This is a genomic window from Nocardia sp. NPDC059236, assembly GCF_042754085.1.
Classification (GTDB): domain Bacteria; phylum Actinomycetota; class Actinomycetes; order Mycobacteriales; family Mycobacteriaceae; genus Nocardia.
Genome location: NZ_JBHZAF010000034.1, coordinates 1 through 51,722, shown reverse-complemented (window position 1 = coordinate 51,722; position 51,722 = coordinate 1). Strand labels below are relative to the sequence as shown.

At 69.9% G+C, this 51,722-nt stretch carries 46 protein-coding genes; 24 read left to right on the top strand and 22 right to left on the bottom strand.

Features of this window, described 5'->3' with window-relative positions:
- Positions 1-142: 142 nt before the first annotated feature.
- From ACFXIV_RS45005 to ACFXIV_RS44985, 5 genes are all read right to left on the bottom strand, one after another.
- Positions 143-1,312, bottom strand: a complete 1,170-nt coding sequence (locus ACFXIV_RS45005; RefSeq protein WP_379403564.1) for an acyl-CoA dehydrogenase family protein — start codon at positions 1,310-1,312, stop codon at positions 143-145.
- Positions 1,313-1,390: 78 nt separating this feature from the next.
- Positions 1,391-2,566: an elongation factor Tu gene (tuf, locus tag ACFXIV_RS45000; RefSeq protein WP_379403565.1), complete on the bottom strand. Its 1,176-nt coding sequence runs from the start codon at positions 2,564-2,566 to the stop codon at positions 1,391-1,393.
- A gap of 93 nt (positions 2,567-2,659) precedes the next feature.
- Complete coding sequence (locus ACFXIV_RS44995; RefSeq protein WP_379403566.1) at positions 2,660-2,809, bottom strand: hypothetical protein; 150 nt, start codon at positions 2,807-2,809, stop codon at positions 2,660-2,662.
- 15 nt (positions 2,810-2,824) lie between these two features.
- Positions 2,825-5,320, bottom strand: a complete 2,496-nt coding sequence (locus ACFXIV_RS44990) for an MFS transporter (RefSeq protein WP_379403567.1) — start codon at positions 5,318-5,320, stop codon at positions 2,825-2,827.
- 72 nt (positions 5,321-5,392) lie between these two features.
- On the bottom strand, positions 5,393-6,166 hold the full coding sequence (locus ACFXIV_RS44985) for an RsiV family protein (RefSeq protein WP_379403568.1): 774 nt from the start codon (positions 6,164-6,166) through the stop codon (positions 5,393-5,395).
- A gap of 232 nt (positions 6,167-6,398) precedes the next feature.
- On the opposite strand from ACFXIV_RS44985, the gene ACFXIV_RS44980 reads away from it, so the two are divergent.
- On the top strand, positions 6,399-9,296 hold the full coding sequence (locus ACFXIV_RS44980; RefSeq protein ID WP_379403569.1) for a BTAD domain-containing putative transcriptional regulator: 2,898 nt from the start codon (positions 6,399-6,401) through the stop codon (positions 9,294-9,296).
- 197 nt (positions 9,297-9,493) lie between these two features.
- Here the strand turns inward: ACFXIV_RS44980 and ACFXIV_RS44975 are convergent, their stop codons facing one another.
- On the bottom strand, positions 9,494-10,573 hold the full coding sequence (locus tag ACFXIV_RS44975; RefSeq protein WP_379403570.1) for an acyl-CoA dehydrogenase family protein: 1,080 nt from the start codon (positions 10,571-10,573) through the stop codon (positions 9,494-9,496).
- Positions 10,574-10,589: 16 nt separating this feature from the next.
- Positions 10,590-11,774 (bottom strand): acyl-CoA dehydrogenase family protein, encoded by a 1,185-nt coding sequence (locus ACFXIV_RS44970; protein WP_379403571.1) that lies wholly within the window; start codon positions 11,772-11,774, stop codon positions 10,590-10,592.
- 99 nt (positions 11,775-11,873) lie between these two features.
- Here ACFXIV_RS44970 and ACFXIV_RS44965 point away from each other — a divergent pair, with 99 nt between their 5' ends.
- The 6 genes from ACFXIV_RS44965 to ACFXIV_RS44940 all read left to right on the top strand — a co-directional run bounded on the left by ACFXIV_RS44965 (position 11,874) and on the right by ACFXIV_RS44940 (position 18,323).
- Positions 11,874-12,578 (top strand): hypothetical protein, encoded by a 705-nt coding sequence (locus ACFXIV_RS44965; RefSeq protein ID WP_379403572.1) that lies wholly within the window; start codon positions 11,874-11,876, stop codon positions 12,576-12,578.
- Between the two features lie 133 nt (positions 12,579-12,711).
- Positions 12,712-13,710: an LLM class flavin-dependent oxidoreductase gene (locus tag ACFXIV_RS44960; RefSeq protein ID WP_379403573.1), complete on the top strand. Its 999-nt coding sequence runs from the start codon at positions 12,712-12,714 to the stop codon at positions 13,708-13,710.
- Positions 13,711-13,783: 73 nt separating this feature from the next.
- Positions 13,784-15,055: a condensation domain-containing protein gene (locus ACFXIV_RS44955; protein WP_379403574.1), complete on the top strand. Its 1,272-nt coding sequence runs from the start codon at positions 13,784-13,786 to the stop codon at positions 15,053-15,055.
- The gene (locus ACFXIV_RS44950; RefSeq protein WP_379403575.1) at positions 15,052-16,302 is read left to right on the top strand and encodes a glycosyltransferase; all 1,251 of its coding nucleotides are present in this window, start codon (positions 15,052-15,054) and stop codon (positions 16,300-16,302) included. The genes ACFXIV_RS44955 and ACFXIV_RS44950 overlap by 4 nt, the downstream gene beginning before the upstream one ends.
- Positions 16,303-16,464: 162 nt before the next feature.
- Positions 16,465-17,628 carry an MlaD family protein gene (locus ACFXIV_RS44945; protein WP_379403604.1) on the top strand — a complete coding sequence of 388 codons (1,164 nt, stop codon included), beginning with the start codon at positions 16,465-16,467 and terminating at the stop codon, positions 17,626-17,628.
- 179 nt (positions 17,629-17,807) lie between these two features.
- A complete protein-coding gene (locus tag ACFXIV_RS44940; RefSeq protein ID WP_354846312.1) occupies positions 17,808-18,323 on the top strand; it encodes a L,D-transpeptidase in 516 nt (171 codons plus the stop codon).
- Between the two features lie 89 nt (positions 18,324-18,412).
- Here the strand turns inward: ACFXIV_RS44940 and ACFXIV_RS44935 are convergent, their stop codons facing one another.
- Complete coding sequence (locus ACFXIV_RS44935; protein ID WP_379403576.1) at positions 18,413-18,811, bottom strand: SgcJ/EcaC family oxidoreductase; 399 nt, start codon at positions 18,809-18,811, stop codon at positions 18,413-18,415.
- On the opposite strand from ACFXIV_RS44935, the gene ACFXIV_RS44930 reads away from it, so the two are divergent.
- Entirely contained in the window at positions 18,810-19,901 is a 1,092-nt protein-coding gene (locus tag ACFXIV_RS44930; protein WP_379403577.1) for a sigma-70 family RNA polymerase sigma factor, read from the top strand. The genes ACFXIV_RS44935 and ACFXIV_RS44930 overlap by 2 nt on opposite strands.
- Before the next feature lie 3 nt (positions 19,902-19,904).
- On the opposite strand, the gene ACFXIV_RS44925 is transcribed toward ACFXIV_RS44930, so the two are convergent.
- Positions 19,905-22,922: a helix-turn-helix transcriptional regulator gene (locus tag ACFXIV_RS44925; protein WP_379421461.1), complete on the bottom strand. Its 3,018-nt coding sequence runs from the start codon at positions 22,920-22,922 to the stop codon at positions 19,905-19,907.
- 120 nt (positions 22,923-23,042) lie between these two features.
- On the opposite strand from ACFXIV_RS44925, the gene ACFXIV_RS44920 reads away from it, so the two are divergent.
- Complete coding sequence (locus tag ACFXIV_RS44920) at positions 23,043-23,621, top strand: hypothetical protein (protein WP_379403579.1); 579 nt, start codon at positions 23,043-23,045, stop codon at positions 23,619-23,621.
- Positions 23,622-23,659: 38 nt separating this feature from the next.
- Here ACFXIV_RS44920 and ACFXIV_RS44915 read toward each other — a convergent pair whose 3' ends face one another.
- A complete protein-coding gene (locus tag ACFXIV_RS44915; RefSeq protein WP_379403580.1) occupies positions 23,660-24,289 on the bottom strand; it encodes a TetR/AcrR family transcriptional regulator in 630 nt (209 codons plus the stop codon).
- A 159-nt stretch (positions 24,290-24,448) separates the two neighbouring features.
- On the opposite strand from ACFXIV_RS44915, the gene ACFXIV_RS44910 reads away from it, so the two are divergent.
- On the top strand, positions 24,449-25,708 hold the full coding sequence (locus tag ACFXIV_RS44910) for a PucR family transcriptional regulator (RefSeq protein WP_379403581.1): 1,260 nt from the start codon (positions 24,449-24,451) through the stop codon (positions 25,706-25,708).
- Here ACFXIV_RS44910 and ACFXIV_RS44905 read toward each other — a convergent pair.
- The 7 genes from ACFXIV_RS44905 to ACFXIV_RS44875 form a co-directional block, all read right to left on the bottom strand.
- Positions 25,639-26,964: a lipase family protein gene (locus tag ACFXIV_RS44905; RefSeq protein ID WP_379403582.1), complete on the bottom strand. Its 1,326-nt coding sequence runs from the start codon at positions 26,962-26,964 to the stop codon at positions 25,639-25,641. The two genes, ACFXIV_RS44910 and ACFXIV_RS44905, sit on opposite strands and share 70 nt — an antisense overlap.
- 93 nt (positions 26,965-27,057) lie before the next feature.
- Entirely contained in the window at positions 27,058-28,119 is a 1,062-nt protein-coding gene (locus ACFXIV_RS44900) for an esterase/lipase family protein (protein ID WP_379403583.1), read from the bottom strand.
- Between the two features lie 150 nt (positions 28,120-28,269).
- Entirely contained in the window at positions 28,270-28,926 is a 657-nt protein-coding gene (locus tag ACFXIV_RS44895; protein WP_379385237.1) for a TetR/AcrR family transcriptional regulator, read from the bottom strand.
- Between the two features lie 33 nt (positions 28,927-28,959).
- The gene (locus tag ACFXIV_RS44890; protein ID WP_379403584.1) at positions 28,960-29,109 is read right to left on the bottom strand and encodes a hypothetical protein; all 150 of its coding nucleotides are present in this window, start codon (positions 29,107-29,109) and stop codon (positions 28,960-28,962) included.
- Between the two features lie 413 nt (positions 29,110-29,522).
- On the bottom strand, positions 29,523-29,780 hold the full coding sequence (locus ACFXIV_RS44885) for an Ada metal-binding domain-containing protein (RefSeq protein WP_357002419.1): 258 nt from the start codon (positions 29,778-29,780) through the stop codon (positions 29,523-29,525).
- 12 nt (positions 29,781-29,792) lie between these two features.
- Positions 29,793-30,518 (bottom strand): 2OG-Fe(II) oxygenase, encoded by a 726-nt coding sequence (locus ACFXIV_RS44880; RefSeq protein ID WP_379403585.1) that lies wholly within the window; start codon positions 30,516-30,518, stop codon positions 29,793-29,795.
- Complete coding sequence (locus ACFXIV_RS44875) at positions 30,515-31,000, bottom strand: methylated-DNA--[protein]-cysteine S-methyltransferase (RefSeq protein WP_379403586.1); 486 nt, start codon at positions 30,998-31,000, stop codon at positions 30,515-30,517. Before ACFXIV_RS44875 ends, ACFXIV_RS44880 begins: the two co-directional genes overlap by 4 nt.
- Before the next feature lie 235 nt (positions 31,001-31,235).
- On the opposite strand from ACFXIV_RS44875, the gene ACFXIV_RS44870 reads away from it, so the two are divergent.
- The 5 genes from ACFXIV_RS44870 (at position 31,236) to ACFXIV_RS44850 (ending at position 34,999) form a co-directional block, all read left to right on the top strand.
- A complete protein-coding gene (locus ACFXIV_RS44870) occupies positions 31,236-32,210 on the top strand; it encodes an alpha/beta hydrolase (RefSeq protein ID WP_379403587.1) in 975 nt (324 codons plus the stop codon).
- A gap of 24 nt (positions 32,211-32,234) precedes the next feature.
- Positions 32,235-32,687 carry a MarR family winged helix-turn-helix transcriptional regulator gene (locus ACFXIV_RS44865; RefSeq protein ID WP_379403588.1) on the top strand — a complete coding sequence of 151 codons (453 nt, stop codon included), beginning with the start codon at positions 32,235-32,237 and terminating at the stop codon, positions 32,685-32,687.
- A gap of 33 nt (positions 32,688-32,720) precedes the next feature.
- A complete protein-coding gene (locus ACFXIV_RS44860) occupies positions 32,721-33,299 on the top strand; it encodes a hydrolase (protein WP_379403589.1) in 579 nt (192 codons plus the stop codon).
- Between the two features lie 183 nt (positions 33,300-33,482).
- The gene (locus ACFXIV_RS44855; RefSeq protein WP_379403590.1) at positions 33,483-34,655 is read left to right on the top strand and encodes a hypothetical protein; all 1,173 of its coding nucleotides are present in this window, start codon (positions 33,483-33,485) and stop codon (positions 34,653-34,655) included.
- Complete coding sequence (locus tag ACFXIV_RS44850; protein ID WP_379403591.1) at positions 34,652-34,999, top strand: hypothetical protein; 348 nt, start codon at positions 34,652-34,654, stop codon at positions 34,997-34,999. The genes ACFXIV_RS44855 and ACFXIV_RS44850 overlap by 4 nt, the downstream gene beginning before the upstream one ends.
- Before the next feature lie 33 nt (positions 35,000-35,032).
- Here ACFXIV_RS44850 and ACFXIV_RS44845 read toward each other — a convergent pair whose 3' ends face one another.
- The 3 genes from ACFXIV_RS44845 to ACFXIV_RS44835 form a co-directional block, all read right to left on the bottom strand.
- Positions 35,033-37,864, bottom strand: a complete 2,832-nt coding sequence (locus ACFXIV_RS44845; protein ID WP_379403592.1) for a hypothetical protein — start codon at positions 37,862-37,864, stop codon at positions 35,033-35,035.
- A gap of 109 nt (positions 37,865-37,973) precedes the next feature.
- A complete protein-coding gene (locus ACFXIV_RS44840) occupies positions 37,974-38,342 on the bottom strand; it encodes a P-II family nitrogen regulator (protein WP_354846270.1) in 369 nt (122 codons plus the stop codon).
- Positions 38,342-39,763 carry an ammonium transporter gene (locus ACFXIV_RS44835; RefSeq protein WP_379403593.1) on the bottom strand — a complete coding sequence of 474 codons (1,422 nt, stop codon included), beginning with the start codon at positions 39,761-39,763 and terminating at the stop codon, positions 38,342-38,344. The genes ACFXIV_RS44840 and ACFXIV_RS44835 overlap by 1 nt, the downstream gene beginning before the upstream one ends.
- Positions 39,764-40,123: 360 nt before the next feature.
- Between ACFXIV_RS44835 and ACFXIV_RS44830 the strand changes: the two genes are divergently transcribed.
- The 8 genes from ACFXIV_RS44830 to ACFXIV_RS44795 are packed head-to-tail and all read left to right on the top strand — an operon-like array spanning position 40,124 to position 50,034.
- The gene (locus ACFXIV_RS44830; protein ID WP_379403594.1) at positions 40,124-41,350 is read left to right on the top strand and encodes a hypothetical protein; all 1,227 of its coding nucleotides are present in this window, start codon (positions 40,124-40,126) and stop codon (positions 41,348-41,350) included.
- 5 nt (positions 41,351-41,355) lie between these two features.
- Positions 41,356-42,315 (top strand): glutamate ABC transporter substrate-binding protein, encoded by a 960-nt coding sequence (locus ACFXIV_RS44825; protein ID WP_379403605.1) that lies wholly within the window; start codon positions 41,356-41,358, stop codon positions 42,313-42,315.
- Between the two features lie 7 nt (positions 42,316-42,322).
- Positions 42,323-43,504 carry a hypothetical protein gene (locus ACFXIV_RS44820; RefSeq protein WP_379403595.1) on the top strand — a complete coding sequence of 394 codons (1,182 nt, stop codon included), beginning with the start codon at positions 42,323-42,325 and terminating at the stop codon, positions 43,502-43,504.
- Positions 43,501-45,924 (top strand): tetratricopeptide repeat protein, encoded by a 2,424-nt coding sequence (locus ACFXIV_RS44815; RefSeq protein WP_379403596.1) that lies wholly within the window; start codon positions 43,501-43,503, stop codon positions 45,922-45,924. The genes ACFXIV_RS44820 and ACFXIV_RS44815 overlap by 4 nt, the downstream gene beginning before the upstream one ends.
- Positions 45,921-47,024: a zinc ribbon domain-containing protein gene (locus ACFXIV_RS44810; protein ID WP_379403597.1), complete on the top strand. Its 1,104-nt coding sequence runs from the start codon at positions 45,921-45,923 to the stop codon at positions 47,022-47,024. The genes ACFXIV_RS44815 and ACFXIV_RS44810 overlap by 4 nt, the downstream gene beginning before the upstream one ends.
- A complete protein-coding gene (locus tag ACFXIV_RS44805) occupies positions 47,021-48,310 on the top strand; it encodes a VWA domain-containing protein (RefSeq protein ID WP_379403598.1) in 1,290 nt (429 codons plus the stop codon). Before ACFXIV_RS44810 ends, ACFXIV_RS44805 begins: the two co-directional genes overlap by 4 nt.
- Positions 48,310-48,978 carry an FHA domain-containing protein gene (locus tag ACFXIV_RS44800; protein ID WP_379403599.1) on the top strand — a complete coding sequence of 223 codons (669 nt, stop codon included), beginning with the start codon at positions 48,310-48,312 and terminating at the stop codon, positions 48,976-48,978. The genes ACFXIV_RS44805 and ACFXIV_RS44800 overlap by 1 nt, the downstream gene beginning before the upstream one ends.
- Positions 48,979-49,038: 60 nt before the next feature.
- On the top strand, positions 49,039-50,034 hold the full coding sequence (locus ACFXIV_RS44795) for a phosphatidylinositol-specific phospholipase C (protein ID WP_379403600.1): 996 nt from the start codon (positions 49,039-49,041) through the stop codon (positions 50,032-50,034).
- Here the strand turns inward: ACFXIV_RS44795 and ACFXIV_RS44790 are convergent.
- The gene (locus ACFXIV_RS44790) at positions 50,031-50,210 is read right to left on the bottom strand and encodes a hypothetical protein (protein WP_379403601.1); all 180 of its coding nucleotides are present in this window, start codon (positions 50,208-50,210) and stop codon (positions 50,031-50,033) included. The genes ACFXIV_RS44795 and ACFXIV_RS44790 overlap by 4 nt on opposite strands.
- A 113-nt stretch (positions 50,211-50,323) precedes the next feature.
- The gene (locus tag ACFXIV_RS44785) at positions 50,324-51,070 is read right to left on the bottom strand and encodes a TetR/AcrR family transcriptional regulator (RefSeq protein ID WP_379403602.1); all 747 of its coding nucleotides are present in this window, start codon (positions 51,068-51,070) and stop codon (positions 50,324-50,326) included.
- 87 nt (positions 51,071-51,157) lie between these two features.
- On the opposite strand from ACFXIV_RS44785, the gene ACFXIV_RS44780 reads away from it, so the two are divergent.
- Complete coding sequence (locus tag ACFXIV_RS44780; protein WP_379403603.1) at positions 51,158-51,667, top strand: NAD(P)H-binding protein; 510 nt, start codon at positions 51,158-51,160, stop codon at positions 51,665-51,667.
- Positions 51,668-51,722 lie beyond the last annotated feature (55 nt).

Below are 51,722 nucleotides of genomic sequence, written 5' to 3'. Positions count from 1 at the left end.
CATCGAGCGCGTCACCCACCACACCGACCGCGTCCACCGCGGTGATGTCATCGATGATTTGCCCACCCCAATCCATACCCCCATTCTACCGCTCGAAGATCATTCAAGGAATCCGAATTGTCCAGTATCGCAATATAATTCGTTAATTCCCACCCCGAGACCGGTCGGTCAAATTCAGGTCACGGCCGATTATCTCGCGCATAATCTCGGAGGTTCCGCCATACACGCGAGTAATACGCGCATCAGCCGCCGCCCGCGCAATCGGATACTCGCGCATGTACCCATACCCGCCGAACAACTGCTGACACCGATCGATACACCGGAATTCCATCTCCGAAGCCCACAGTTTGGCCTTGGCCGCATCGGCCGGCGTGAGCCGACCGGCGTTCAGCTCGAGCACGCACTTGTCGATGAACGCCTCGGCGACCGAGACCTCGGTGGCAACATCGGCGAGGGTGAACTTGGTGTTCTGAAACCCCCCGATCGGCTGCCCGAAAGCCTCACGGCCGCCGACATATTCGATGGTCGTGCGCAGCGCCACCCGCGCCCGCGCCAGACAGGCCACCGAGATCTGCACGCGCTCCTGAGCCAGGTTGCGCATCAGGTATTCGAAGCCGCGCCCCACCTCACCCAGCACATTCTCTTTGGGCACGCGAACGTCGGTGAAGCTCAACTCGGCCGTGTCCTGCGAGTGCAAGCCGAGTTTGTCGAGGTTGCGCCCCCGTTCGAAGCCCGCCATCCCGCGTTCCAGTACCATCAGGGTCACGCCCTTGTGCCGCTCGGCGGAGGTCCGGACCGCCGTGATCACCAGATCGGCATTGATCCCATTGGTAATGAACGTCTTCGCGCCGTTCACCAGGAAGTGATCGCCCATATCCACTGCGGCCGTCCGGATTCCGGCGACATCCGACCCCGCGCCCGGCTCGGTCATGCCGATCGCGGCGATCAGCGTCCCCGCCACGAATCCCGGCAGCCACCGCTGCCGCTGCTCCTCGGTGGTCAGTTCCACCAGATACGGCGTGCAGATGTCATTGTGCAGCGCGAAATTCAGCCCGACTCCCCCGCCGTCGCCCGCCATGAATTCCTCGATGAGGATCTGATTGAAGCGGAAGTCCGCCGCCCCCAGCCCGCCGTAGGTCTGCGGTACCGCGAATCCGAGCAGCCCCAGCTCTCCTGCCCGCGCGAAGATCGAGCGCGGCACGATCCCCGCCTCTTCCCACTCCAGATAGTGCGGCGCGACCTCCTTGCGCACGAAACCTCGTGCCAGTTCGGCGAATGCCCGATGGTCGTCCCCATAGTGCCCACGTTCCATGGACCCCATCGTCGAGGACGATTCGCACGTGGGATGAGAGAATCCCGGCCACCCTCGGTGGCCGGGATTCGTTCGCCGCTAGCCGTCGACGGTGAGGACCGTCCCCGCGGCGACCGTCAGGTTGCCCTCACGGACCGCGAAGCCGAGCCCAGGCTCCAGCGGGATCGCGCGGTCGAGTGTGACCGCCACCTCGACGGTCTCGCCCGGCATCGCGCGGCCCTCCGGCACCGCCACCTGACCGGAGACGTCACCGGTGCGGACGAAGAACTGCGGCCGGTATCCGGTGACGATCGGCGTGCGCCGACCACCCTGGGACGCCGTCAGCAGCCGCACCCGCGCGGTGAACCCGGTGTGCACCGCGATGCTGCCGACCGCCGCGACCACCTGGCCGCGCGCCACCTGACCGCGTTGCACGCCGCGCAGCAGCAGCGCCACATTGTCGCCCGCCTCGGCCGATTCCATGGTCCGGCCGAAGGTTTCGAGGCTGGTGACCACCGACTCGATCGTGCCGCCGAAGCCGAGCACCGCGACGCGGTCGCCCACCTGTATGCGCCCGCGCTCCACCGCACCGGTCACGACGGTGCCGCGACCGGTGATGGTGAGCACGTTCTCCACCGGCATGAGGAACGGCGCGTCGAGGTAGCGCACCGGCATCGGCACATAGTCGTCGACAGCGTCGAGCAGGCGCAGCAGCTGCACCGACCAGTGCTCGTCACCCTGCAGCGCCCGCAGCCCCGACACCGGCACGACAGGAGCGCCGTCGCCGTCGTAACCGTTGGCGGACAACAGCTCTCGCACCTCGAGCTCGATCAGCTCCAGCAGCTCGCCGTCGGCGATGTCGGCCTTGTTGAGCGCGACCACGATGTGCTCGACACCCACCTGCCGGGCCAGCAGCACGTGCTCGGCGGTCTGCGGCATGACGCCGTCGTCCGCCGACACCACCAGGATGGCCCCGTCCAGCTGGGCCGCGCCGGTGATCATGTTCTTCACGAAGTCGGCATGCCCCGGCATGTCCACGTGCGCGTAATGCCGTGTGGCCGTCTCGTATTCGACGTGCGCGATATTGATGGTGATGCCGCGCTCGATCTCCTCCGGCGCCCGGTCGATGCGGTCGAACGGGACGAAGGCGGTGCCGCCGCGCTCGGCCAGCACCTTGGTGATGGCGGCGGTCAGTGTGGTCTTGCCGTGGTCGACATGCCCCATGGTGCCGATGTTGAGGTGCGGCTTGGTGCGGACATAGGCCTGCTTGGCCATGATTGGTTCTCCAACCGGGAGTCAAGGTTTCGAGGGGACCTCAGCAGCGAGCCGACCTTCCCCGTCTGAGGTCCCGGGACGTCCCGGAGAAGGTCAGCGTCGTGCGCCGTCGAAGGCGAAGACCACCAGGGCAGCAGCCATCGCGCCCGCGACTGCGGGGAATGCGGCGATGGACTGTGCGAACATGCCGACGATCGTGCCGGGCGGATCGGCTCGGGCGCAATCGGTTTTCCCGATCACCATCCGGCACACCGTCACTCAGGGATCCGACGCCCCGGTGAGCCGAGTGGGCTCGGTACCGCCGGGTCGGCGGGTCGCGGCGAGTTCCGCCACGACGAGCAGCCAGACGACGATCGCCACCACGAGCAGCACACGGCCGAGGGTCCGCGCCCAGGACAGCGACAGCCCGGCGCCGGTCGAGAGCGCCGCGACCGACGTCATACCGAGCGGGAACACCGTCGCCCATCGCCGCACGTTGTATCCGGGGCGGAAGCGAATCACCTCGGCCCCGACCAGAATCGCGTAGAAGCCGAGGCTCACGACGAGCAGCGCCAGCGTCACTGCCCCGAGCACCGTGTGCGGGGTTCCCGTCCACCGCTGCCAGGCGCTGAGTTTCGAGGCGGCCAGGGCCGAGATCGCGAGGGCACCGGTCATGACCCACTGGTCCCCCGCACCCCGCCAGATCTCCGCGATGTCGAAATGCGCGAATGCCACCGGATACAACAGCAATCCGAGCACGAAGCACACCAGTGCCGCCGTGGCGAGCCAGTCGCCGGCGCCGTCCTGCGCCAGGGTGGCCGCCAGCACCGACAGACCCTCGGTCGACACGCAGACCAGGAAGACCGCGCCTGGCATCCGCCGGTTCCAGTGCCGGATCACCATGACCAGCAGCACCGGCCACACCACCGTCGCGACCACGAGCAGGGCGATGGACACGGCCTGCCAGCCGAGCAGGCACAGCCGGGTCCCCAGTACGGTCGTTGCGGCCACCGCGGTCAGGGCGGCCGGGGTGTCGGCCTCGGATACCCAGCGGTCGTGATCCCAGAGCTGCCGGGAAACGAAATCGGCGGCCAGCACCAGCCAGATGATGCCCGCGAGCGCCAGCAGCAGCCGCGAGACCGTCTCGTATCCCGTGAGATGCGTTCCGACGGAAAGGATTCCGGTCGCCATGACGAAAGCCCCCAGGGCCGGGGGCAGTTCGCGCCACCAGCGCACGGAGTCGGCGTCGTGCCCGGTGAGCGCGGTGAAGGCCCCGGCCGTCAGGATCGCCAGCGCCGAAACCACCAGCGCCACATCGAGTCCGTGCCGGAAGGCCACGGTCGCCGTCTGCAGGACCTCGTGGACGTGCGGTGCGTATTTGATGGCCGTGGCCAGGTCGAGGCCCGGTGGGATGCGGCCGCGTTCGACCGCGTCGATGGCGATGGGTTGCAGGACGGCGGGCAGGCCCAGCTCGGTGAGGCGGATCCGCAGGTCCGCGGTGAGGAAGCCGTTGACCAGCGAGCCGAGGACCGCGACGCCCACCGCCGCCCCGACCTGGCGCATGGTGTTGGTGGCCGCGGCCGCCATGCCCGAATGCTCGGCGGGCACACCGGTCAGCACCGCCGCGGTGAGCGGCACCACGGCGACGCCGAACCCGAGACCGGCGATGGCCAGGGTGGCGGCCAGCGGCGCGAACTCCACCGTGCCGTCCAGCGCGTGCCGGGTCAGCAGAATGCCCGCCGCACCCACGACACAGCCGGCGATCATCGGCGTGCGCGCGCCGGTACGAGCGACCCAGAATCCGGCGGCCAACGCTCCGAGCATGATCGCCACGGCCATCGGCGTGAACACCGCCGCGGTCCGCCCGGCCGAGTAGTGAATCATCACCTGCAGATACAGCGCGGTGAAGAAGAAGATCGAGAAGACCCCGAAGTAGACCGCGAAGGCGACGAACAGTGCGCTGCGCACCGGCGGGAGCCGCAGATAGCGAAAGTCGAAGATGGGGTTGCGAACCCGGTTCTCGACGGCGACGAACGCGAGGAACGCGAGCCCGCCCAGCACGAACAGCACGACCACCGAGCGCACGCCGTATCCGCGGTTCTCCCCGCTGATCGCGGCATAGATCACCGCACCGAGGAAGATCGCGCCGAGCAGCGAGCCGAGCCAATCCAGCTGCCCCGGTTGCGGATCCGCGCTCTCGGGCACGTACCGCAGCGCGGCGGCCAGCACCACCACGCCGAGGATCAGGTTGAACCAGAAGATCGATCGCCAGCCGTACGCCCCGACCAGTACGCCGCCGAGCACCGGCCCGGCGGCCAGGGCGAGACCGGACACCGCCGCCCACACCCCGAGCGCCTTGGCGCGGGCGCGGGGATCGGGGAAGACCTGCCGCAGCACCGACAGGGTGCCCGGCTCGGACGCGGCCGCGCCCAGTCCCATGACCGCGCGACCGGCGATGAGCATCGGCACGCTCGCCGCCAGCGCCGAAATCACCGATCCCGCACAGAAGATCGCCAACCCGGCGACCATGACCCGCTTGCGTCCCCACCGGTCGCCGAGGGATCCCGCCGCCAGCATGAGGCTCGCGAAGACCAGGGTGTACGCATTGACCACCCACTGCAGCAGCACGACATCGGTGCTGAGCTCCGACCGGATGTCGGCCAGCGCGACGGAGACCACGGTGGTGTCGAGGAAGGTCACGAACAGGACCGCGGTGACGGTGGCCAGCGCGATTCCGGGCCGCGCCGCGCCGCGCGACGTGTCACCGATTGCCACGTCCACAGGTTACGTGGCAGGCACGACCGGCCGTCCGGTTTCGATCGGCGTGGCGGCCGGCCGGGACCGGCGCTAGCTCGACAGCACCGCGAGCATGCCCGGCTTCAGCACGCCGTTCAGATCCGACCACGGGACGGTGACGTCGACGACGCCGGCCGCCTCGGGCCCGATCTGCCCCTGCGGGAAGTACACGTGCAGTCCCGCCTGGGTGACGGTCCAGACCTGGAAGGTGGTGGCGGCCGCCTTGACGTCGTCGAACCGGACGACATCGGCGACCCGGGTGCGGGTCAGCTGCGTCTTCGTCTGCGCCGCCAGCACATTCAACCCCTGCTGCTCGTTGGTGAACAGGCTCGCGAGCGTGACCTCCTGCGCGGTATCGATATTCGTGACATGCGAGAACAGACGGTCCTCCGGGTGCGCGCCGTGAAAGTCGACGCGCAGGTACAGCACCCCGCTGAGCACGTGCGTCCCGATGCGCTCGACCGTGCTCGACTTGTTCGGGTCGGTGATCACCGCGGGATCCTGGTGCTGGTCGACGTAGGTCCACAGCCCCTGCACCATGGCGTCGTTGAATTCCCGTCCGGCGGACCAGTTCACGCCCGTGCCCTCGACCCGTACCTGCGGCACGTCGATGTCGAAGCCGACACTGCCCTTGCCGCTGCTGGTCAGGTGCTCGGTGGTGGCGACGAAGCGCCCGTGCCCGCGCTGCTGGTCGGCAGCGGGTTCCACGGTCGAGGCCGGCGTGCCGACGCCGCCCGGACCCGTGGACCCGTGCTGCGCCTCGCAGGCGGCCAGCCCCAGGGCCACGGCGCACACGGCGATGACGGTGGCGGACTTCAGCCGCATGGGGTGCCTCCAAGACGATCGGGGGCGGCCGTCTCGGTGCGGCGCCCGCGATCAGAGTCGGACTCGCTGCTTGGAAGCGGCCAATGACCCACCAATGGCCGATGCGACGCGCAGGATGGGTGACGGTCCGGACCACGGACCCATTCCCCGAGGGAAGGCGTGAATCGGTGCAGGATAGTCGGCGAATCGTCGCTGTCTCGACCCCTCTAGACTCCCGAACGGGGAGGCCGGTTTGCTGAGATTTGCCGTACTGGGCGAGGTCCGCGCATGGCGTGGGGACACGCCCTTGGATCTGGGTCCGCCACAGCGGCGCGCCGTGCTGGCGGCACTGCTCCTGCGCGAGGGCAAGGCGGTCACCGCCGCCGAGCTCGTCGAGGGGATCTGGGGCGAGGACCCGGTGCTGCGCGCCGTGCCCGCGCTGCGCACCCACGTGGCCAAGCTGCGGCGCGAGCTGGAACCCGACCGCGTCAATCGCGGACCCTCCACCCTGCTGATCTCCATCGGCGACGGCTACGCCCTGCGACTCCCGCCCGGGCGCACCGATATTCACGACGTCGAGGACGAGGTCGCCGCGGCCGAGCGGCTGCGCTACGAGGATCCGGGCGGCGCCCGCGACACCCTGGAGTCGGCGCTGGTCCGCTGGCAGGGCGCCGCGCTGGGCGGACTGCCTGGGCCCTATGCCGAGCGGCAGCGGGCCCGGCTCGAACAGTGGCGGCTCTCGATCCTCGAGGACCGCCTCGCCCTCGATATCGAAACCGGCCGCAGCGCCGAAGCGGTCGCCGAACTCGGGCCGCTCATCGAGGAGCATCCGCTGCGGGAACGCTTCCGCGCACTGCTCATGACCGGGCTGTACCACTCCGGCCGCCAGGCCGAGGCGCTCGAGGAATACGGGCGCGCCCGCCGCGCCCTGGTCGACGGCGTCGGCGTGGAGCCCGGACCGGAACTCAGTGACGTGCACGCGCGGATCCTGCGCGCCGAGCTGCCGCCCGTGCTGCGGCCCGCCCGCGCGGTGGTCACCCCGGCCCAATTGCCGCCCGACATCGCCGATTTCACCGGTCGGTCCCGGGTCGCGGAGGAGATCGCGGCCCAGCTCACCGGCGACGGACCGGCGGTGGCCATCTCGGCGGTCGGCGGCATGGGCGGGGTCGGCAAGACCACCCTCGCCCTGCACATCGCCCATCAGGTGCGTGACCGGTTCCCCGACGGGCAGCTGTATGTGAACCTGCGCGGCGTCGACCCCGAACCGATCCCGCCCGGGGACGCGCTGGGCGGATTCTTGCGCGGGCTCGGGGTCGCCGAGGGCGATATCCCGCCCGCTGTGGACGATCGCGCCGCGCACCTGCGAACACTGTTGAGCGACAAGCGGATTCTGGTGGTGCTCGACAATGCCCGCGACAGCGCCCAGGTGGCGCAGCTGCTGCCCGGCACGCCGGGTACCGCGGTGCTGATCACCAGCCGCTCCGCGCTCACCGAACTGCCCGCGGTGCGGCGCACCCGCCTCGACGTGCTGGAGCGCGCGGAGGCCATGACGCTGCTGACCCGCATCCTGGGCGCCGAACGCGTTGCGGCCGAACGGGATGCGGCCTACGCGGTGATCGAGCAGTGCGCCTGCCTGCCGCTGGCGGTGCGCATCGTCGGCGCGCGGCTGGCGGTGCGGCCGCAGTGGACCATCGCCTCGCTGGCCGAGCGGCTGGCCGATGAGAGCCAGCGCCTCGAGGTGCTGCAGACCGGCGACCTCACCCTGGAGGCAGCCTTCCGCCTCGGCTACGGGCAGCTGAACACCGAGCAGGCCAGGGCGTTTCGCATGCTGGCCCGCGCCGATGTGCCGGACTTCCCGGTCGACGGGGCCGCGGCGCTGCTGGGCGTGCCGGTGGCGCGGGCCGAGCTGGTGTGCGAATCGCTGGTGGATCTGAGCCTGCTGGAGACGCCCGCGCCCGGCCGCTACCGCTTCCACGACCTGCTGCGGCTGTTCGCGGCCCGGCTGGCCGGGACCGCCGCGAACCGCGATCTCGGCGAACGGGAATCGGAGATCGTGGTCCGGCTGCTGGACTACTACCTGGCCAGCACCAAGAACCTGCTCGGCGCACTGGATTACAGCAACACCACGCTGCTGCTGGTGCCCACCACCGTGCCGGGCCACACCTTCGCCGGCGGGGCGGAAGGCCAGTCCTGGAACGATGTCGAACGGCCGGTGATCATCGCACTGCACCGCCAGGCGGCCCGGCTCGGCGGGCGGGCGGTGGCGCTGGCGGCCGATCTGGCCTGGGTGATGTCGGAGCTCATGGACACCGGCAGCCGCGCCCGCGAGCTCGCCGACGGCCTGAAGGCCCTGCTGGACACCGCGATCCGCGACGGCGACCACGCCAGCGCGCGACGGCTGCGGGTGGCGCTGGGCGCCATGATGCAGATCGGGCTGGGCGAGGTGGAGGCGAGTCTGGAGTTCCTGCAACCGATTTCGCAGCCCGCCGACGACGCCGAGCGCCGGTTGCAGGTGCTGGCCGAGATCCTGCTCGGGGTGGCGGATCGGCGCACCGGCAATACCAAGGACTCGCATCGGCACTACGCCAATGCCATCGCCTGGACCCGCGCACTCGACGATCGGTCGCTGGAGGCGTGGATCCTGGCCCTGGCCACCCGCACGCTGTGCGAATCCGGCCAGTACGCGGAAGCGGTGGCAGTGGCCGAGCGGGCCATCGCGCTGGCCCAGGAGTCGTCGAACGCGGTCGCGCTGGGCTGGGCCACCCACGAATTGGCCGCCACCCGTTCGATGCTCGGCGAGCACGCGCTCGCGCTGGCACTGGCCGAGGACGCGGTGCGCATGACCCATCACAATGGCGTGCGCCTGTGGGAGGGCTGGGCGCGCACCCGGCTGGCCCAGATCCACCTGCGCGCCGGGAACGACGCCGCCGCGGAAAGCGAGTCCACCCAGGCCCTGCGACTGCTGAGCAAGGCGGCCGACCCCCTCGACCGGGCGCGGGCGCTGTCCCTCCGCGCCACCGCCCGCACGGCCCGCGGCGATCACGAGGCCGCCGCCCGCGAGCACGCCGACGCGGCCGAGATCTTCCGCCGCGCCGGGCTGCCCGCACCGACACTGGCGACGCTGTTCGCACCGGGACCGGCCACCGGATAGAGAACGTTTATTCGGTTTTTATCGGCCCGTGGGAGCGTGCAGACACGCGGGTTCCCCGGGTCTGCAACACCCGGGGTACTCGCGCGCGATGAGGTCGTGTCCGCGTGCGCACGAGGGGTGCGCATCCGGCTCATGCAGATCGGATAGCCGCCGCCGGCACCGGCCGGCGGCGCCTCCGGCCCCCTTCCCCGAATCTCTCAGGACAGATCCGCATCCAGGCGCGCACCCAGTGTGCGCAGGTGCGCGGTGGCGCCGCCCGCCTCGAACTCGGCGCGTTTGGCCGCGGTGAAGTAGCGCTGCATCGGATAGTCCAGGTAGATCCCGGTGCTGGCGTGGATGTGGACGGCGGTGTGGGCGACGCGGTGACCGGCCTCGGCCGCCCAGAATTTCGCCACGTCAATCTCGGATTCCGCTGGGAGCCCGTGGGATTCGCGCCAGGCGGCCTGCCAGAGGGTCAGGCGAACGGCTTCGACATCGATATGGGCGTCGGCCAGGCGCTGGCGCACAGCCTGGAACGAGCCGATGGGTTTATCGAATTGCTTTCTGGTGCGGGCATATTCACAGGTCATCTCCAGGGCGCGTTCGAGGATGCCGAGTTGCAGCGCGCATGCGGCCACCGCCGCGCGGCGCCGGGCCCAGGCGGCGGCCTCGGGAGCGGAGATCACATCCTGATCCGGGACGTGCACACCACGCAGTTCCAGCACCGCCGCGTCCGTCCCGTTCACCACGTGCTGCCCGGTCACGGTGACGCCGTCAGCGCCCCGATCCAGCAGGAGCAGCATCGAATTCGCGCCGCACCGGGCTTCGACGAGAAATCCGTCCGCGAAGGCCGCGTCCGCAACGACCGACTGCGAACCCCGGATGCGCCAGCCGTTCCCGCCGCGCTCGACCTCGAACGTGACGAAGTCACGCGCGAGCGCCGACGCCACAGTGGTCTCGCCGCGCAGCAGCGGCCGCACCCAGCGCTGCACCTGCGCGTCGTCACCGAACTCGGCCAATGTGGCCGCGACCACCGCGATACTCGTGGAATACGGTGCGGGAGCGACGGTCCGGCCGATCTCGGTCAGTACGCCACACTGTTCCAGCAGTCCGTAGCCGCCGCCGTTCACGCGCTCGGGCAGCGCCGCGTCCAGCAGGCCCGCGCCCGCCATGGCCCGCCACAGGTCCGGATCGAATCCGGTGTCGCCGGGCCGGGGATGGCGGCCGGCCCAGTCGGCGAGCAGCTCACGAGCCAGTCCCGACAGTTCCCGCTGCGCGTCGGTGTATTCGAAATCCATGGTGCTACTCCTCTTCTCAGCGGGTGACGGGCAGGCCGAGGGCAGTCTTGGCGATGATGTCGCGCTGCACCTCGTTGACGCCGCCGCCGAAGGTCAGGATGAGCGCGGACCGGTGGCAGCGTTCGATGCGCCCGCGCAGCAGCGCGCCCGGGGAATCCGCGCGGATCACCGCCTCGGCGCCGAGCACCTCCATGAGCAGCCGATATCCCTCGATGGCGAACTCGGTCCCGAAGACCTTGGTGGCGGAGGCATCCGCCGGGCCGAGCGCACCGCGATCGGCCGCCCACGCGGTCCGCCAGTTGCGCAGCTTCAGATATTCGGCGTGCGCGTGCACCCGGGCCAGGTGCAGCCGTACCCATTCGGCGTCCATGACCCGGGAGCCGTCGGGCAGGACGGTGGCGCGCGCCCACTCGGTCACCTGCCGCAGCGATTCCTGCAGGGGCGCGGCCGAGGCCAGCGCCACGCGTTCGTGATTGAGCTGATTGGTGATCAGCGCCCACCCCTGGTTCTCCCCGCTCACCAGATTGGCGGCGGGCACCCGGACCTCCGAATAGTAGGTGGCACTGGTGCCGACCCCGGCCATGGTGTGCACCTTGGTCCACGAAAACCCCTGGGCCGCCGTGGGAACGATGAAGGTCGACAGCCCGGCGTGCTTGCCGGCGCTCGGATCGGTGCGCGCGGCCAGCCACACGTAGTCGGCGTATTCGATGAGGCTGGTCCACATCTTCTCGCCGGTGATGACGTACTCGTCCCCGTCGCGCACGGCGCGGGTGCGCAGCGCGGCCAGATCCGTCCCGGCATCCGGCTCGGAATAGCCGATGGAGAAGTGCACGTCGCCGCGCGCGATCCTCGGCAGGAAGAACGCCCGCTGCTCCGCGGTGCCGTAGCGCATGATGGTCGGCCCGACCGTGTTCACCGTGAGATAGGGCACCGGCACGCCCGCAGCGGCGGCCTCGTCCAGGAAGATCAGCTGATCGAGCATCGGACGGCCCTGTCCGCCATGCTCTTCCGGCCAGCCCAGAGCCAGCCAGCCATCGGCGCCCAGCCGGCGCACCACCTCCTTGTAGACGGTCCCGTCGCCGTGCTCGCCGCCGGGACCCGAGCGCAGCGCCGCCCGGACCTCCGGGGTGACGAGGTCGGCGAAATACTCGCGCAGCCGCTTGCGCAGCCGATTCTGTTCATCGCTGAAACTGATGTGCATAGGCTGAAAGGTAGGAAGCCGCGAGGCCGGATCCGCCCGGCTGGCAGGAAGCTGCCAGATCCACCGGGAGCGACCGGTGCCCGTGTCACGATCGGGGAAGTGATGCAGCGACAGCAGACCGGCGCCCAGGCCACCGGCATCGTCCGGTTCAGCCAGGAGGGGCACTGGGATCAGGACGTCCACCACCTGCTCCGCCATGCCCGGCGAGAGGCGGTGGTGGCGGTCTCCAATCCCACCCACTCCAGTGACCACCTGCGGCTCGGGCAGGTCGTCGTGGACGACCTGCTGGCCGCGGGCAAGCAGGTGCGGCTGCTCTACTCCCCCGACTATCTGGAACTGCGCGACCGCCGGCCGCTGCTGCGGCATTCCTCGCAGGGCGCGCAGATCCGGGTCACCGACAACGACTTTCACAATGTGCTGATCATCGACCGCACGGTGGCGGTGCTGTGGAGCGGCGCGGGAGCCGACCACCCCTACGCCTACCTGGTCCGCGAACCAGCCCTGCTGCGCGCCCTGCACCAGTTCGCCCTGCTGAGCTGGCAGTCCGGCCACGGCCTGGCCGGGCACCTCGACACCGCGTGCGTCGAGATCACCCCCACCGCCCGCGCCGTGCTCTATACCCTCAACCTCGGTCTGATCGACGAGGCCGCTGCCCGCCGGCTGGGCATGTCGCTGCGCAGCTACCGCCGCCACATCGCCGACCTCATGATCCGCCTCGAGGTGCGCAGCCGCTTCCAGATCGGTGTCCGCGCAGCACAACTCGGCCTCCTCGACGACACTCCGCATCCTGTCGCATCCCCCTGACGCTTCCGGTACCCCTGCCGATAGCACCGGTAGACGGCGAGCCTCTCGCGGTGGTCGCGGGCCCGCGCCGAGTACCTGGCTGGGGCGGCGAAGAGTATTGCCGGACAGCGGTTTCGGCGTCGATATTGGCTGAATGAACGTGGTGGCCGCGCTCCGGCTCAATATGACCAATGTCAACGACCCGGCGGCCGGGCATCGCGAGCGGTACCGGACCGCGCTGGAGATGGCGGAGTACGCCGATCGGGTCGGGTTCACGGTCGTCAATTGCGAAGAGCACCACGGCTCGGGGACCGGGTGGCTGCCCGCGCCGCTGCTGCTGGCCGCCGCGGTGGCGGCGCGGACCGAGCGGATGCGGATCAGCATCGGCGCGCTGCTGGTGCCGCTTTACGAGCCGGTGCGGCTGGCCGAGGAGCTGGCGGTGCTGGACAATCTGTGCGGCGGGCGGCTGACCGTGGTCGCCGGAATCGGTTACCGGCCCGAGGAATACGCCGCGCTGGGCCGGGATTTCACGCGTCGGGGCAAGCTCATGGACGAGGCCCTGGAGATCATGATCGCGGCCTGGCGGGACGAACCCATCCAGATCCATGGGCAACCGTTCGACGTCACGCCCAAGCCCTGCAGCACACCCCATCCGCAACTCCTCATCGCCGGGATGAGCGCGGCGGCCGCGCGCCGGGCGGCGCGGTTCGGGCTGCCGCTGTCGCTGCCGATGGCCATGCCGGAGGTGGAGGAGCTCTATCACCGGGAGCTGGCGCGTTGCGGCACAGCGGGTTTCGTCCACAAGCCCGAACCCGGCAGCAGACTAACCCTGCTCCACACCGATCCGGACGCGGCCTGGCACAGCTACGGCCCGCACATTCTGACCGAGATCCGCGAGTACGCGTCGTGGCGGCGGGACGGGGTGCCGCGCCCGCACGAGACGGTGCCGGATTCGGTGGATGCGCTGCGGGCGCACGGTTACCTGGAGATCCTCACCCCCGGCGAGCTGCGGGACCAGATCGCGGGCGGCCGTACCGAAATCCTGATCAACCCCCTGATCGGCGGGCTGCCGATCGAGGAGGGCTGGGCCGCCCTGCGCCTGCTCGGCGACGAGGTGCTCTCACGCATCGAGCTCGCTCCCGCCCTCGGCTAGCCCACCGGCATCGCCCGATCGCCCTGGCCCACACCAATTTTCGCCTTCGAAGTACCCGATCGCTAGGACAAGCATGACCGATCTGCGCCCCGGCCGGCTCACGGCCGCCGCCAAGAAATTCCTGACCTGGGACCCCGACCCGGCCGTCTTCGGTGTCACCATTCCCTGCCCGGTGCCGGTGGCGATGGGGCTGGAAGAGGTTCAGCGGCTGGTCAATACCCTGATCGACACGCACGAGGCCCTGCGCAGTCGCTACAGCTACGGCGAGGGCGCGGCCTGCGAGATCGAACCCGAATCCGGTGGCGTCATCGACCCGGCCCGCGTCGACGTGCGGACCATCGATATCGAGAGCCTCGACCCCGGCGCGCTCATGGAGCTGATCGACGCGGAGTCCGCCCGGGCCAACCTGCGGCTGGATCCGCCCGCCGGGAAGGTCGTCACCGCGGTACTGCTCACCCGCTCCTACGACGTGAACATTCTGCTGTTCACCGCCCACCACGTCGCCATCGACGGTGTCGCCATGTGGGTGCTGTGGGACGACATCGCCACCTATGTCCGGCAATGGGAAGCGGGAGAGGCGATCTCGCTGGCGCCCGAGACCACCACCGGCTCGGAGTGGGCGGAGTTCCTCGACGGCCACGCGCCCACCCGGGTGGGTGAGCGGGACTACTGGCTGGCGGCTTCCGACAGCGAACCCAATCAGCAGATCCGTTCGGCCACACCGAAATCGGCACATTTCGACGGCGTCATCGACGGCGCGCTGGCCCAGCGGCTGCTGGTGGAGCTGCCCGCGGCCTACGACGCCAGCTACACCCGGATCCTGCTCGTGGCACTGGGATTGGCCATCGAGGACGCCACCGGCGTGGCACGGCCCATTCAGGTGCAGAAACACGGCCGCTACAGCCGCCTGCGGCCGGGCACCGACCTGTCGCGCACGGTCGCCTGGATCTCCGACGACTACCCCTGGCTGCTGCGGCCGGTATCGGGCGGCCTCGAGACGCGCCTGCGCGACGCCATCGCCACCTATCCGCCGCACCCGGAGGACTTCACCCTGCTGTGCTGGCATCACCCCGAAAGCTGGCCGCATTTCCTGACCTTCAACTTCCCCAAGTTCTACTTCAATTTCCTCGGCGATGTGGGCGTGTGGATTCCGGACGCGCAGTCGCGCGAACAGTCCCGGCTGACCATGTTCGATCTGAGCATATTCCTCGGCACCAGCAAGCCCGAAGGCGTTGAGCAGGTGCACTATTCGGTGCACTCGCCCGACGGCGGACTGGGGGCCGAGCGGATGCGGGCCATCGTCACCCGGTGGCTGTCGATCCTCGAGACCGTGGAGGTGCGATGAGCAGGATCATCCTGGTCGGCATCGGCAGCCGCGGTGACATCGCCCCGCTGACGGGACTGGGCGTGGGCCTGCGCGACGCCGGGCACGAGGTCGTGGTGGCCTCGCATTGGATGTTCGCCGAGCAGATCACCGGGTGCGGGCTCGAATTCCGGCAGATGCCGCTCAATATCGACATCGATATGACCGACACCGATATCAACCGGCTCGCGGCAGGCTGGAAGTTCTCCTCCCCCAGCGGCGTTCGCAGCATGGGACTCGGCATGATCGAGACGCTGCTCGACGAACCCGCCGACGTGCTGCTGCTGCCGCCGCCCACCGAGTACGCGGGCCTGCCGCTGGCCGAGGCCAAGGGCATCCCCTCGATCGGTCTGCGATTCCAGCCGCTGTCCGCGACCGCCGCCCACGCCCCGGCGGCCCTGGGCGCCTACGACTTCGGCGCCCGCGGCAACCGGCTGGCCGGCGAGTTCGGCGCCTGGTTCAACGACCGCTTCTACGCCGGCACCATCGCCGGGTTCCGCCGCGCACTCGGACTCCCGCCGATCTCGGCCTTCGACCTGCGCCGCGGCCGGACCGCGGCCGAATGGCCCATCCTGAACGGCTTTTCGCCCAGTGTCGTGCCGCGCCCGGGCGATTGGCGGCCCGGCCTGGAGGTGACGGGGTACTGGTGGCCGCCGCGCCCCGACGACTGGCAACCGCCCGCCGACCTGGTCGACTTCCTCGACGCCGGACCGGCTCCGGTCTTCCTCGGCTTCGGCAGCATGGTCGACAGCGCCGCGGGCAGCGCCAGGATGTCGGCGATCATCGGCGCCGCGCTGCGGCGGGCGGGCGTGCGCGGCATCGTGCAGACCGGCTGGCTGCAACTCGATGTCGCCGGCGACGATGTACTGACCATCGGTGAGGTGCCGCACGATTGGCTGTTCCCGCGCATGTCGGCGCTGGTCCACCACTGCGGCGCCGGAACCACGGCCGCGGGCCTGCGCGCGGGCGTGCCGGCCATCGGCGCGCCGGTGTACGCCGACCAGCCGTTCTGGGCGCAACGCCTGATCGATGTCGGCGTCAGCCCGGCCACCATCCCCTACTCGAAGCTGTCCGAGGACCGGCTCACCGCCGCGCTGAAGCGCGCCACCACCGATACCGCCCTGCGCGACAATGCCACTCGGCTCGCCGCCCGGATCGCCGCGGAGGACGGCGTCGGCCTCGCCGTGAAGGCCGTCGAGGCCCACCTGGCCGCATACGGGACGGCCTGATCCACCACTCACCCTGTGCCCGAGGGCGGTCCGCCCCGCCCGGGCCCGCCCACGCCGGATTCCACGCCCCGACTGTGGTTAGATAGCGCGCAGTTTCGCCTGGTGTTTGCTATGCATCGATCCGATTAGCGCTGATCAGCGGTGGAGGCGGGCCATTTGAGCGTGCTGCACGGGCACAAGACACTGATCTCGAACCTTGCTCTGATCCTGCTACTCGCAGTCGGGGCGGCGTATCTGGCGATCCATGTGGCGCGGGTGCGCGCACCGGGCAGCACCTACACCGTCACCGTTCAGCTCGATCGCTCCGGCGGTTTGCAGGCGGGTAACGACGTCACCTGGCGCGGGTACCGGGTGGGATCGGTCAAGGCGATCCAGATCATCGGCGGCGGCGCCATGGTGTCGGCGGTCGCGGAAATCGACAAGCGGTACCGGATTCCGGCCGATACCCAGATCGCGGTCTCGGCGCTGTCGGCGGCGGGCGAGCAGTACATCGACTTCCGGCCCAACACCGACAATCCGCCCTATCTGCACGATGGGCAGGTGGTGCGGTTCAACCCCGGCAAGATCACCACACCGACACCCGTCTCCGAGACGCTGACGAACACCAGCGAGCTCATCGCGCAGATCGATCCGGACAAGCTGGCGGTGATCCTCGATAATCTGGACACCGCGCTCAGCGGCGGGCCCGATCAGCTGCGCGGACTCATCGACGGATTGAGCATCGCCACCACGGGTTTGGACAACCGGCTGCCGCAGACGGTCAGCCTCATCGAGAATCTGCGCGTCATCGCGGGCACCACCTCGCACGCGCAGCCCGATCTCGGCACGCTGACCCGCAATGCGTCGGTCGTGGTCGACCAGGCCCGCATCGCCGACGCCGAATTGCGGCAACTCCTCGACCGCGCACCCGGACAGCTGGGCATCGCCGATGCGGTACTGGACCGGAACATGGATCCGATCCACAGCCTGGCCACCACCATGTCCGCCATCGTGCGGGCCGCGCTGTTGCGGGTGCCCGCGCTGCGCGCCCTGTTCCCGGCGTTGGTAGTCGGCTCCTCCGCCATGGGCGTGCCCGCCCACGACGGCGAGTTCTACACCATCGTGGACGCCTGGCTGCGGCCGTGGTGCAACTATCCGACCCGGACCGTGCCCGCGTTCATCGCCACGGTGCCCGTCTTCAACAGCTGGAACTACTGCGACAATCCGCCCGACGACCAGCAGATTCGCGGATCCGCCAACGCGCCGCGCCCGGATGTCGCCAACAATGGCGCGCACCGGCCGACCGGAGTCGACCCGAATCAGCGCACGCTGCCACCTGTTCGGTGAATTCGGGCGTGTCGGCGCGCCTGTCGCGGTTTATCCCGCGAATCTCGATTTCCACCAGTCAGAATGATCACCGGTACCCAGTGGTCCCATGCTTGTGCCAACGAACAATGTCCCTTTGCCCTGAGAGCGGCATCGAACAGGGCGGCGGGCCAAGGTTAGGAGAGGGTCGAAACTCGATGATGAGCAGAAGTTCCCTCGGCTTGGCGGCGCGATCGGCGGTCATCGCCGGTGTGGCGGTCGCAGGATTCGCGGCGGCGCCCGCGCAAGCCGAACCATTGTGGCCCGGTGGTCCGGACGTACCCGGTGTTCCGGCGATCGTCCCCGGCATCGCACCCAGCGATGTCAACGCGCCGTGCCAGACGGCGGGCACTCGCGCCTGCCTCAAGCTCGGCAGCAACGAAGCGTGGCTGATGGACAACGGCAAGGTCGTCTTCGGCCCCACGCCCATCTCGCACGGCATGCCCGGATTCGAGACGCCGCCGGGCGTGTTCCATGTGTCGTTCAAGAAGCCGTTCCACTGGAGCACCATGCACAACGCTCCGATGGAATACGCGGTGTTCTTCAACGGGGACATCGCCTTCCACATCGGACCGGTGGACAAGAAATCGCACGGCTGCATCCGCATGACGCCGGATGGGGCGCGCGAGTTCTTCAACTATCTGAACCCGGGTGACACCGTCGAGGTCGTGCCGTAACGGCGACGCGAACGCGTGTGCGAGCCCCCTCCGGCGGCCTGTCCGGAGGGGGCTCGCTCATGTCCGGGACGCGCCGGACATTCGGGTGGCTACGCCGGGCAGTTGTGGTACGAGGTCACCAGCCAGCGGCCGTCACGCTGGATCAGGGCCCAGGTGGCCACGATCCAGCCGTCGGCCGGCGGCTCGGTCTCCCCGGCGGGCACCACCGCGCTGCGGCTGACCACGATGGCGGTGCCGGGGGCCGGGAAGCGGACCGACTGCGGTTCGTCGACGGTGTGCGAATCCCGCAGCGGGCCCGCGAAACCCGCGGCCATGGAGGTCCGGACCGCCTCGCGGCCCACGTTCACCACGCCCAGCACGACGGTGGTGGCGTCGGGGTCGTAGTCGGCGACGAAGGCATCCGCGTCATTGGCGGCCCAGGCGCGGTAGAGGTTGGTCAGGACGTCGAGGACGGCCTCGCGGTCGGTCTGTACGGCGGTGTCGGTCATGGTTTCCTCCTCGGATCGCGGCCGCGGTGAGCGGCTCACGAGTACCTACCGGCGGGCGGTGCCCGATTCATCGCCGCGGGTGTACAAAGTTCGGCAGGGCCTGGATTCGCGGAGCAGGGGCCCGGATTCGAGGAGCAAGAGCATGGCGAACGTGGACTTCGAGGCGGACACCGGCCGCTACCGACGGGAATTGCTCGCGCATTGCTATCGCATGCTCGGGTCGGTACAGGACGCCGAGGATCTGGTGCAGGAGACCTACCTGCGGGCCTGGCGGGCACGCGACAGCTACGACGAGAAGCGGGCCGGGATGCGGACCTGGCTGTACCGGATCGCGACCAATGCCTGCCTGACCGCGCTCGAACAGCGCGGTCGGCGGCCCATGCCCTCCGGACTCGGCCACGAACCCGGTGACGACCCGCGCGAGGCACTGGTGCACGGCGGGGAAATCCCTTGGCTGCAACCGATTCCGGACGCGCTGCTCGGCGATCCGTCGGAAGCCGCGGTGGCCCAGGGCAGTCTGCGGCTGGCGCTGGTCGCGGCCATGCAGCAGCTGCCCGCCCGGCAGCGGGCGGTGCTGGTGCTGCGCGAGGTGCTCGACTGGCCGGCCGCCGAGGTGGCGCGGGCGCTGGACATGACCCCGGCGGCGGTGAACAGCGCGCTGCAGCGGGCCCGGAAGACGCTGAGCCAGAGCGGTATTCGCGAGGACGAGGTGTCCGAGAGCGCCGAGCAGCGGGCCGTTGTCGACAGCTATGTCGCCGCGTTCCGCAATGCCGATCTGGCGGCGCTGGAGAAGCTGCTGTCCGACGACGTGATCATGGAGATGCCGCCCATGCTCAATTGGTACGTCGGGCGCGCGGACTACATCGGGTTCATGGCGCGTGTCTTCGACATCAACGGCAGCGATTGGCGCCTGGTGCCGATCGGGGCCAATGGCCAGCCGGCACTGGCGGCCTACGTCCGCGACGGCGACGGGTACGCCCTGCACACCCTGCAGGTCTTCACGATTCGCGACGGCCTGGTCACCAACCTGATCGCCTACCAGGTCGAGGAGATCTTCCGGCTCTTCGACCTGCCGGCCCGATTGCCCTGAGCCTCAGTCGTTGTCACCGGAGGATGCCAGCAGGCCGTGGTCGTGTGCGAAGGCCGCGGCCTCGGTCCGGCTGGCCACGCCGAGCTTGGTGAGAATCCTGGAGACGTGCACACCGGCGGTGTTGGCGCTGATGAACAGCTCGGCCGCCAGGCCGCGATTGCTCATGCCCTTGGCGACCAGCCGCAGCACCTCCAGCTCGCGCGGAGTCAGGCCGTGCCGGCCGGACACGGTGCCGCCGTGCGGTTTCGGCGCTTCCGCCGTTCGCCCGGCGGTGAGGCGGGCCCGGTCGGCCAGCCGTGCGGCCGCCTCCTGCAACGGCAGTGCACCCAGCCGGGCCGCGATCTCGGCGGCCTCGCGCACGGCCAGGTCTGCGGCCGCTCGATTCCCTTCGGCCGCATACGATTCCGCCGCTTCCAGGAATGCGGCGGCGATCTCGTACGGCCGTTCGACGGCGCGCCAGGCGGCGACCGCCTCCGACCAGCGCGCCGCCGAACCGGCCAGCCGCGCGGTGAAGACGGCGCGATAGGCGGCATCGACCGGCGACACCGCGGGCAGCGTGTCACCCAGCGCGAGCAGTTCCGCGGGCGCTCCGGCGGTTCGGGCGGCCAGCGCCACCAGCGGCCATGCGTCGTGCGGATGCGCGAACAGGGTTGCGGCACCGTCGCCTTGGGCGAGCACGCCGGCCAGCACCGCCGCCGCCCCGGTCTCGTCGCCCGCCGCCGAGTCCACGGCGCAGGTCAATGCGACGAGTTCGAGCCGATATTGCGCGGCCCACCGGCTGTCACCCAGCAACCGCCCGGCCTCGGCCGCCGCTTCCCGCGCCGCGCCGATGTTCCCTTCCGCCAGGGAGATTCGCGCGAGACACAGGGTCAGCGCCGCCCGGCTGAGCGGCGGCAACTGGTCGAACTGCGTCTCGTCGACCACGGCCCGGGCCTCGTCCCAGCGGCCGAGCGCGGCGAGCGCCTGCGCCCATTTGACGAACAGGATCGGTGCGGACTCGGAGAACCGGAACGACTCGTGCGCGGCCCGCAGTCCCTGCCGGACGGCGGCGATGGCGGCTTCGTACCGCCCGGCCGCGACCAGCACCGCCGATTCCCAGGTGGCGACATCCACCACGATCCGCGCGTCCCCGGCCGCGGCTGCCGCCCGGTGCGCTTCGGCGAAATGATCCAGCGCCCAGTCGGTTTCGTCCGCGACCGCCGATTCCGGCCCGGATGAACCATCCCCCGCCACCTCCGCCGCGGCGGCCCCCGCCAGCCCGAGATGGGCGTGCGCCCGCGCCACGAGGGCGTCCGCCCCCAGTCGCTGGGCAATAACCAACGCGGCACGGGCGTCCGACGCCGACCCGGCGGCGTCCCCTCGGAAGATCCGCGCGGAGGCCGATTGCACCAGCGCCTCCGCCCGCTCCGCACCGGCACCCGCCACCGGCAACAGCTGCAGTGCCCGCGCCAGATCCGTTCCCGGTCCGGCCCCGGTGGTCCCCCGCAGGTACGCCCGCCGCCGATACATGCGCGCCACCCGCTCGACCTCGCACCGGTCGGCGGCCGCATCGGCGGCGCGCTCGCCGTCGTCCCGGCCGGCCGAGCGGCGGCCCGACCTCGACTCGGTACTTCCGGTGGCGGACTCGGCCGGGGCGATGTCGCCGGTGGGGTCGAGCAGGGCCAGCGCCGCGTCGGCGGCGGCGATGCCGCGCTCGGTCGCGCCGCAGGCCACGGCGACGTCGACGATCTGTTCCAGGACAGCCAGTTTCGTGGTGGGCAGGATCTGCTCGGCAGCGGGCACCCGATCCCAGAGGACGAGGATCTGTTCGAGGAGCCGGAGGCGTTCCGGGTGGGTGGCGGGGACGGCGGTGGCGGCCGACCAGTAGGCACGCAGGGCCTGCTCCAGATCCCCGGCGGCGCGGGCGTGGCGGGCCAGGTCGGCGCGGGATTCGGCGTCGAGGGCCTCGCCGCGGGCGCGCAGCGCCGCGGCCGCGCGGGCGTGCAGGCGGGTGCGCTCACCGGGCAGCAGCCGATCGTAGATGGCCTGGCGGATGAGGCCGTGCCGGAATTCGTAGCCGGTCTCGGTGGTGTGCAGCAGGTGGCGGTCGACCAATTCCCGTAGGGCGCGGTCCAGTTCGTCCGGGGGTAGGTCGACGATGGCGGCCAGCAGTTCGTGGTGGATCGGGGAACCGAGGACGGCGGCCGGGGGGACCACGGCGAGAGCGTCTGCGGAGAGGCCGGATTGGAAGCCGAGCAGCAGATCGGTCAGGTCGGCGGGCAGCTGGTCGGGGCACTGGCCGAGCGCCTCGACGAACAGCGGGTTGCCGCCGCTGCGTTCGAAAACCTTGGTGATGAGCCGGGGTTCGGGCTCGCGGGCGAGCAGGGCGGCGAGCTGGCGGCCCACCTCATGGCGAGTCAGCGGGTGCAGTTCCAGCACCCGCACGCCCGGATTGCGGCGCAGTTCGGCGACCAGGCCGCGCAGCGGTCCGGCCTCGCCGGGACGGTAGGTGCCGACCAGCAGGGCGTCCGCGTCGGCGAGATTGGCGGCCAGGAAGGTGAGCAGTTCACGGCTGGCGTCATCGGCCCAGTGCAGATCCTCGAGGATGAGCACCACCGGCCGGGTCATGGCCAGCTGCTCCAGCAGCGTGAGGATTTCGCCGAACAGGCGGATGCGGTCGGCCTCCGGGGCGGCGCCGCCGGTGTGAACGGCCAACTGCGGCAGCCAGTTCGCCAGCGCCGGATGCGGCGGCAGCAGCGTGGCCACCGCCTCGCCGCCGAGCTGCCGCACGAGCCCGCGCAGCACCGCCAGAAACGGCGCGTAGGCCACGCCCCCGGTCCCCAGCTCCGGGCAGCGACCGAGCAGCACCATCGCGCGAGAGTCCAAACGCTCGGTGAACTCCCCCACCAGCCGGGATTTCCCGATCCCGGCCTCCCCCGCGATCAACACCGTCTGTGTACCGGGATCACCCACCGCCTCGACCAGCGCGGACACCTCTGCCGCCCGCCCTACGAGGACACTGCTGCCGGGAAAACTCACCACTCCCTGATCATGCCGTGACTGTCACAATTCGCCCACTCGACAGGCCATTTCGCACCCCGTTCACAGCTTCGGGCAGCTTATAGTGCACGCGGCGCTAACGCGTGAGCTATCGGTATGTGGATGGGCAGGAATGACAGTCGAGAACCCGGCGGTGGTGTCGGTGCACGGATTGTGGGCCGCGGCGGATCCCGGCGATCGGCGGCGTTGGTGGCCGGGCTCTACCGCGACCTCCGGACCGCGGCCACCGCGACCGAGAACGCCACCGACTCGGAAACCGAGATCACCGTCGCGGGCAGCTGGAGCGACCCGTGCGGACCGGACTGCACCGCGATCGAAACCCTGACCAGCGCACGGCAACCCTTCGGCACGGCGGCGATCCCCGCGTCGCACCCGGACGACATCTCCGTGTGGTACCAGATGGTGCTCACTGTCAACGGGATCGTCATGCCCACACCGCTGTGTACCGGCGTCCAGCCGATGCCGGGAAACGGAACGGCGACGGTGTCCTGCCCGTTCACCATCGACGCGGACGGCGGCACCGTCGACGCTGTCCTGAAGAACCACCCGCTGATGGGCCGGGCCCGCGCCGACGCCCTCGTGAGCACCGTCGACAGCAATGCCGGACGCAGCCGGGACAAGACCGCATGCCCGGTGGTGCAGGTCGAGGGCACGGCCTTCTGGACCAAGCCCGGCTGCTGATCGTGCGCGGGCCCGAACCCGAAGGGCCTCACCGCTGATCAGGGTTTGGTCAGGAAGCCCTCCACAGTCCGGCGCACCTTCGACACCGCACTGTCGTCCCCCAGACGCAGTGCGGTATTCGCTGCTGCGAGCACCGCGTCGATCTGGAAGGCCGCCAGATCGGCGTCCAGAGCGGCGATTTCGCCGTGGTCGCAGGCGTAGGACAGCTCACCGGCCAGCAGGTCGAGCCAGTCCTGCTGATTGGCCACCAGCGCGTCGCGCACCGGCCCGGGGCGGCTGTCGAATTCGGCCAGGTTCGCGGACTGGAAGCAGCCGCCCTCGAAGCAGGGGCCGGCGGCGTAGTCGATCCACAGCTCGATCAGGGCCCGCAGGCGTTCGGCGCCACGGGGTTTCGCCCGGGCGGGCCGGGTGACGGTGTCGACGAAGACCGTGCGGAAGTAGTCGATGGTGGCGAGCTGCAGGGCTTCCTTGGTGCGGAACAGGGTTTGGATGCCCGCCTTGCTGAGGCCGGTGTCGGTGGCCAGGCGACCGAAGCTCAAGCCCTCTAGGCTGTCCAGCGAGGCGATGTCCACGGCCCGGCCGAGCACCACCTTGCGGGTGCGCGAGCCGCGCAGCAGTCGCTTGTCGGTGATCTCGGTGGCGTCCGCTGCCGGAACCGGGCTTTCCATACGGCCGATCGTACTCCTGACCCGCGCCGGAAAACGTCCTGACAATGGGCCGTGCACGGCGGAAGAGGTCAATCGATATTGCCGCGCCAGGTGACCCACGCTACTGTTACGGGCCAGTAGGAACGCTGGCGTTCCCAGACAGCTGTGGAGGATTCGCGCATGATCAAGGCAACGCAACCCCTCACGGCCGCACCGATTTCCGGACCGCTGCGCGATGCGCGCGGCCTGTCCGCCGCCCTGGTCGCGCACTTCGCCGAACACGTGGCCCGCTGCGGCACCCTGCCCGGGGACGCGCTGCGCGGGGAGGTCACCGCCGTCACCCGCACCTGCCTGGAACTCGCGGCCGGGGTGCTGGAGGGCCGTGACGTGAGCGCCAAGGTCGAACGGTTGCAGCGCGCGGGCGCGGACTGGGCGCGCGAGGGTATTCCCATCGGGACCATCCACCGCGCCGTGCACGACGGCTTCGCCGTGGGTTTCGATCTCATCGTGGACGCCACCGGGCCCGAGGACTACGCCCGGCTCGCGGTCACCGCCCGCCGGCTGTTCGAGGTGCTGGCCATCGTGGATTCGGCGTTCGCGGTCTCCTATGTGCGCGAGCACCGGGCGGTGGTAGCCGAGCATCACACCGCGGTGCACACGGTGGCGTCGGCCCTACTGGCCGGGCACCCCGCCTCGACCATGGCCCGCGCCGGCGGCATCGAGATCGACGAGTCGTATTACGTGCTGGCACTGAGCATTCCGTCGCATCCCGGCGAGGACGATCCCCGGGTGGACGGTGAGGTGGTGGCCCGCCGCAAGCTGCGGCGGGTCCAGTCCGAGCTGGCCCGCGGCGGTCGGGGCCGGGCGCTGTCGCTGCTCAGCGCCGACGGCGGCACGGTGCTGCTGCCCGCGGCCGAGGTGACGCCCGCCGAACTCGGCGACCTGGTCGACGGATTGTCCACGGCCGCACAGGTTCCGGTGACCGCCACCGTCATCCACACCGAGACGCATCGCATTCCGGAGGCCGCCGAGCAGGCGCACGAGCTGCTGGACATGGTGCACCGCCTGGAGTGCGCGCCCGGCCTGCACCGCTTCGACGACCTGGCCATGGAGTACCAGCTGACCCGGCCGGGCCCGGCCCGCGAATACCTCGGCACCCTGCTCGATCCGCTCGACGCCTACCCGGAGCTGCTGGAAACCCTGCGCCGCCACATCGGCAACGACCTGAGCCGACGGCATACGGCGCGCGTGCTGGGCGTGCACACCAATACCGTCGACAATCGGCTCAAACGGATCGGGCAGCTCACCGGATTCGATCCGGCCCAGCCGTCCGGGCTGTGGTATCTGCGGTCCGCGCTGGTGGCGCGCAGCTATCGGAAGTCCGAGCGGGTGCGGATCGGGCGGCCGGACACCATGGTCGCCAGCAGCGCGGCGAAGTGACGGTGCTCGGACAGGGCGCGCCGCGAGGCGGCCACCGACCAGACGGTGCGCACCTCCGACGGCGGCAGCGGTCGGTCGGCCAGGCGGTCGGCCAGCCAGTCCACCATCACCGGAATCGCGATGAACTGCAAGGGAAGATGCGTGCTGAGCCGGTCGCGGAGATAGCGGACATGCGCGCCGCGGGCGTGATAGCGCCGCACGTGCGCATCGACATCGGCGACCGCGATCACCTCGTCGTTGACGCCCTGGACCACGAACAGCGGCATGGCGGGAGCCTGCGCGCCCGGCTGGATGTCGTCGAGCACCGCCCGCATCTCGGGCCGGGTCAGCAGCGCGCCGAGGCCACCTTTGATGTGCCGGTTGGCATTTCGGCCGGCATAGCGGGCCAGCAGCGGGAACGTCGCGATCGATTCGGCGCGGTCGAGCAGTTCGAGGTACTCCGCCGACACCAGACCCTGCACGCAGCCGTCCAGTTCCGGGTAGGCGCGGCGCAGCCCGGAGGTGAACACCATCGCGAATCCCGCGAAGGGAGAACCGTTCAGGCGCACGAAGGCCGAGGCGGGATCGCCCACGGGTGAGCCCGCGACCGCGCCCACGATATCGAGTTCGGGGGCGTAGCTCGCGGCGAGTTCGGCCGCCCACACCGTGGCCAGACCGCCGCCGGAGTAGCCCCACAGGCCGATTCGGGTGCGCGGATGCAGGCTCAGCGGCGCGAAGCGCAGGGCGGCGCGCAGTCCGTCGAGGGCGCGGTGGCCGGGCTCGCGGGCCGCGCCGAAGTGGCCGTTGATGCCCTCGTGATCGGGCACCGAGACCGCCCAGCCGCGGGCCAGTGCGGCGGCGATGAGCGGGAACTCCACCTGCGGGATGGCGCCCAGCGCGCGGGCGCGGTGCTGTAAAGCGTAGGAGGGGAAGCATTTCGGCGCGACGGCGTCGATGGCGCACTGGAACGACACCAGCGGGCGGTCCGCGGACGGTTCCGCGTCCCAGGGCAGCAGGACGGTGGTGACCGTCGCCTCCGGCCGGCCGTTGAGATCGGTGCTGCGGTACAGCAACTGCCAGGCTCGGACGCGCTGCGGAATGCGCCCGAACAGGCCGAGCCGCACCGGCCGCGACCGCAGGATCGTGCCCGGCGCAACCGATCCCGGGTCGATCGGCGAACGGTAGAACGGATCCTCCCCGGGTAGTAGAGGATGCCCGCGCGGCAGGTCGGATTCCATTGCGAAACTGCCGGTTTCGACGGCATCGCCGATCGTCATCGTGGTCCCTTTCGGAGAGAAGCCAGAGGGCCGGGGCAAGTCCCCGGCCTCCCTCGTGCTGGTGATTCGGGAGCGAGAGCCCCCGGACGTCGCTCAGATGTGCCCGCTGCCGCCGATCATCCAGGGGTTGAAGGTGCAGACCAGGTCGGGATGGGCGGCCGGGTCCAGGGCGTGCAGCGCAATGGAGGCCGCCCGGGGCGAGTACATGATGGTGAGGTGATCGGAGATGTCCTCGGGGCAATCCTGTTGCAGCGTGATGTTTTCCACGGGGGCGTCGGGGCCCGGGGTGAGGAAGGTCCACTCGTAGGGGTTGGAGATCTCGTCGTGGGTGGTGCCGACGGCGGTGTACGCCACGCCGGGCACCGTGTCGCCGTCGGCATTCAGCTTGGCATAGAACGGCGAGCCGAGGACCTGCTCGGTATTGGCCTGGCCGATCAGCGGCTCGTAGAAGCCGAGGATGTTCAGGCCGAGATCGGTGATGATGCGCCCGAGGGTGGCGATGCCGAGCAACGAGGTGCCGTGGGTGGTCGCGCCGAAGCTGATGACCTTGCCGACTTTCCCGAGCCCGCCCTCGAATTTCAGGTACTGGCTGGTGACCGGTCCGCCCTGGGAGTGGGCGATGACGTCGACCGCGGGCGCGCCGGTGGCGGCCAGCACCCGATCGATGAACTGACCGAGCTGCCGGGCGGAGTCCTCCATCGGCCCGACACCGTAGCGGCCCGGCAGGATCGGCCCGACACCGCCGCCGCCCAGCGGCGTCTCACGGCCGAAATTGAAGGCGTAGACGCAGAATCCGGCGCGGGCGACCTGCGGGGACAGGAACGAGAAGCTGTCGTAGGTATTGAGCCAGGTGCCGTGCACCAGCACCACGGGATTGGGGTGCTCCGGGGTCGGTTTGCAGTTCCAGTCGTTGGATCCGGGCGGCGCGGCATCCGGGTGGGTCAGGCCGTAGCCGAAAGCGGCCAGGAAGGACGACATCTCCGGGCCCACGCCGACGGTGTCGGAGGCGGTGCTGACGGTCGCCGAGCCGGAACTGCTGCCGGAATCGGCGATGGAATCCGGCTCGGAGCGCGCCACGCCGGTCGAGAACGCGACCGCGAAGGCGGTGGCACTGGCGAATACGGCACTGCCGAGGGTACGGATGGTCGGCCTCATGAAATCTCCTACTGCGTCCAGCGGATCCGACCGAACGCGTCGAATCCGATTGCGACCGTAGGAGCGTGCTGTGGCCCGTGTCACGGGCGCTGTGCCAGGTGACAGCGCGGCCCGGCGTGGATGCCGGGCGATTGTGGCGACCAACAGCCGTCAGGGGGCCGGAGTGCTCACAATGGCCATGGCCGTGCGGGTGAACAACGGCGCCAGTTCGGGCAGCGCCTGGGCGCCCTTGGTGTGCAGGCAGGCGCGCACCCGATCGTCGATGCCGCCGAGCAGCATGTCGACCAGCTGCCGATCGGGTTCGGCGGTCAGATCGCCGTCGCGCACGCCGACCCGGGCCACCGCCATGATGTAGTCCGCGAATCGCTCATGGACGCGCAGCCGATGTTCCACCAATCCCGGTCCGGCCGCCAGGGTTTCGACATACAGTGCGCGGGCCGCACCGGGCTGCATGGACAGCACGCCGAGATAGATCTCGAAGGAAATCCGCACCCGGTCGGCGAAATTCACGCCTTCGAGGCCGGTGACGGTCTCCTGCAACTGTTCCAGTGCCGCGCCGACCGCGAGATCGTATGCGGCGGCGAAACATTCGTCCTTCCCGCCGAATACCGCGTAGAAAGTGCGGCGCGCCACCTGCGCGCGGGTCACGATATCGGCGACCGTGGTGGCCGCGAAGCCGAGCTCACCCACCGCCTCCAGCACGGCGGTGCACAGGCGCCGGTACTGCGAGGCCTCCACCTGTTCGCGGGTCAGCCCGTGCCGGCCACGCGGCAGCGGTCCCGGTTCACCGATGGTTTCCACACTCACGTCCCCAGAATAAGTTTCCACGTCACCGAGCGACTAACGGTCCAGCCAATACCAGGGCGGTTCATCCGCTGTTTCCTGTCCCGCCATCGTCGTCACGCCTTCCTGTTCGAGCAATTCGATCATGGTCGCGTCGTCGGCGTACTCGTCGATGACACCGATCAGTTCGTCCGAATGGCTCACCACCACCAGCTGGGTATCCTCGGCAGGCCAGGGTGCGGGTGCCGATCTGCGGTGCGCGGGCGGGGGCCGCGGTGTCGGTGCGCAGATGGCCGTAGAAGCGCCACGAGCGAATGCGCTCGCGCAGCGCCAGCAGGTCCGGCGCTCGTTGCGGATCGGCCGGCACGAGCGGGGTGTTCCGGCGAAGATGGTCGATTCGAGCCCGCCCTCGCAGGCCAGGCCGGCGACCGCGCCATATTCGGGCGAAGTCGGCGAGCGGGCGCAGGACGCGGTAGAGGCTGGATCTGCCGCTGCCATTGGCGCCGGTGACCACGTTCAGGCGGCCGAGCGGCACCCGCAGTTTGCGCAGGGACCGGCAGTTCTCCACGGCCAACGTGGTCAGCATGGGGTCCAGCGTATTAGCTACCAACCGGTCTCGATCAGTTGGTGAGTCCGGCCCGCCACTCCCGATAGGCCGACCGCGAGCACACCGCGCAGGGGCGATAGCCGGCCGCGACCGCGGTGGCCTCGTCCGCGAAGAAGACCCGGTGGGCGGTGTAGCCGCCGCGGGCGAGGGCGCGCAGCGCGGCCGGACAGTCCAGGCGGCCGTAGATCTTCAGGCGGCGATGGCCGCCCAGGACGCCGGGGGTCCGGCTGGCATACGGGCGGCCGTCCGCGCCGAGCAGGGTGTACGCCATCGCCCTCCCCTCTCAGGCGTCGTGGAAGACCAGGCCCAGGGTGTGGCGCTGACCGGACCGCACCAGGCTCACCCCGTGCCGCATGGGCGCGGCCGACCAGCCGCGTGTGCCGCGCACCGGGCGATCGCGGGTGGTGAAGATCAGGCCGTGCCCCTGCGGCAGCGCCATGGCCGCGCCGCGGGATTGCGCGCGCGGGCGCTGCTCGACCATGAGGAATTCACCACCGGTGTAGTCCACGCCCGGTGCGTCCAGACCGATCACGACCTGGAGCGGAAACACCATGTCGCCGAACAGGTCCCGGTGCAGGGCATTCCAGTCGCCGGGACCGTAGCGCAGCAAAATCTGCGAGCCCTTCACCTGACCGGCCCGATGACACTGGGCGATCCACTCGTCCAGGCGTTCCGGCCAGGTGCCGGGCCGGCCCAGCCGGGCGGCCCAATCCCGGGCTATGGGAAGCAGTTTCGGATACAGCGCCCACCGCAGCTCGGCCACGATCTTGGGGAGGTCATGGGTGAAGTAGCGGTATTCGCCCGAGCCGAAACGGTGGCGGGCCATGTCGACCGTCGAACGGAAATGCTCCTCCTCGTCGTAAAGCCCTGCGAGGGTCCGGCATTCGGCGGCGGTGAGCAGCGGACCGGTGAGCGCGTGGCCGTGGTCGTCGAGCTCACCGGCCAGGGCCGCCCATTCCTGCTGGGCGACCCGGCCGGCCCACACCGAGCCGAGGGCAGCGGTGGTCATGCGGCCCGCTCGAGGGCCAGCAGTTGCTGCTTGCGCTCCACTCCCCCGGCGTACCCGGTGAGCGAGCCGTCGGAGCCGATCACGCGGTGACAGGGTCGCACGATCAGCAGCGGATTCGCACCGATGGCCGAACCCACCGCGCGCACGGCTGCCCTGGGCGCGCCGATGCGCGCCGCGATCTCCCCGTAGGTGGTGGTGGTCCCGTAGGGGATCTCTTCCAGGGCACTCCACACGCGCCGCTGGAAATCGGTTCCGGCGCTGCCGAATCGGAGATCGAACTCGCTCCGCTCCCCGGCGAAGTAGGCGGTCAGCTGCCCCACCACCTCGGCGAACGCTTCGGCGTCCGCAGTCCACTCCCCCTCCACCAGGAGGCTCTTGCTCCCGGCCATCGACACCGCGGTCAGCTCCACCGAGTCGCCCCGCAGCTCCCCCACCAGCAGCAACTCTCCGACCGGGCTGGCCATCGTGGTGTACACGCGCATCGCTTCCTCCTTCGTCGCCTTCTCTCTTCCTCACCTACTCTGGTCCAGTCGATCCCCGATGACCGGCGGGAATCAGCCATCGCGCTGGCGGCATTCGGACAGACGTCAGCCCGGCCCGTGGCCCGGAACGGGAACATTTCTTCAATACCTCCGGCGGGGTGCCGCCGAGGCTGGGGGCATGTTCAGACACGACAGGAATGACACGAACCGGGCGGACACGGGAGAGCGGCCGCCGTTGGGTATTCGGCTGCTGCACGCCCTGCGCAAGGACCCGGATTGGGAGACGCTGACGGCCGCGGAGTTGGCGACACACAGTGAGGCGGCCAATCGTCTCTTCGGGTCGCGGGCAGTGCGGGTGATCACCGGTTTTCCGGAGCGCGGCACCACTATTGATTGGGAGGAGGTGGCGCTGGGTGATCGCGTGATCCCGGTCCGGGTGTATCGGCCGTCGGGCGAACGCGGCGGCACGCCACCGCTGGTGGTGCATGTCCACGGTGGCGGGTTCGCGGGGACGGCGGCGCAATGCGATTGGGGGAACAGTCATCTCGCGGCGCGGCTGCCCGCGGTCGTCGTGTCGGTCGAGCATCGCCTGCTCGCGCCGGGGATTCCGCTGTCGGCGGCCGCCGACGACGGCTGGGATGTGCTGCGGCACATCGTGGATCACGCCGGGAATTGGGGAGTCGACCCCACACGGGTGGCTGTCGCCGGGGAGAGCACCGGCGCGTTGATCACCGCGCTGTCCGCGATCCGCGCCAAGGCGTCCGGCCTGACGCTGCGGGCACAGGTATTGGTCAACCCCGCGAGCGATCTGGCCGGGTCGTTCGATGACTATGCGTCGATCTCCCGGTACGCGGACAGTCCGACGCTCAGCCAGCCGAAGCTGAACCTGTTCCGGCAGTTGGCAGTACCGCCCGGCTCCGATCCTCGTGCGGTATCGCCTCTGCATGCCGACGACCTCAGCGGGCTCGCCCCGGCCCTGGTGGTGGTGCCGACCCTGGACCCCCTGGCAGACCAGGGCCGCCGCTATGCCTTGCGGCTGCGCGAGTCCGGCACGCCCACACAGCTTTCCGAGTACCCCGGCGCGACACACGCGTTCATCACGATGCCCGGCCTGGTGCCCCAGGCCAGAGCGGCGCGCGCGGAGATCACCCGCTTCCTCCGCGACCGCTTGGCCGGATCACAAATTCGACAGGCAAACTTGCAAGTTTGACTTTGTTTGTGGCACTCTGGGCCGGTGAGCGTGAACGGAGAGGACAGGTCGGCCGCAGCAGTGGCCGCCGCCGCGAGCGAACTGCGAGTGGCCGCAAGTCGGCTGCTGCGGCAGTTGCGGACGGCCCGGGCCGGGATCGAGATGACGCCCTCGCAGGCCGTGGCGCTGAGCCGGCTCGGACACGAGGGGCCGATGTCGGTCGCCGATCTGGCGCGGGCCGAGCGGGTGCGGCCGCAGTCCATGCGCACCACCCTCGCCGTGCTGGAGGAGCGCGGGCTGGTGGTGCGCGCGCCGCATCCGACCGATCAGCGGCAGGTGCTGCTGTCACTGTCCGAGGCGGGACAGCGGTTGCTGCGGCTGGCGCACGACGCCAAGGAAGACTGGCTGGCCACCGCGATCACGACCAAACTCTCGCCGGGCGAACAGGATTCGCTCATCGCCGCGATCCCGCTGCTCGCCCGGCTCACCGAAGACTGACCGGAATCACCACTCCCAGAGAAGGATTGCACCTTGACCGACACCCTGCTCGATCCCACCACCGCTCTGGTTCTCATCGACCTGCAGCGCGGTATCGTCGCCGCCCCCACCCAGCCCTACCCCGCGGACGAGGTGGTGCGCCGGGGAACCGAGCTGGCCAAGGCCTTCCGCGACAAGGGCCTGCCGGTCGTCCTGGTGCGCGTCACCTTCGCCGCGGACGGCAGCGACATGCCGCCCGGCCGCACCATGCAGCCCGCCGGCGCGTTCACCCCGCCGCCCGGCTGGGACGAGCTCCTCGACGAACTCGACATCCAGCCCACCGACATCCGGATCACCAAGCGCCAGTGGGGCGCCTTCCACGGCACCGACCTCGACCTGCACCTGCGCCGCCGCGGCGTCACCGCCATCGTCCTGGGCGGCATCGCCACCAGCATCGGCGTCGAATCCACCGCCCGCGCCGCCCACGAACACGGCTACCACGTCATCGTCGCCACCGACGCCGCCGCCGACCGCGACCCCGCCGCCCACACCCACTCCGTCGAGAAGATCTTCCCCCGTCTCGGCGTCACCGCCACCACCCAGGAAGTCCTGGACGCCGTCACCAAGCTCTGACCGGATCAGGAGCATCCAGCAACCAAGATCAGGGAGCTCTCACTGCTGCGGAAATCTGTCCGATTTCCGTCGCTGAGAGCTCCCTGATCTTGTTGCCGACTGCGCACTGCGATCCCGGCTGCCGATGGATCGGGGTGAAAATCGTTGTCGCAGTGGGTCGGGTGGGGAATGTACGTTCGGCTCATGGGGAGTTCGATCGAAATACTTCGAGCACACAGGTTTCGGCGTTGGGTTGCGATTCTGGCCGGGCTGCTGGCTGCGTTGTCGGTGGCGGCGTTGGTGCCGGGCTGGTGGTGTGGGCGGGATGCCGATGCGTGGTTCGATGGGGATTCGGGGCGGGTGCGCGGGCTTGCGCAGGAGTTGGTGGCGTTCGAGGATGCCGATGATCAGCTGCGGGAGGGCGGCGCGGGTGGCGAGATCACCGGGATGTGGGGGCTGCTCGCGCATCAGATGACCGCCCTGGGGTTGGCTCAGGTGTGTCTGGCGCACCCGGAATGGCGGGAACGGTTCGCGCCCATCGCGACTCGTGCGGCAGCGAAGAGTCTGCGGCCGGAGATGCGGGACTTGTTCACCGCGGCCTGGAACGGCGAGGATGGGCTGGCGGTTCCGGACAGTCCGCACGGGCACGCGTATCTTTCGTATCCCGCGCTCGCGCTCGGGATGGCGCGGCTGGTCGACCCGGCGTTCCCGCCCGACCTCGCTGCCCAGGACGACGCGCTGGTCGCCTCCTACGAGCGCCGCCTGCTCGCCTCGCCCACCGCATTGCTGGAAACCTTTCCGGGCGAGGCCTATCCCACCGATGTGGCGGCGGTCGCCGCGGCCATCGCGGTGCACGGCCGCGCGACCGGCGTCGACCACACGGCGGTGCTCGCCCATTGGGCGCAACAGGTCCGCGCGGTCCAGATCGATCGAGGCACCGGACTGCTGGTGCAGCGCATGGGAGTCGACGCGCACGCGCACGATGCCCCACGCGCCTCGGGAACCGGGCTGGGGGCCTATTTCGCCGGTTTCGCGAGCCGCGCACTGGCCGAGGAGTTGGCGACCGGACTGTTCCACCAGGAGCGAAACATCCTGGGCTTCAGCGCCATCCACGAGTACGGCCGGGGTTCCGATGGCACCGGAGACATCGACAGCGGTCCGGTCATCCTCGGAATATCGGTCTCGGCCACCGGCTTCGCGCTCGCCCCGGCCCGCGCCCTCGGCCACCGCGGCATCTTCACCCGCCTGTTCCGCACCACCGACCTCGCCGGCCTCCCCCTGCGCAGCGGCAACCGCCTGCGCTTCGCCAACGGCGGCGTGATCGGCAACGCCCTCCTACTCGCCTTCCTCACCTCCGGCCCGGAGCTCGCCGCATGAGAATTCCCGCCACCCAGTGGCTGCGCGCGGGATGGCGTCTCATCCGGCTCCCACTGATCCCGATCATCCTGTACCTCGCCCTGCGCCCCGTCCTGGCGGCACTGTCGGAGCGACACGGATTCGGCTCCCCCGACGGCATGAGCGTGGGCTATCTGGCAGTCGCCGCCACCCTGATAGCGCTGCGCATGGTGTTGCTGGTGATCGTGCCCGCCTACCTCTCGTACCGCGTTGTGGCACACACGGTTACGCGCCTCCTACGCCGAGGCGATCCGCAGAACCAGTCCGAAGCCGTCGACCGGTCGCCGGATCCGATCACGGCGAACAACAGCAACCAGCAACCGTGAGCACGGTCCGAGAAGCTTCGAGGGAGGGCGACGCTATTCCCGGTGGGCTCGGGACCAGAGGGCCGGCCAGCCGCCCGAGCCGAGCCAGACAGTGGGGATGAGGAGGCCGTGGTCGGCTATGTGGGACCAGAAGGTTTCGTGGCCGGGGCCGGGGTCGGGGGTGCCGAGTTCGAGGGCGGCGGGCCAGGCGGTGAGCCAGGGGCCCTCGGGGGCGGAGAGGGAGGTGGCGGGGTAGCCGGGGACGGTGGTGGCTCGGGGAGCGCTGATCGCGGTCACCGGGGTGGAGTGGGTGGGGGTGCAGGTGGTGGCCAGGATCAGGGGGCAGAGCAGGTCGGGGGTGGGGTGGCGGGTGATGGCGTGGGTGAGGGCGGGGTCGCCGCGGCGGGCAAGGCGGCCGATGGCGGCCCGGACGCGCTGGGCGATCAGGTCCATGCTGCGGGCGGTGGCGATGTCCGGCTCTTTTATCAAGGCGCGCAGCCGTTTCGACGGTACGGGCGCATCGGCCGTGACGGTGGGCAGGCGGGGGTAGCGGGTCAGGAGGGCGGCGTCCAGGGATTCGATCGCGGCGGCGAGGGGGCGGCTGCCGCTGGCGGTCCACACGGCGGGCAGGGCGGCGGGGTTGGCGTCGAGGAAGGTCGCGCACAGGGCGGTGAGCCGGTCGATGCCCGAACGGCGCAGAGCGGTCAGCGTTTTGGGATCGCCGTCGGTGTCCCCGGCCAGAGCGGCGAGGACGCGCAGGGCGGCTTCCGACTCGACCATCGCCTTACGGACCGCTTCGTGCAGTGCGGGACCGACCTCACGGACCGGATCAGGTGCCGACCGCCGGGCCCGAGCGGGCAGCTCGGCAGTCACCAACTCCACCGGATCAGGTTCCGGCTCCTCGACGCGGAGGGTCGCGGCCCAGTCCCGGACCGCCTGCCGCACTGCGGGATCGGCTTCCCGGTTGAATCGTCCGGCGATCTCGCTGACCGTCCACCCGCGGCCGGCACGGCGCAGTTCGGCATTGACCTGGAGGTGGTCGTGCTCGTCGCGCAGGCCGAGCAGGATGCTGCGCCCGCGCACGGCCTGACTTTGATACCACTGTCCCGCAATGCAATTGCCCATATGGTCCGACCACTCCGCGAGCCGGGTGGCGGTGCGGGCGATCTGAATCCGCAGCGACGTCCCGGGCAACCCGGCACCGTCGTGGGCGAGGACCGGTTCGGCGACCTCGAATTCGCTGGTGAGCGCGGCGGCCACGACACCGCTGCCCACCAGTCCGGCGCACAGGCGCGCCCAGCCCCGGCACCGGGCAGGGACGGTCGCCCCGAGGTCGACCAGCTGGGCGGCTCCGGCGACCGCGAGCGGTATGGAGTCCGACCGCGGCGTCAGCGGATCCGGTTGCGGTGCCGCCGGATTCGTCTCGAAGTCGGGTACCCGGTAGTAGTGCGTCGGCACGGCGGCCTCATGTCCGCGCGCCCGCGCCATGGCATCGGCGAGGTCGGCGAGCCACAGCAGGTCGGAGGCATGCTCGGCCGCGGCGGGATCCCCCGCCAGCCGGACCGCGAGGCCGGGCCGACCATGGACGCGCACCATCGGGTCGAAACGCCAGTCCTGGGGTGGCCGCTGCACGGTATAACCGGCGACCGCGCGCCAGGCCCGCAGCGAGCTCGAATCCCAGTGTTCCGCCGGGAACGACCGTGCGGGGATTTCGATGCCGAGCAACATCCGGCACCGCTCGTCGACCACGATCGCGGAGGCGAGCGCGGTCCGCATCCGGGCGCGCACGAACCGTTCGTAGGCGGCGTTGCGTGGCTGCTGTTGCCGCAGCCACGCGTCGATCTCACGAACATGGACACCGGGCCGCACGGGCAGGGCGTTCAGCTCGCCGACGGGATACCTGGCCGCCTTGATCTCTCGCGAGGTGAGCATCCCCGAGACCACGGCGATCTCCTCGCGCACCCGGTCGATGCCCGCGACCACCCCGAGTTCGTGCACCGCGACCGCGGCCCGCAGCAGCACGGTGGCCGCGAGCGCGTCCTGGATCATCCGTTCGACGCAGTGCTTCCAGAGATTGCGCCAGGTCGGGCGAAATCGAATGGCCGTCGGCAGGGTGAGCGGCCCCGGGGTCGATCCCTGGACGAGTTCGACCAGCTGCTGCTCGTAGAACCGGTCGGAGCGTTCGCGCAGCGACGCCAGCACGCTCAGATCGTGGCTCGCCAGCAGCCGCTCGCGCTCGAGCACGGCCCGCTGCCGCGCGCACACCTGCTCCCACAGATCCAGCACCAGCTCCAGCCGCCGCGGGCGCGAACAGGGTTCGAGGACCCGGCCCAGATTCGCCGCCAGCACCGACGCCGCGCCGTCGGGCACCGGATCGATGCCGTCGGGCGCGCGCAGCTCGAGCACACGCACCAGTTGCTCGGGTCCGAGCAGATCCGCCGCCGCGGACGCCAGTACCACTGCGGCCCAGCGCCCCTCGCCGATAGCCTGCTCGGCGGCCGCACCCACGGGTTTGGTGGCCGTCACCCCGAACAGCGCGACCAGGGTCGCCGTCCGCTCCCCCAGCCGCCACCCGCCGCCGACCTTCAGCACCCGCAGTGCCGCCAGCACCGCGTCCCGCCGGTCACCGCCGGCGCCCGCCAGCCGCGCGGACACGAAGCCGTCGCCCAGATCGATTCCGGCCCCGGCGATTACGGTGCCGCCGAGCTCGATGAGCCCGGCCAGGTCGGCGCAGGCGATGGCCACGCGGGCGGGATCGCTGTCCCGTGCGCCCAGGACGACCGCCGCGCCCTCGGGCCCGTCGTGCTCGATCGCCTCCCCCGTCTCGACCAGCCAGGCGCGCCGATCACGTTCCGCGACCACGCCGAAGGCCAACAGCACTGCCAAACCCGAACTCCCACCGATGAATTGCCGCGCCGCCTCGAATCAGCACGGCACACTCCCGCCTCGACCATACGATCGGGGCGGGAGCGCGGCAATCGAGTTTTCCGGCCGTTCACAACCGGCGGGCGTCGATCATCCAGATCTGGATATTGGAGGCTTCGTGGTTGGAGCCGATCCGGCCGATCATGCGCACCAGGTCGGTGACATCCTCGGTCCGGGCGAGTAATTCGACTCGCAGGCCGGCGGAGACATCGGTTTCGAAACGTTGTCCGCGATAGCTTTCGACGCGGTTGTCACGGTCGTCCACACGATAGACCTGGGTGACCACCATGCGCCGCACACCGAAGGCGGCGAGGGCCTGTTTGATCTGATCGAACAGGCCGGGCGGCACCACCAGCGTGAGGAGTTTCGCGTCCGCACCGCCGCCCGGGTCCATATTGTGGTAACCGATCATGCCGCCGAGGTGCAGCGGCGCCGACATCAGGATTCCTTGGCCGGAATCTCCGCTCCGTCCTGCCGCACCGCCGCTTCCGTTCGCACCGCTTTCCGCACGGACGGTTGCGCGTGGACGAGCGTGTCGTCCGGGTACGCCTCTTCCTCGTGTGCTCCGACGTCACCGGTCTCGAGCACGTCGTCGGGCATGCGCAGGCTCATGAACAGGCTCAGCACCTTGAGAATGACGAAGGTGACCAGCGCATCCCAGACGATCACCGTCGCGGCCGCACCCGCCTGCCAGAGCAGCAGTTTCGGATTGTGCCCGTAGAGCCAGCCGCCGTAGGTGGCGTCGGCCGCGCCGCCGGTGCCCAGGTACACCCGGATGTTCGGATCGGCCAGCACACCGACCAGCATGCCGCCCGCCAGCCCGGCCACGCCGTGGGTGTGCACCACGCCGAGGGTGTCGTCGACCTTGCGGAAGAGCCGCGTGCGCCCGAGCTTGTTCCAGGACAGCCACACCAGGGTCGAGGCGATCAGACCGATCACCATGGCTCCGAAGCTGTTCACGAAGCCCGCCGCCGGGGTGATGGCGACCAGGCCGGCGATCATGCCGTTGACCGCGCCCAGGAAGTTGGGCCGCCGCGACGGACCGGCCAGCATGTCCCAGATCACCCAGGTCAGCACCGCGACCGCGGTGGCGAGATTGGTATTGATCACCGCGAGTGAGGCATCCGCACCCGAGAAGTACGGGTCGCCGCCGTTGAAGCCGTTCCAGCCCAGCCACAGGATGCCCGCCCCGGCCGCGGCCATGGGCAGGTTGTTGGGCACCGCCCGTTCCCGGTCGCGGGTCAGCCGCGGGCCGATGACCGCCGCAGCCACGAAGCCCGTGGTGCCCGCGGCCAGGTGGATGACATATCCACCCGAGTAGTCGAGCGCACCCATTTGCGACCACCAGCCGCCGCCCCAGATCAGGAATGCATTGACCGAATACGCCAGCGTCGACCAGAGCGGGACGAAGATCAGCCACACCTTGAAATTGATGCGCCCGATCACGCTGCCCAGGAACAGCAGCGGTGTGATGCCGGCGAACACGAACTGGAAGTAGGCCAGCGTGGTCTGGGAGAATCGGAACTTGGGCATGAGTCCGTCGAGCAGCGGAATCACGGCCTGCTCTTGATTATTGGAACTCAGAATTGTGTGCGGCTTGCCGATTGCGGCCCGCAGTATTCCTGGGCCCAGTTTGACGGGCTCGCCGAACCCCATCTTGAAGCCCCACAGCACCCACACCACCAGGACCAGCGAGAATCCGGTGAACGCCATGAGCATGGTATTGACGGCCCATTTGCGTTGCACCAGACCGCCGTACAAGATCGCGATACCGGGAATGCTCATCAGGCCGACTAGAGTCGCAGCTACCAACTGCCAGGCATTGTCGCCGGGATTCAGCCAGTCGGGATACGGTGACATGGTTCAGCGCTACCTCACCGCGGAGCGGGCAGGCACCAGACCCGCTCCAGCACTAAATTACGTTGTGACATAAGGTGTCTAAGGTCACATCGGGTGAACCAAGTGTTGTGCCGGAACATTTCCCGGCGATTACACGCGGTTAAATCTGGATTTCATGGTGCGGTCGTGAATGCACGTGCATTCGAAATGATGGACCCGCTCAGCGAATTCCGACCGGTTGGAACTCGATCGACAGGGTGCGATCGCTACCGTACGATCTGGCTACGGGGAGCATCGGCCGGTCGAACGGGGGAAACGGAGTTGAGGAGTCGCTTACCGGCGACCATTCGCAGTCGCTCAGCGGCGATCACTCGCGGGGGCATGCAATGGACGCGGCGCTTCGTGCGCACCGCGCCCGGCGTCATCGGTGCGGTGGGCGCTGCCCTCGCACTGCTGGCCCTGCTCGGCGGCCTGGTGACCGCCGATCAGCAGAGCACCAAGATCACTCGCCACGACACCGTCCTGGCGCACACCGAACCTCTGGCCAATGCCGCGCAGCGGCTGTACGTGGCACTGTCCACGGCCGACGCGGCGGCGTCCACGGCCTATCTCTCCGGCGGCATCGAGTCGCCCGAGGTGCGGATCCGCTACGAGAACGCGCTGACCGACGCGGCCGCCGCGCTCGCGGAGGCCACCACCGGCGCCGCGGACGCCGAGACCCGCACCATCCTGGGCCGGATCTCGGCCGAATTGCCCAGTTACACCGGCTATGTCGAGGCGGCGCGGGCCAATAACCGGCAGGGCCTGCCGGTCGGCTCCGCGTATCTGCGGCAGGCGTCGGCGCTCATGCAGGGCTCGATCCTGAAGGACGCGGGCGAACTGGAGCACATTCGCCTCGCACAGCTGCACAGCGATCAGGGCGCGATCACCGGGCTGCCCTGGTGGAGCGCGGGCACGCTGGTGCTGCTGCTCGCGGCCTGCAGCTACGGCTCGTGGATTCTGGTGCGGCGCACCAACCGCTGGATCAATCCGGGCGTGGTCACGGCCGGCGGTCTGACGGTGGTCGCGCTGCTGTGGGTCCTGGCCACCACGGCCGCGACCACGGCGGCCATCGACACCGGGGCCACCGCCCGCTTCGAAAAGCTCGCTCAGGCAAGGATTCTCGCCCAGCAGGCGCGCACCGAGGAGACGCTGCAGCTCATCACCCGCGGCGACGTCGACGCCAGCGAGCAGCGCTTCACCGCAGGCAGCGACCAGCTGCGCGCGGATCTGGCCGGCTTGCTGAGCGGCAATTCCGCGGCGTCGAAGGCCTTCTCGGGCTGGCAGGACGGCCATCAGAAGGAGCTCGCCGCCTACAAGTCCAACGACTATCGCGGGGCGGTCGACCAGTCGATCAAGACCGACGGCGCGGGATCCGCGGCCCAGTTCACCGCCCTCGACGACGCCTTGAAGACCGAACTCGAGCGCACCCGCCAGGAAGTGCGCGACGATGTGAACACGGCCGGAAATGCCCTCACCCTGAGCCCGCTGGGCACGCTGGTGCTGCTGCTGGCGGCGGCGGGATCGATCGTCGTCGGGGTGTGGCCGCGGTTGAAGGAGTTCCTGTGAAGCGGATGCGGATGCTGATGGTGGCAGCCGTGGCGCTGCTGGCCGCCGCGTGCGGGTCGACGCCGGATGCCGCGCCCTTCCAGCTGCCGTCCGGCAGCCGGCTGCCGGCGGGCGCCACCGTCCTCGCCACCGCGCCCAATCAGCGCGCCGACCAGTCCTGTAACCCGACCGCGAGCCTGCGGCCGCTGAGTCCGCAACCGCAGCCCGGGTCCATGCCCGCCCGGTCGACGATGGCGAACATCGTCGCCGGCGGGAAGATCCGGATCGGGGTGGACCAGAACCAATTCCTGTTCGGTTACCGCAATCCGTCGACCGGCGAGCTCGAGGGCTTCGATATCGATCTCGCCCACGAGATCGCCCGCGACCTGTTCGGCGACCCGGGCCGGGTGGACCTGCATCCCATCGACTCCGCCCACCGCGCGGATGCGCTGGCGAACAACGAGGTCGACCTGGTCGTGCAGAACTTCACGCCGACCTGCGCGCGCCGCCAGCAGGTCCAGTTCTCCGCCGTGTATTTCGAGACCGACCAGCGGGTGCTGGTGACCAAGGGCTCGGGCATTCGCTCGGCGGCCGATCTGGGCGGCAAGAAGGTCTGCGGTATCCCCAACTCGACGACGCTGGACGCGGTGTTCGCACTTCCCCAGCGCCCCATCGTGATCGGGATCGAGAACTGGCTGGACTGCCTGACCGCGCTGCAGCAGGGCGAGGTCGACGCCGCCAGCACCGACCTGCCGCTGCTGTACGGCTTGAAGATCCAGGACCCGAATCTCGAGGTGGTCGGCGACGCCATGGCCACCGATGTGTACGCCATCGGAGTGCAGAAGCAGAACACGGATCTCGTGCAGTTCGTCAATGGCGTGCTGGAGCGGGTGCGCGCCGACGGTACCTGGCAGCGGATCTACAACCAGCGGCTGAGCGTGCTCGGGCCGTCCAACGGTCCCCCGGCGCCCAAGTACAGCGACTGAGCCGGTCATGCACGAGAATCCTGGGCACATTCTCAGCGTCGCCGAGATAGATCGTGAAATCGCCGAGCGGGCACGCGAAATCGAGACCATCGCCGCGACCCTGGTGGAACTGGACAAGCATCCCGGGCTGGTGCTGTTGCGCCGCTTCCCGCCCACCGGTGTCACCGAGCAGCGCTGGGCGCCGGCGCGGGCGGCGCTGGAACTCATGTGGGAGGACTTCGGGCGGCTGGGCACCGTGCTGGACCAGGCCCGGACCGCGCGCGGGCGGCGACGCCTGGACGCACTGGACCGGGAGGAGCTCACGCGCCTGCTGCGCGGACAGCCGGTCGAGGTGTCGCGCAGCACGATTCCGATGTCACAGCGTTCGCTGGGCGGGCCGCGCGAGCAGATCGAACTGATCGGCATCACCGAGATGCTGGACCGCATGCGCGCGGCCTTCCCGACCGTGGTGCGGGTGCTCGACGCGGTGGAGGCGGTGCACACCCGGGTGATGACCGATATCGCGCCGCTGCAGGCGGAGCTGACCCGCACCGGCATGTCGATTCCCGAATTGCAGTCGCTGACAAGCGATATCGATGCCCTCGCCATGCAGGTCGCCACCGATCCCCTGGCCCTGGCACCCGATGCGCTCGACCGTCGCCTGGGCGAGCTGTCCCGGCGCATGCGCGAGGCCGCGACCGTACTGACCGAACTGCGGGCCATCTCGACGGATTGGGACGCGGCGATCGAACGGTCCAGGGCCCGGGTCGAGGCGCTGCGCAAGACCTACGAGCGGGCCGATCGCGCCCGCGCCGAGGTGGAGCACACCATTCTGGCCGCGCCGCTCCCCCGACATCCGGACGACAGTGCCGTGTACAGCGCGGAACTGACCGCGCTGGAAGCCAATCCGCCCGTGCCCACGGTGCTGTGGGAGCTGCGGCAACGCATCACCGGGGCGCTCGACGCGGCGACCCGCAATGAACAACTCGCGCAGGGGCTGCTCGATCGGCGGATGGAACTGAAGGGGCGGTTCAGTTCCTACCGTGCCAAGGCCGCCCGGCTGGGGGTGGCCGAGGACCAGGATGTGCTCGCCGCCGCCCGCATCGCCGCGGGGCTGCTCTCGCGCCGGCCCTGCGATCTGGCCGCGGTCACCCGCGCCATCACCGACTACCGCCAGCTCATCGACCAGAAATCGGGGAGGCGATCATGAACTGCACCGAGCCCGGCTGCACCGGGACCATCGAGGACGGTTACTGCACCGTCTGCGGCACCGCCCCGAGCGCGGCGCCCGCGGCCACCGGGGGCGGGCCGACCACGTCGACCGGGACCAGCGCTTCCGGCGCGGCGAGCGCTGTCGTCGGCTCCGACCGCTGTGCCGAACCCGGTTGCACCGGAACGATTGTCGACGGCTACTGCGATGTCTGCGGCAGCGCGCCCGCGTCGCCGTCGGCGCTGGCCACCACCGCGCACGACACCGGGCACGCGTCGGCGATGAGCACAGGATCGACGGTCAGCGGCCGGTCCTCCCGCAGCGGGCGCTCGGTGCGCACCGGGCGGTCGGGAGCCTCCGGGGCCAGCCGCGGCCGGCTCGGTGCCGGCATGGTCAAGGTGCCGTCGGTGCCGCGCCGGGATCCGGGCGAGGCCGTGCTCGTCGATCCGGAGGTGCCGGAGAACCATCGCGAATGCGGTAGGTGCAATCGGCCGGTCGGGCGCAGCCGCAATGGTCAGCCCGGTCGCGCCGAGGGCTTCTGCGCCCACTGCGGGACGCGATTCTCCTTCACCCCCAAGCTGTCCGGCCGGGATGTGGTGGGCGGCCAGTACGAGGTGCTCGGCCCGCTGGCGCACGGCGGCCTGGGCTGGATCTATCTCGCGGTGGACCACAAGGTCGACGACCGGCCGGTGGTCCTCAAGGGCCTGCTCAATACCGGCGACGCGGACGCCATGCGGGCGGCCGTGGCGGAGAAGCGGTTCCTCGCGCAGGTCGATCACCCGAATATCGTGCGGATCTACAACTTCGCCGAGGACACCGGGCCGGACGCCAAGCCGGTCGGGTACATCGTGATGGAGTACGTGGGCGGTAAATCGCTCAAACAGCTGCTGCGCGAACAGCGCACGGCCGATCAGCGGTATCTGCCGCCCGCGCGGGCCATCGCCTACATCCTGGAGATGCTGCCCGCGCTCGAGTACCTCCATGACCGCGGGCTCGCCTACTGCGACTTCAAACCCGACAATGTCATGCAGACCGAGGAGCAGCTCAAGCTCATCGACCTCGGCGCGGTCGTCGGCCTGCACGATCAGAGCGAAACCATCTACGGCACACCGGGTTACCAGGCCAAGGAGATCGCTCAGACCGGGCCGACCGTCGCGTCGGAGGTGTACACGGTGGGCCGCACGCTGGCGGCGCTCATCATGCGGATCCCGCCGGTGAACAACGAACTCGGCCCGCTGCCCGGTCCCGAGCTCGAACCGCTCATGGCCCGCCACGAATCGCTGTACCGATTCCTGGTGCGCGCCACCGATATCGAGCCGGACGCGCGTTTCACCTCCATGACCGAGATGGGCGATCAGCTCACCGGCATTCTGCGCGAGGTGCTGGCCACCGAGGACGGGCGGCCCCGGCCGGGACTGTCCACCCGGTTCGGCCCGCCGCGCGGGGTGTTCGGCGTCGGTGACCAGCTGCCCGGCGATCCCCGCGCCCTCATTGCGGCGCTGCAGGTTCCACTGGTCGACCCGAGCGACAGCGGCGCGGCACTGCTGGCCTCCACCAGCGCGGTCACGCCCGAGAACCTGGAGCGCGAGATCACCGCGGGCCTGCAGTCGGTGGTCACCGGCCGCGAGGAGTCGGTGGAGATCCCGCTCCGGCTGATCCGCGCCGCACTGGAATTCGGCGATCCGGACGACGCGCTGCGCCGGCTGGACGCGGTGGGCGAGACGCTGTCCGGCGACTGGCGGCTGACCTGGTTCGCGGGCCTGGCCCGCCTGCTGCAGCGCGATTGGCCCGCCGCCGCAGCCGAATTCGACGCCCTCTACAGCGCCCTGCCGGGCGAGGCCGCCCCGAAGCTGGCCCTGGCCGTCACCGCCGAGCTCATGGCCGCGGACGGACTGGACCCCGAGACCGCGCGCGAGCGGGCCGCCCGCTACTACGACCTGGTCTGGCGCACCGACCGCTCCTTCACCAGCGCCGCCTTCGGCGCGGCCCGGCTGCGGCGCGCGACCGGCGACCGGGCGGGCGCGGTCACGGTGCTCGATCAGGTCGACGCCGCCTCGGCGGTGCACACCGAGGCCGGGGTCACCGCCGTCGAGACGCTGCTGGCCGTCGCCGAGCCCGCCGAGCTGACCGAACAATTGGTTCGCGATGCCGGCAAACGCATCGATAGTCTGACCCTCGACTCGAAACGCCGTGCCGCGCAGGCCCGTCTGCGAGTCCTGGACGCGGCGCTGCGCTGGCTGCGCCTGGGCAGGGTGCCCACCGACCACTCCCCGCTGCTGGGGGTGGCGCTCGATCAACAAGGGGTACGCACCGGTTTGGAACGCTGTTATCGCGACCTGGCGCACGAGACCGAGGACATGTGGGAACGGATCGCCCTGGTGGAGCAGGCCAATGCGGTGCGCCCGAGGACGCTGCTGTGACGGCCCGCTGCCCGCACTGCGGCACCTTCGTCGCCGACACCGACCGGTTCTGCGAGGCCTGCGGCCGCAAACTCGGTATCCGGGTGATCGCGCTGCCGCCCAAGGAATTCCGGCCCGGCTCCGGCTCGACCGTGCCGGTGGCCGAGGCGGCGCGCAGTGCCCGGCTCGCACCCACCGGCACCACGGCCACCGTCGAATCCGGTCCGCCGCCCGACTGCACCGGCTGCGGCGGAAGCGAATTCGACCCGGACGGCTACTGCGCCACCTGTGGTGAGCTCGGGCCCGAGCGGGATCGCTTCGAGTTCGACCTGGGCACCGCGTGCCTGATCACCGATCGCGGCCTGTTGCACGCCCGCAACGAGGACGCGGTCGCGGCGGCGGTGCTGGAGGGCGCGGTGCCGAATCGTCCGGCCGCCGCGGTCATCACGGTCTGTGACGGGGTGTCGACCTCCGAGGACCCGCAGGCCGCCTCGGGTGCCGCGGCCCGGGCGGGGCTGGATGCCTGCCTGGCCGCCCTCGCCGCGGACCGGCCCGCCGAGGACTGCGTCATGGCCGGGCTCACCGCCGCCGCCGACGCGGTCAAGGCGGTCGGCTCGCCGGACGGGAAAGCACCGTCGTGCACCTATGTCTCGGCGATCGTGCAGTTCGACGCCGAGGGCGGCGCGGACATCACCGTCGCGAATGTCGGTGACAGCCGCACCTATTGGCTGCGCGGCGACGACTCCGACCGGCTCACCGTCGACGATTCCCTCGCGCAGGCCATGGTCGACAACGGCGTGCTGGACGCGGCCACCGCCATGGACGGCCCGCACGCGCACGTGCTCACCCGCTGGCTGGGGGCCGACAGCGAACACCAGTGGTCGCCCACCTGCGTGCGCACCCTGCACACCGACGCGCCCGGGGTGCTGCTGGTGTGCACCGACGGGTTGTGGAACTACCTCCCGGAGGCAGCGGCCCTGTCCCGCTTCACCGGCTCGCTGGCGCCGTTGCCCGCGGCGCGCGCCCTGGTGGAGCACGCACTCGGTGCGGGCGGCAAGGACAACATCACCGTCGCCCTCGTACCCGTCCCGTCCCTCGCACCATCAGGAGACACACCGTGACTTCCGCTGAGAACCAAGGCATTTCGGTAGCCATCGATCAGAACGCATTCCTCGCCGAGGGGGTGCGCACGGTCGACGCCATCGTGACCGTCGAGGCCACCGGCGATCTGGTGGTGTCGGTGGCGCCGCCGCCGCGGGTCGAGATCCTGATCATCGACACCTCCGGGTCCATGGGCGCGGCCGACAAGTTCGCGGGCGCCCGGCGGGCCACGCTGGCGGCGCTGGACGTCATGCCCGACGGCACCCGGTTCGCGATCGTGGAGGGTACCGACAAGGCGCAGGTGGTGTTTCCGCATCGCGGGCCCTCGGCGGTGGTCAGCCCGCAGGAGCGCGCCAACGCACGGCGAGCATTGGACAAGCTGGTTCCGCACGGCGGCACCGCGATCGGCACCTGGCTGGGACTGTCACGCCTGATCGCCCAGCAGCACCCCGGGGCCATGGTGCACGCGATCCTGCTCACCGACGGCAAGAACGAGCACGAGACGCCCGAGCGGCTGGCGGAGGAGATCCGCCAGTCCATCGGTGTCTTCACCTGCGACTGCCGTGGCGTCGGGGTGGACTGGGAGCCGAACGAGGTGCGCCCCATCGCCTCCGCGCTGCACGGGACGATCGACACCGTGGCGACCGCGGACCTGCTGGCCCAGGATTTCGCGGCCACGATGGAATCGTCGATGGAGAAGGCGATTCCGGACCTGACCATGCGGGTGTGGACACCGGTGGGCGCGAAGATCGTGTTCCTCAAGCAGGTCGCGCCGTTCATCGAGGATCTCACCGCGCGACGCACCGAGGTGGGGCCGCAGGTGGGCGAATATCCGCTGGGCTCCTGGGGCGCCGAGGATCGCGACTATCACATCCAACTGGAGCTCGAGCCGGCGGCGCCGGATCGGGAGAAGCTGGCCGCGCGGGTGAGCGTGCTGGCCGAGGGCGACGTGCTCGGGCAGGGTCTGGTCAAGGCGGCCTGGACGACCGATACCGACAAGTCGGCGATCATCAGCCGCCGGGTCGCGCACTACACCGGACAGGCCGAGCTGGCCCAGACCGTTCAGGAGGGCCTGACCGCGCGCAAGCAGGGCGACTTCGCCACGGCCACGGCCAAACTCCAGCGCGCGTACCACCTGGCCAGCGAGTCGGGCAATGAGAACACCGCCAAGCTGCTGCTCAGTGTCGTCGACGTGGTGGACGAGCGGACCGGAACCATCCGCCTGCGCAACAAGATCGATCCCGCCGACGAGATGGCCCTCGACGTCCGCTCCACCAAGACCGCCCGAGTCCGCAAGGAGCCGTGATGGCGCTCTGCATCGAGGGGCACGAAACCACCGCCACCGACTACTGCGATCTCTGTGGTGCGCCGATGGGCGGTCAATTCGGTGGTGCCGCACCGCAACTCGCGGTGTGCCCGTCCTGCGGGGCACCCTCGGAGGGGCGGTTCTGCGAGAACTGCGGACACGACTCGGCGCTGCCGCCGCCTCCGCCCGCGCCAGCGGTGAGCGCGGAGCCGGCGCCGACCGGCGCCGAGTCCGGGGCGGTCGAGAACGGAGCCGCAGCGCCGGTCTGGGTCGCCACCATTTCCGCCGACCGGGCGCACTACGCGCGCATGCAGGCACAGAAGGGACCCGATCTGGAGCGGGTCGACTTCCCCGGCTACTACCCTGACCGCCGAATCCCCTTGCAGGGGCCCAATATCCTGATCGGCAAGCGCAGCGTCTCGCAGGGCGTGCACCCCGATATCGACCTCTCGGTCGCGCCCGCCGATATCGCGGTCTCGCGCTCGCACGCCATCCTGCACATCGACGGCGGGACGCTCACGGTCACCGACCTGGGTTCCACCAACGGCACCTGTCTCAACGACAGCCCGCACCCCATCCCGCCGAAGACGCCTGTGCCACTGCAGGAGGGTGACCGCATCCACGTGGGCGGCTGGACCACCATCACCCTGACCACCGAACCGGGCTGATCACCCAATTCAGGCAAAACGGCGATCTTGGTCCATTGTCCAGATTAGGCTCCCCGCTCTATGAGCTTGACCCGCCGAGACTTCGCCCGCACCACCCTCGCCGCCGCCGCAGGCGCGCTCGCCACCGGCCTGAGCAGCCCTGCGGCGCAGGCGATCCCGCACGCGCGAACCGTCGGCGCACCACCGCAGGCATGGATGTCCGCGCTCCCCGACGCCACGTCACTGCTGCGCCTCACCATCCCCGGCACCCACGACTCCTGCTGCACCAGCGCCGCCAACGGCACCGAGTGGGCGCACACCCAGAACTGGTCGCTCCCGGACCAATTCGCGCACGGCATCCGTTTCCTGGACATCCGCTGCAACGGCCCGCAGGACCACACCGCGGACTCCTTCGGCGTGTACCACAGCGCCTTCTACCAGGGCATCACCTTCGATACGGTGCTCGACCAGTGCCGGGCCTTCCTGGCCGGCAATCCCGGCGAAGTCCTCGTCATGCGGGTCAAGAAGGAGGACGGCACCAATAACGACGTGGGCGCCGATTTCGCGCGAATCTTCAACGGCTACCTGGACACCAAGGGCTACCGCTCACTGTTCTGGCTGGAGAATCGCTTCCCCGCGCTGGGTGAGGCCCGCGGCCGCATCGTCCTCATCGCCCAGTTCGCCAATTCCCTGGGCTGCCTGCAATGGCCCGGCGGCGACAACGGCGTCTTCAGCACCGACCGGATCTATCTCCAGGACCACTACAAGGACCACGGCCTGGCCGGCCTCGACTCCGGCTCCTCGAACTTCGGCTCCTCCGGCGGCGACAAATTCGACTACGTCAAAGCCTGTCTCGACAAGGCCGCCGCCGACCCCGCCAACACCCTCGAGTACATCAACTTCACCAGCTTCGCCGACAATGCCTGGCCCAAGGACAACGCGGCAGCGATCATGCCCAAACTCGCCGACTACCTGACCACCCACACCCAGTCCGCCCACTACGGAATCGTTCCCATGGACTTCCCCGACCAATACACCCGGGTGCTCGACCTCCTGCTCGCCAAGAACATCGGTTAAGGCTCGACCTTGGCGAGAATCGTGTCGCCGTCGTAGAGTTCGCCGCCGAATTTCCAGCCCTGCGCCGCGAACACCGAGACCAGCTCGTCCCATCGGTCCGGCTCGACCTTTCCGGCCAGCCGGACCAGCCGGTAGCCGGTCATCGACCGCAGCGTCACCCAATCGGTGCTCACCACGAACTCATAGTCCTCGGGGTCCTCCTCACGAAACCGCTGAGGCGCAACCTCTTTCGGGGTCGACGAGGGGATGGTAGTGCCCGGTCGAGTCCCGACCACGCTGCGTGGCGCGGTCAGTGGTCGGTTGCGAGACGGTCCAACCACTCTCGGAGCAGGTGTTGCTCGGCGGTGGTGAGCGTTGTCTCTTCGGGGAGGACGGCGCGCAGAGCGCGAGCAGCGCCCGCCGGGCCGGCGTCTCGAACGGCAGGCTGTTCGGTGGTGACCGCGGAGACCATGGCCTCTCGGAGAGCGGTGAGCAGGGCCGGGTTGCGGTCGGCTTCCGGGAGCGACAGCCAGGTCAGGACCGCACCCCGGCCGGTGGCGTGAATAATCCCGGCCGCTAGCTGCTCGTCGACACGTAGCCAGCCGCCCGCGGCGAGCCGACGGACGCGTCCGCGCAGGATCTCCAGTCCGACCTGGAACGCGGCCGACTCGGCGCCGGCGGGTTCGCTGTACATGAGGGTATAGAGCGCGGGGTTGGACAGGCCGAACTCGACCGCGAGGTCCCACCCCGCCCGGAGGTCTTCGATGAGATCGGCCGGGTCGGGGTCGATGCGTTTGCCAGCCACGAATTTCGCGAAACCGTACTCCGCGACGGCGTCCAGCAGCCCGTCCTTGTCACCGAACAGCCGGTAGATCGCCGGTGGCTGCAATCCGGCCGCGTCGGCGACCGCGCGAGTGGTCACCGCGTCCCGGCCCCCACGCTCGAGCAGATCGGCCGCGGCTTCGATGACACGCTGCCGATGCTGATCGCGAGCCGACGCCGTGCCGTCGGATTCGACGTTGGTCGTGGCGCTCGTACGTGACGTGGGCGATGTCATGAATCAACGATAACGCTTGACTGTTTCCGGCGGAAGTATCACTGTTATCGACATAGCGTTTCCATTGGAATCGACAGGGAGAACAGCATGATCATCGTGACCGGAGCCACCGGGCTGCTGGGCCGCCGGATTGTCGAGAGCCTGCTGATGCGGGCGCCCGCGGACCAGGTGGGCGTGAGTGTCCGCGACCCGCGAAAGGCGCAGGACCTCGCCGACCGCGGAGTACGGGTGCGACAGGGCAACTTCACCGACCCCGACAGCCTGTCCCACGCTTTCGAGGGCGCCGACCAGGTGCTCGTCGTGTCGGTCGACAAGCTCGGCGCGGAGGCCATCCGACAACACCGCGCAGCCATCGACGCCGCCGCGGCGGCAGGCGCGCGCCGCATCCTCTACACCAGCCATATGGGCGCCAGCCCAGCCTCCCGCTTCGAGGCCTGCCGCGACCACGCCGCCGACGAGGAGGCGCTGCTCGTCCGCGGCGTGCCATTCACGTCGCTCCGCAACGGTTTCTACGCGGCCAGTGCCTTGCGGTTCTTCGGCCAGGCCGCCGAGACCGGACAGCTGATATGTAGGCGGGTTCTGTCAAGTGGCAGGTGAAAGCGGTCCCGGTAACGGCGGTTGCCGGGACCGCTTTCGTGTGCGGTCGAGCGGG

What these genes read in the sequence shown, in the direction of transcription:
- ACFXIV_RS44830 (WP_379403594.1), top strand. Translation starts at nt 40,124, where the DNA reads ATGCAATGGACGCGGCGCTTCGTGCGCACCGCGCCCGGCGTCATCGGT.
- ACFXIV_RS44905 (WP_379403582.1), bottom strand. Translation starts at nt 26,964, where the DNA reads ATGACGATCGGCGATGCCGTCGAAACCGGCAGTTTCGCAATGGAATCC.
- ACFXIV_RS44795 (WP_379403600.1), top strand. Translation starts at nt 49,039, where the DNA reads ATGAGCTTGACCCGCCGAGACTTCGCCCGCACCACCCTCGCCGCCGCC.
- ACFXIV_RS44950 (WP_379403575.1), top strand. Translation starts at nt 15,052, where the DNA reads ATGAGCAGGATCATCCTGGTCGGCATCGGCAGCCGCGGTGACATCGCC.
- ACFXIV_RS44820 (WP_379403595.1), top strand. Translation starts at nt 42,323, where the DNA reads ATGCACGAGAATCCTGGGCACATTCTCAGCGTCGCCGAGATAGATCGT.
- ACFXIV_RS44915 (WP_379403580.1), bottom strand. Translation starts at nt 24,289, where the DNA reads ATGGAAAGCCCGGTTCCGGCAGCGGACGCCACCGAGATCACCGACAAG.
- ACFXIV_RS44955 (WP_379403574.1), top strand. Translation starts at nt 13,784, where the DNA reads ATGACCGATCTGCGCCCCGGCCGGCTCACGGCCGCCGCCAAGAAATTC.
- ACFXIV_RS44985 (WP_379403568.1), bottom strand. Translation starts at nt 6,166, where the DNA reads ATGCGGCTGAAGTCCGCCACCGTCATCGCCGTGTGCGCCGTGGCCCTG.
- ACFXIV_RS44855 (WP_379403590.1), top strand. Translation starts at nt 33,483, where the DNA reads ATGGGGAGTTCGATCGAAATACTTCGAGCACACAGGTTTCGGCGTTGG.
- ACFXIV_RS44785 (WP_379403602.1), bottom strand. Translation starts at nt 51,070, where the DNA reads ATGACATCGCCCACGTCACGTACGAGCGCCACGACCAACGTCGAATCC.
- ACFXIV_RS44930 (WP_379403577.1), top strand. Translation starts at nt 18,810, where the DNA reads ATGGTTTCCTCCTCGGATCGCGGCCGCGGTGAGCGGCTCACGAGTACC.
- ACFXIV_RS44800 (WP_379403599.1), top strand. Translation starts at nt 48,310, where the DNA reads ATGGCGCTCTGCATCGAGGGGCACGAAACCACCGCCACCGACTACTGC.
- ACFXIV_RS44780 (WP_379403603.1), top strand. Translation starts at nt 51,158, where the DNA reads ATGATCATCGTGACCGGAGCCACCGGGCTGCTGGGCCGCCGGATTGTC.
- ACFXIV_RS45005 (WP_379403564.1), bottom strand. Translation starts at nt 1,312, where the DNA reads ATGGAACGTGGGCACTATGGGGACGACCATCGGGCATTCGCCGAACTG.
- ACFXIV_RS44835 (WP_379403593.1), bottom strand. Translation starts at nt 39,763, where the DNA reads ATGTCACCGTATCCCGACTGGCTGAATCCCGGCGACAATGCCTGGCAG.
- ACFXIV_RS44910 (WP_379403581.1), top strand. Translation starts at nt 24,449, where the DNA reads ATGATCAAGGCAACGCAACCCCTCACGGCCGCACCGATTTCCGGACCG.
- ACFXIV_RS44850 (WP_379403591.1), top strand. Translation starts at nt 34,652, where the DNA reads ATGAGAATTCCCGCCACCCAGTGGCTGCGCGCGGGATGGCGTCTCATC.
- ACFXIV_RS44995 (WP_379403566.1), bottom strand. Translation starts at nt 2,809, where the DNA reads ATGGTGATCGGGAAAACCGATTGCGCCCGAGCCGATCCGCCCGGCACG.
- ACFXIV_RS44825 (WP_379403605.1), top strand. Translation starts at nt 41,356, where the DNA reads ATGCGGATGCTGATGGTGGCAGCCGTGGCGCTGCTGGCCGCCGCGTGC.
- ACFXIV_RS44920 (WP_379403579.1), top strand. Translation starts at nt 23,043, where the DNA reads ATGGGCAGGAATGACAGTCGAGAACCCGGCGGTGGTGTCGGTGCACGG.
- ACFXIV_RS44880 (WP_379403585.1), bottom strand. Translation starts at nt 30,518, where the DNA reads ATGACCACCGCTGCCCTCGGCTCGGTGTGGGCCGGCCGGGTCGCCCAG.
- ACFXIV_RS44960 (WP_379403573.1), top strand. Translation starts at nt 12,712, where the DNA reads ATGAACGTGGTGGCCGCGCTCCGGCTCAATATGACCAATGTCAACGAC.
- ACFXIV_RS44935 (WP_379403576.1), bottom strand. Translation starts at nt 18,811, where the DNA reads ATGACCGACACCGCCGTACAGACCGACCGCGAGGCCGTCCTCGACGTC.
- ACFXIV_RS44875 (WP_379403586.1), bottom strand. Translation starts at nt 31,000, where the DNA reads ATGCGCGTGTACACCACGATGGCCAGCCCGGTCGGAGAGTTGCTGCTG.
- ACFXIV_RS44815 (WP_379403596.1), top strand. Translation starts at nt 43,501, where the DNA reads ATGAACTGCACCGAGCCCGGCTGCACCGGGACCATCGAGGACGGTTAC.
- ACFXIV_RS44940 (WP_354846312.1), top strand. Translation starts at nt 17,808, where the DNA reads ATGAGCAGAAGTTCCCTCGGCTTGGCGGCGCGATCGGCGGTCATCGCC.
- ACFXIV_RS44900 (WP_379403583.1), bottom strand. Translation starts at nt 28,119, where the DNA reads ATGAGGCCGACCATCCGTACCCTCGGCAGTGCCGTATTCGCCAGTGCC.
- ACFXIV_RS44885 (WP_357002419.1), bottom strand. Translation starts at nt 29,780, where the DNA reads ATGGCGTACACCCTGCTCGGCGCGGACGGCCGCCCGTATGCCAGCCGG.
- ACFXIV_RS44975 (WP_379403570.1), bottom strand. Translation starts at nt 10,573, where the DNA reads ATGGATTTCGAATACACCGACGCGCAGCGGGAACTGTCGGGACTGGCT.
- tuf (WP_379403565.1), bottom strand. Translation starts at nt 2,566, where the DNA reads ATGGCCAAGCAGGCCTATGTCCGCACCAAGCCGCACCTCAACATCGGC.
- ACFXIV_RS44840 (WP_354846270.1), bottom strand. Translation starts at nt 38,342, where the DNA reads ATGTCGGCGCCGCTGCACCTCGGCGGCATGATCGGTTACCACAATATG.
- ACFXIV_RS44970 (WP_379403571.1), bottom strand. Translation starts at nt 11,774, where the DNA reads ATGCACATCAGTTTCAGCGATGAACAGAATCGGCTGCGCAAGCGGCTG.